At 44.2% G+C, this 57,671-nt stretch carries 50 protein-coding genes (1 of these 50 running past the window's edge); 21 read left to right on the forward strand and 29 right to left on the reverse strand.

Going from position 1 to position 57,671, the window contains the following annotated elements; genetic code table 11:
* Positions 1-417: 417 nt before the first annotated feature.
* Together L4D78_RS15470 and L4D78_RS15475 are read left to right on the forward strand one after the other, a co-directional pair.
* On the forward strand, positions 418-1,608 hold the full coding sequence (locus tag L4D78_RS15470; RefSeq protein ID WP_428467754.1) for a winged helix-turn-helix domain-containing protein: 1,191 nt from the start codon (positions 418-420) through the stop codon (positions 1,606-1,608).
* Positions 1,605-2,765: a winged helix-turn-helix domain-containing protein gene (locus L4D78_RS15475; protein WP_428467755.1), complete on the forward strand. Its 1,161-nt coding sequence runs from the start codon at positions 1,605-1,607 to the stop codon at positions 2,763-2,765. Before L4D78_RS15470 ends, L4D78_RS15475 begins: the two co-directional genes overlap by 4 nt.
* Here the strand turns inward: L4D78_RS15475 and L4D78_RS15480 are convergent.
* Together L4D78_RS15480 and L4D78_RS15485 are read right to left on the reverse strand one after the other, a co-directional pair.
* Positions 2,746-3,507 (reverse strand): EAL domain-containing protein, encoded by a 762-nt coding sequence (locus L4D78_RS15480; RefSeq protein WP_428467756.1) that lies wholly within the window; start codon positions 3,505-3,507, stop codon positions 2,746-2,748. The two genes, L4D78_RS15475 and L4D78_RS15480, sit on opposite strands and share 20 nt — an antisense overlap.
* 70 nt (positions 3,508-3,577) lie before the next feature.
* Positions 3,578-4,432, reverse strand: a complete 855-nt coding sequence (locus L4D78_RS15485) for a hypothetical protein (protein WP_428467757.1) — start codon at positions 4,430-4,432, stop codon at positions 3,578-3,580.
* Positions 4,433-4,808: 376 nt separating this feature from the next.
* Here L4D78_RS15485 and L4D78_RS15490 point away from each other — a divergent pair, with 376 nt between their 5' ends.
* Positions 4,809-6,278, forward strand: coding sequence for a methyl-accepting chemotaxis protein (locus tag L4D78_RS15490; RefSeq protein WP_428467758.1), 1,470 nt, complete (start codon positions 4,809-4,811; stop codon positions 6,276-6,278).
* 434 nt (positions 6,279-6,712) lie between these two features.
* Here the strand turns inward: L4D78_RS15490 and L4D78_RS15495 are convergent, their stop codons facing one another.
* Together L4D78_RS15495 and tesA are read right to left on the reverse strand one after the other, a co-directional pair.
* Complete coding sequence (locus tag L4D78_RS15495) at positions 6,713-7,540, reverse strand: SDR family oxidoreductase (protein WP_428467759.1); 828 nt, start codon at positions 7,538-7,540, stop codon at positions 6,713-6,715.
* A 9-nt stretch (positions 7,541-7,549) separates the two neighbouring features.
* Positions 7,550-8,158, reverse strand: a complete 609-nt coding sequence (gene tesA / locus L4D78_RS15500; RefSeq protein WP_428467760.1) for a multifunctional acyl-CoA thioesterase I/protease I/lysophospholipase L1 — start codon at positions 8,156-8,158, stop codon at positions 7,550-7,552.
* Here tesA and L4D78_RS15505 point away from each other — a divergent pair.
* The gene (locus L4D78_RS15505; protein ID WP_428467761.1) at positions 8,157-8,831 is read left to right on the forward strand and encodes an ABC transporter ATP-binding protein; all 675 of its coding nucleotides are present in this window, start codon (positions 8,157-8,159) and stop codon (positions 8,829-8,831) included. The genes tesA and L4D78_RS15505 overlap by 2 nt on opposite strands.
* The gene (locus L4D78_RS15510; RefSeq protein ID WP_428467762.1) at positions 8,828-11,281 is read left to right on the forward strand and encodes an ABC transporter permease; all 2,454 of its coding nucleotides are present in this window, start codon (positions 8,828-8,830) and stop codon (positions 11,279-11,281) included. Before L4D78_RS15505 ends, L4D78_RS15510 begins: the two co-directional genes overlap by 4 nt.
* A gap of 123 nt (positions 11,282-11,404) precedes the next feature.
* Here the strand turns inward: L4D78_RS15510 and L4D78_RS15515 are convergent, their stop codons facing one another.
* Entirely contained in the window at positions 11,405-12,310 is a 906-nt protein-coding gene (locus tag L4D78_RS15515; protein WP_428467763.1) for a TIGR01777 family oxidoreductase, read from the reverse strand.
* A 244-nt stretch (positions 12,311-12,554) separates the two neighbouring features.
* Between L4D78_RS15515 and L4D78_RS15520 the strand changes: the two genes are divergently transcribed.
* The 7 genes from L4D78_RS15520 to focA all read left to right on the forward strand — a co-directional run bounded on the left by L4D78_RS15520 (position 12,555) and on the right by focA (position 17,339).
* Complete coding sequence (locus L4D78_RS15520) at positions 12,555-13,289, forward strand: DUF1538 family protein (protein ID WP_428467764.1); 735 nt, start codon at positions 12,555-12,557, stop codon at positions 13,287-13,289.
* A 9-nt stretch (positions 13,290-13,298) separates the two neighbouring features.
* A complete protein-coding gene (locus tag L4D78_RS15525; RefSeq protein ID WP_428467765.1) occupies positions 13,299-14,093 on the forward strand; it encodes a DUF1538 domain-containing protein in 795 nt (264 codons plus the stop codon).
* Positions 14,083-14,433, forward strand: coding sequence for a P-II family nitrogen regulator (locus tag L4D78_RS15530; RefSeq protein ID WP_428467766.1), 351 nt, complete (start codon positions 14,083-14,085; stop codon positions 14,431-14,433). Before L4D78_RS15525 ends, L4D78_RS15530 begins: the two co-directional genes overlap by 11 nt.
* Complete coding sequence (locus L4D78_RS15535) at positions 14,430-14,849, forward strand: CBS domain-containing protein (protein WP_428467767.1); 420 nt, start codon at positions 14,430-14,432, stop codon at positions 14,847-14,849. The genes L4D78_RS15530 and L4D78_RS15535 overlap by 4 nt, the downstream gene beginning before the upstream one ends.
* 82 nt (positions 14,850-14,931) lie before the next feature.
* On the forward strand, positions 14,932-15,480 hold the full coding sequence (yfcE, locus tag L4D78_RS15540) for a phosphodiesterase (RefSeq protein WP_428467768.1): 549 nt from the start codon (positions 14,932-14,934) through the stop codon (positions 15,478-15,480).
* A 394-nt stretch (positions 15,481-15,874) separates the two neighbouring features.
* Positions 15,875-16,216 carry a hypothetical protein gene (locus L4D78_RS15545; protein WP_428467769.1) on the forward strand — a complete coding sequence of 114 codons (342 nt, stop codon included), beginning with the start codon at positions 15,875-15,877 and terminating at the stop codon, positions 16,214-16,216.
* A gap of 271 nt (positions 16,217-16,487) precedes the next feature.
* Positions 16,488-17,339: a formate transporter FocA gene (gene focA, locus L4D78_RS15550; RefSeq protein WP_428467770.1), complete on the forward strand. Its 852-nt coding sequence runs from the start codon at positions 16,488-16,490 to the stop codon at positions 17,337-17,339.
* Positions 17,340-17,453: 114 nt separating this feature from the next.
* Here the strand turns inward: focA and L4D78_RS15555 are convergent, their stop codons facing one another.
* The 3 genes from L4D78_RS15555 to L4D78_RS15565 all read right to left on the reverse strand — a co-directional run bounded on the left by L4D78_RS15555 (position 17,454) and on the right by L4D78_RS15565 (position 22,691).
* On the reverse strand, positions 17,454-18,776 hold the full coding sequence (locus L4D78_RS15555) for an anaerobic C4-dicarboxylate transporter (RefSeq protein WP_428467771.1): 1,323 nt from the start codon (positions 18,774-18,776) through the stop codon (positions 17,454-17,456).
* 387 nt (positions 18,777-19,163) lie between these two features.
* Entirely contained in the window at positions 19,164-21,302 is a 2,139-nt protein-coding gene (gene pta / locus L4D78_RS15560) for a phosphate acetyltransferase (protein ID WP_428467847.1), read from the reverse strand.
* Between the two features lie 192 nt (positions 21,303-21,494).
* Positions 21,495-22,691: an acetate kinase gene (locus L4D78_RS15565; RefSeq protein WP_428467772.1), complete on the reverse strand. Its 1,197-nt coding sequence runs from the start codon at positions 22,689-22,691 to the stop codon at positions 21,495-21,497.
* Positions 22,692-23,023: 332 nt separating this feature from the next.
* Between L4D78_RS15565 and yfbV the strand changes: the two genes are divergently transcribed.
* A complete protein-coding gene (gene yfbV / locus L4D78_RS15570) occupies positions 23,024-23,476 on the forward strand; it encodes a terminus macrodomain insulation protein YfbV (protein ID WP_428467773.1) in 453 nt (150 codons plus the stop codon).
* Between the two features lie 24 nt (positions 23,477-23,500).
* Here the strand turns inward: yfbV and L4D78_RS15575 are convergent, their stop codons facing one another.
* The 9 genes from L4D78_RS15575 to rlmA all read right to left on the reverse strand — a co-directional run bounded on the left by L4D78_RS15575 (position 23,501) and on the right by rlmA (position 34,556).
* The gene (locus L4D78_RS15575) at positions 23,501-24,115 is read right to left on the reverse strand and encodes a TetR family transcriptional regulator (protein WP_428467774.1); all 615 of its coding nucleotides are present in this window, start codon (positions 24,113-24,115) and stop codon (positions 23,501-23,503) included.
* A 48-nt stretch (positions 24,116-24,163) separates the two neighbouring features.
* Positions 24,164-27,319 (reverse strand): efflux RND transporter permease subunit, encoded by a 3,156-nt coding sequence (locus L4D78_RS15580; protein ID WP_428467775.1) that lies wholly within the window; start codon positions 27,317-27,319, stop codon positions 24,164-24,166.
* Complete coding sequence (locus L4D78_RS15585; RefSeq protein ID WP_428467776.1) at positions 27,316-28,620, reverse strand: efflux RND transporter periplasmic adaptor subunit; 1,305 nt, start codon at positions 28,618-28,620, stop codon at positions 27,316-27,318. Before L4D78_RS15585 ends, L4D78_RS15580 begins: the two co-directional genes overlap by 4 nt.
* Positions 28,621-28,836: 216 nt before the next feature.
* Complete coding sequence (locus L4D78_RS15590; RefSeq protein WP_428467777.1) at positions 28,837-29,139, reverse strand: DUF6172 family protein; 303 nt, start codon at positions 29,137-29,139, stop codon at positions 28,837-28,839.
* 161 nt (positions 29,140-29,300) lie between these two features.
* Positions 29,301-30,095 (reverse strand): ABC transporter ATP-binding protein, encoded by a 795-nt coding sequence (locus tag L4D78_RS15595; RefSeq protein ID WP_428467778.1) that lies wholly within the window; start codon positions 30,093-30,095, stop codon positions 29,301-29,303.
* Between the two features lie 18 nt (positions 30,096-30,113).
* On the reverse strand, positions 30,114-31,043 hold the full coding sequence (locus L4D78_RS15600) for an ABC transporter permease (RefSeq protein ID WP_428467779.1): 930 nt from the start codon (positions 31,041-31,043) through the stop codon (positions 30,114-30,116).
* 82 nt (positions 31,044-31,125) lie between these two features.
* Entirely contained in the window at positions 31,126-32,100 is a 975-nt protein-coding gene (locus L4D78_RS15605) for an ABC transporter substrate-binding protein (RefSeq protein ID WP_428467780.1), read from the reverse strand.
* Positions 32,101-32,607: 507 nt separating this feature from the next.
* Complete coding sequence (locus L4D78_RS15610) at positions 32,608-33,573, reverse strand: ChaN family lipoprotein (protein ID WP_428467781.1); 966 nt, start codon at positions 33,571-33,573, stop codon at positions 32,608-32,610.
* Positions 33,574-33,740: 167 nt separating this feature from the next.
* Positions 33,741-34,556 (reverse strand): 23S rRNA (guanine(745)-N(1))-methyltransferase, encoded by an 816-nt coding sequence (rlmA, locus tag L4D78_RS15615; RefSeq protein WP_428467782.1) that lies wholly within the window; start codon positions 34,554-34,556, stop codon positions 33,741-33,743.
* Positions 34,557-34,970: 414 nt separating this feature from the next.
* Here rlmA and L4D78_RS15620 point away from each other — a divergent pair, with 414 nt between their 5' ends.
* Together L4D78_RS15620 and L4D78_RS15625 are read left to right on the forward strand one after the other, a co-directional pair.
* Positions 34,971-35,618 (forward strand): oligogalacturonate-specific porin KdgM family protein, encoded by a 648-nt coding sequence (locus tag L4D78_RS15620; protein WP_428467783.1) that lies wholly within the window; start codon positions 34,971-34,973, stop codon positions 35,616-35,618.
* 324 nt (positions 35,619-35,942) lie between these two features.
* The gene (locus L4D78_RS15625) at positions 35,943-36,971 is read left to right on the forward strand and encodes a porin (RefSeq protein WP_428467784.1); all 1,029 of its coding nucleotides are present in this window, start codon (positions 35,943-35,945) and stop codon (positions 36,969-36,971) included.
* 102 nt (positions 36,972-37,073) lie between these two features.
* Here the strand turns inward: L4D78_RS15625 and L4D78_RS15630 are convergent, their stop codons facing one another.
* The 4 genes from L4D78_RS15630 to L4D78_RS15645 form a co-directional block, all read right to left on the reverse strand.
* Positions 37,074-38,345, reverse strand: a complete 1,272-nt coding sequence (locus tag L4D78_RS15630) for a sigma-54-dependent transcriptional regulator (protein ID WP_428467785.1) — start codon at positions 38,343-38,345, stop codon at positions 37,074-37,076.
* Positions 38,332-40,710, reverse strand: a complete 2,379-nt coding sequence (locus tag L4D78_RS15635) for an ATP-binding protein (protein ID WP_428467786.1) — start codon at positions 40,708-40,710, stop codon at positions 38,332-38,334. Before L4D78_RS15635 ends, L4D78_RS15630 begins: the two co-directional genes overlap by 14 nt.
* Positions 40,707-41,972: an extracellular solute-binding protein gene (locus L4D78_RS15640; protein ID WP_428467787.1), complete on the reverse strand. Its 1,266-nt coding sequence runs from the start codon at positions 41,970-41,972 to the stop codon at positions 40,707-40,709. The genes L4D78_RS15635 and L4D78_RS15640 overlap by 4 nt, the downstream gene beginning before the upstream one ends.
* Before the next feature lie 234 nt (positions 41,973-42,206).
* Positions 42,207-42,707 (reverse strand): YfbU family protein, encoded by a 501-nt coding sequence (locus tag L4D78_RS15645; protein ID WP_428467788.1) that lies wholly within the window; start codon positions 42,705-42,707, stop codon positions 42,207-42,209.
* Between the two features lie 272 nt (positions 42,708-42,979).
* On the opposite strand from L4D78_RS15645, the gene L4D78_RS15650 reads away from it, so the two are divergent.
* On the forward strand, positions 42,980-43,624 hold the full coding sequence (locus tag L4D78_RS15650; RefSeq protein ID WP_428467789.1) for an energy-coupling factor ABC transporter permease: 645 nt from the start codon (positions 42,980-42,982) through the stop codon (positions 43,622-43,624).
* 396 nt (positions 43,625-44,020) lie between these two features.
* On the forward strand, positions 44,021-45,274 hold the full coding sequence (locus L4D78_RS15655; protein WP_428467790.1) for a NupC/NupG family nucleoside CNT transporter: 1,254 nt from the start codon (positions 44,021-44,023) through the stop codon (positions 45,272-45,274).
* 59 nt (positions 45,275-45,333) lie between these two features.
* On the opposite strand, the gene L4D78_RS15660 is transcribed toward L4D78_RS15655, so the two are convergent.
* From L4D78_RS15660 to L4D78_RS15695, 8 genes are all read right to left on the reverse strand, one after another.
* On the reverse strand, positions 45,334-47,088 hold the full coding sequence (locus tag L4D78_RS15660; protein WP_428467791.1) for a formate--tetrahydrofolate ligase: 1,755 nt from the start codon (positions 47,086-47,088) through the stop codon (positions 45,334-45,336).
* A gap of 340 nt (positions 47,089-47,428) precedes the next feature.
* Positions 47,429-49,522, reverse strand: coding sequence for a flagellar biosynthesis protein FlhA (flhA, locus tag L4D78_RS15665; RefSeq protein WP_428467792.1), 2,094 nt, complete (start codon positions 49,520-49,522; stop codon positions 47,429-47,431).
* Positions 49,523-49,594: 72 nt separating this feature from the next.
* Complete coding sequence (gene flhB / locus L4D78_RS15670) at positions 49,595-50,728, reverse strand: flagellar biosynthesis protein FlhB (RefSeq protein WP_428467793.1); 1,134 nt, start codon at positions 50,726-50,728, stop codon at positions 49,595-49,597.
* Position 50,729: 1 nt separating this feature from the next.
* The gene (gene fliR, locus L4D78_RS15675; protein ID WP_428467848.1) at positions 50,730-51,521 is read right to left on the reverse strand and encodes a flagellar biosynthetic protein FliR; all 792 of its coding nucleotides are present in this window, start codon (positions 51,519-51,521) and stop codon (positions 50,730-50,732) included.
* Entirely contained in the window at positions 51,508-51,777 is a 270-nt protein-coding gene (gene fliQ / locus L4D78_RS15680) for a flagellar biosynthesis protein FliQ (protein WP_428467849.1), read from the reverse strand. Before fliQ ends, fliR begins: the two co-directional genes overlap by 14 nt.
* Positions 51,777-52,550, reverse strand: coding sequence for a flagellar type III secretion system pore protein FliP (gene fliP, locus L4D78_RS15685; RefSeq protein WP_428467794.1), 774 nt, complete (start codon positions 52,548-52,550; stop codon positions 51,777-51,779). Before fliP ends, fliQ begins: the two co-directional genes overlap by 1 nt.
* A complete protein-coding gene (gene fliN, locus L4D78_RS15690; protein WP_428467795.1) occupies positions 52,534-52,917 on the reverse strand; it encodes a flagellar motor switch protein FliN in 384 nt (127 codons plus the stop codon). Before fliN ends, fliP begins: the two co-directional genes overlap by 17 nt.
* Positions 52,918-52,920: 3 nt before the next feature.
* A complete protein-coding gene (locus tag L4D78_RS15695; RefSeq protein WP_428467796.1) occupies positions 52,921-53,922 on the reverse strand; it encodes a FliM/FliN family flagellar motor switch protein in 1,002 nt (333 codons plus the stop codon).
* A gap of 589 nt (positions 53,923-54,511) precedes the next feature.
* On the opposite strand from L4D78_RS15695, the gene L4D78_RS15700 reads away from it, so the two are divergent.
* The 4 genes in view from L4D78_RS15700 to fliF are tightly spaced (at most 11 nt apart) and all read left to right on the forward strand, a layout consistent with a single transcriptional unit that may run on beyond the window.
* On the forward strand, positions 54,512-55,378 hold the full coding sequence (locus L4D78_RS15700; RefSeq protein WP_428467797.1) for a MotY family protein: 867 nt from the start codon (positions 54,512-54,514) through the stop codon (positions 55,376-55,378).
* Positions 55,375-56,730 (forward strand): sigma-54-dependent transcriptional regulator, encoded by a 1,356-nt coding sequence (locus tag L4D78_RS15705; RefSeq protein ID WP_428467798.1) that lies wholly within the window; start codon positions 55,375-55,377, stop codon positions 56,728-56,730. Before L4D78_RS15700 ends, L4D78_RS15705 begins: the two co-directional genes overlap by 4 nt.
* A gap of 11 nt (positions 56,731-56,741) precedes the next feature.
* Positions 56,742-57,074: a flagellar hook-basal body complex protein FliE gene (gene fliE / locus L4D78_RS15710; protein WP_428467799.1), complete on the forward strand. Its 333-nt coding sequence runs from the start codon at positions 56,742-56,744 to the stop codon at positions 57,072-57,074.
* 10 nt (positions 57,075-57,084) lie between these two features.
* Positions 57,085-57,671, forward strand: partial view of a flagellar basal-body MS-ring/collar protein FliF gene (gene fliF / locus L4D78_RS15715; protein ID WP_428467800.1) — the beginning only. Its footprint extends 1,168 nt past the window's final position; only the first 587 of its 1,755 coding nucleotides appear in the window; its start codon is at positions 57,085-57,087; its stop codon lies off the right edge, out of view.

Below are 57,671 nucleotides of genomic sequence, written 5' to 3' on the forward strand. Positions count from 1 at the left end.
AAATATAGGAAGTTTAATCTTTTAATTTATAAGAAATAAATAAAGCAGTAAGTGTCATATTTTCGACGCATTATATTTTGTAATGGCTTGTAAATTGACACTTGGTTGGATGTATGTTTTTTCTTGTTGGATTTATGTTTTTTTTGTCTTTTAAAATGTTGAGCTAGTTCCAAAATGATAGTAAACAATATTTTTTTGGGGTAAAATCCTCCCAATTACAAATTAACCTGTCACATTTTAGGGCTATTAACGTAATGGCTTTATAACAAATTAGATGAAAAAAACTATGTTGTTTTTCTTGGTTTGGTTTGTGTCAGAATATAATTATAAAAATAATTGAAAGTAGATATTATAAAATCAAAGTAATTACGTCAGTTTTTCACATTAAGTTAGAGTTATGATGTGGTGAAAACCATAATGATCAGCAATGTAGTATTTAAAAGTAACGTTAAATGGAATCCAGAAAGTGACGTATTGTGGTCAGGCCAAAATAAAATCACTCTAAACTATTCAGAACATAAAGTATTACTAGTGCTGTATAGTCACTTAGGAGAACCTGTATCTAAAGAGGTGCTGATATCGACGGCTTGGCCGAATCGTATTATTACTGACTCTTCTCTATTTCAAGTGATTAGAAGCTTGAGGCATAAATTGGGGGAGCCCGATAAAGGTATGTACCTTGAAAATGTTTCAAAAGTGGGCTACATCCTAAAACCTGAAGCACTAACAGTAAAGAATGAGAAAATCCCAATTAAATTATGGTGGGTGATTGCTCTCTGTCTCTTTTTACTGTTGGCTATTTTGGTAAACTTTTTTAGGGCTGAAATTTCATCTGGGAAACAACAAGAGCAGTTATATATCAGTTATGATGATTTTGCCGGTAATCAGATTACGCTTTATTCCGATAGTGGTGACTCCCTCGTCGCATTAAGGGGGTACGCTGAGCGCCTTGTCGCACTATTACCGGAAAAGGAACGTATTTTTTATCTTTACCAAATCCAGAATGAGCTTTATATCTCGAGCTGTAATGCAAATAAGGGTATATGTAGGGCAGGTAAAAGCTTTTCAATCGTTCTGAACCTCGGTGAAAAAGAGCAGCGTTTAGAGCAAATTGCTGATGATATTGAACAGCGATATTTGTCTGAAAATGAGCCGAGAGCCTCGCTATCTTCATCAACTCAATGGTTAACTAATATTTACAGCTATGTTGGGGATAATACAACGCTCCAATACTCCACTCGAAGCATTAGCTCGGGAAAAGAGTGTACTAGTCAAATATTCTCAGGGGTTATGTATGCCGCTAATATTAATGATAGAAGCCATACAATTGGTATCAGAGGGGGAAGGGTCGTACTTCAATATCCTGACTTTGATGAGTTTATAGCCTCTGGCGATGCGAAACTAAGTATTTTGAAAATTGATAATGGTTTTGATGAAAATGTTGGGCATTACAGCAATGTGTTAGAGAAAATGGCAGGCAGTGGAGGAGACTATTATAGGTTTCACTTGCCTTATAGCCGCAATAATATGAGTTTGTTACTCATACCTGGAAGCTCAATGAGCTGGGTTTATGGACTTGATGTATTATCTTGTATGGGTGACAAGTGAAGGGATTAGTTTGTCTTTCAGACAGTGTTGTATTTGATTTAGACGGAAAAAAGTTATTTAAAAATAATTATCAGGTGAAATTAAATGCTGCTGAAAAGCGCATATTACTTCACTTCATTGCTCATCATCATGAAATTTTAGATAAGGCGCAGTTACTGCATGCTGGGTGGCCAAATGGGTATGTAACCGAATCATCACTGTTCGGTGTGATATTAAGCTTAAGAAATAAGCTGGGTAAAGACGTTATTATTACGGTACCAAGGCTTGGTTACCGGATGAAAATAATAGAACGGAAGACTGTAAAACAAAATAGAAGCACTGTATATGTTTTTGCTGGTATTTTAGGTGCTCTTTCTCTTTTAGCATTAGCCATAAGTTCATTTTTCACTTTAGAGGCATTAGACCGAAAGACGCTGATTAATGATAACACTCTATATGCATTAACCTTGCTTAATGATGAGAGCAACACATTTATTAAGCATCTTACGAGAAGGCAGTCTGCATTGAATGTGTATGCGGTCTCTTATGGCGATATTAACTCAATTAGTTGGTGTAATAAAACTGAACATGGAAAGTGTGCACCGATGAAAGATGTGACGGTTCGGTTCTATAATTGGCAACTACCAGACATGCTTGATCATTTAGCGGAAGGAAAATTAGACACACCACTAAAAACGGCGTCGGGCTATCATGGTAGCTCCAACTACTTTTCATCTTACTTTATTTCATTTGAAAACCAATTATTTGAGGTTGAACTTGATATGGCTTATGACAATGAGAGTGATGATGGAGAGGGGATCGCATTAAATGTCGTTACTCTCGATACGGGAAGCGACTTTATATTATTAGCCCAGTCGGTAACAACATCAGTGCGTAAATCGGTTAATTGGTATAATAGTGAAACATGGATGACAGTGGAGCAAGGCTCTTTTCAGTTAAATGAACCTGTAATTAAGGAATATTTCAGCGATATAGAAGATACGAGTCTGCTGGTTGAATTATCGACGAAGCCTGTTCGTCCTGTTGGAAGAGTGGAGCGTATTATCGATAATGGAGATGCCCGTTTGTGGTTATTCCCTGATGGGAGCTTGTTATGGGTGTATAAAAGCCTGGCGTCACACTCTGGTATTTTGCCTTTTATGAGTGCGCTTCAATAGCCATCTTATGCCAGTTGATCTCCAGCATGGAAGCAATCGCGGACTCATCATGAGGAGGGGAAAATAAAAAACCTTGCTGGAGTGTTACCCCCATCTTCATCCAGTGGTTTTTTTTTGCCTCAGAATCAATACCCTCAGCTATCCATTGCACATCTTTAGGTGTTGGCGTGTTTAGCATGGAAACCTGTTGATTGATTCGAGCTGTATTGGTGACACTTTTATCAATCTTTATGCCCTCTAATGCTGAGAGTGCAATTAACGATGAGTGGATATGGTTTGGAATGTAATCATCAATATAGATACAGACTCCTTCTTGCTGTAATCGTTGAATAATCGAAATGGTGTTATCGATCTGTTGAATAGGCAAACGCTCGGTTATCTCAAGGATTAAACCATTTTCAACCGGTTGATATAGGCGTTTACAGGCTTGTATTTGATTGATAATCTCCTCGCTAGTGAGCAATTGAGGTGGCACATTTAAACTGAGTTTAAATTTTCCGTTGTATTGCGCCATTAAAGCGAAAGCTTGTTCAAGCAAAAAATATGTGACGGGCTCTATAAGCCAGCTATCTTCAAGTGTGCCAATAAACTCACTGGGCATAATGATTTGCCCATCTTTTTTTAGTCTCAATAACATTTCAAAAGCAGCAGTATGCCCATTTGTTGTATTGATGATCGGTTGGTAGAAAGGAATGAATTGGTTATTGTAAAACGCTATTTCCAGCTCTTTCAGTGTCAGCATCTGCAATTTGGCTGATAAATATATCAGCCACTCCTGTTGTTATTAAAACACCGGTATGTCGATATGTTATTTACTGATTACATTGATTGGTAAACAGAGAGTCCCAAAGCTCAGGGCGGTTACACGGTGTTTCGGGTGTCAGGCTATTGTTTTTGATGTAGAAGACTGTTCGTTGATCTAGCTTCAACCGTTGATGGAGATCTTTGAATATTGATAGGTTATAAAACATTTCATCGAACTTTCCGTTGGCAATGAGTGTTTCTAGACCTGCAGTAATATCTGCAGCGAGCTCCGGCTGAGAAGGGCTTACGAAGAAATAAGCCGGAGAGTGATATTGAATTAAAATATGACGATCAATCTCTTGGTTGTCAGGCCCTAGGCGATCAAACTCCGCTTCTATCTCAGCGGCTCCTAGAGTGAAGTAGTCAAAACGCTGAGAATTCAGCATGCCATATAACAGTGCATATTCAATACTTGTAACAACTTGAAGGCCATCATTGGCTAAAATTTTAGCATCAGGCCATGATTCAACTTGCCCGATTTTGAGTTGACGGAATTGTTCGTTAGTTAATGTTGAAAACGCTACGCTGTCTGCTTTTTTAATAATAGGGATACGGTTACCAAGAAGGCCTTTAAACAGAGGGATCCGAACAGGAATTAAGCGTTGTTCCATTTCTGGTGACGTCATCGTCCAAAGAATATCACCTCGACCACCTTCAAGATCGCGTACTGCTCGCTCACCAAAGCCGACATTCGTGAGCTTTTGGATGGTGTAGTCATTTCCCGAAGCCTCAAGTGCGGCTTGTAATAGACTGTCTTGCCATATATCAACGCCTCCAAAAATGGTTTTCACTTCAGTTACAGCGTGAGCTGTACTGGCTGAAAATATACTGGTGGCAAGAATAAGTGTTGATAATAATTTCACTGTCAGTCCTTACATTGTGAGCTTTGACTTGTCGTTGAAATATAGAGGGGATCTTATACCAAAGAACAAGTAGCGTTGATATTTAGAGAGTTAAGACTAGAGAGGTTGGTGTATTAATGGTAGGGAGTTTCAATGATTTTTAATGAAAGGGCACTTATTATTCTTAACTCTTTTTAAACAATTACTTACGTGGTGTTGGTGAGTATCTATGGGCTGCATTGATACAATGTAAAAAAATATAAAATAGTTTTTGTAGCTAGGCAATGCCATGAATACAGAAAATAGAGCCATTTTCATTCGTATTAATTATTAGCTTCACGCTTAATAGCTGCGTGAAGCAAAATTAATTGATAGTACAAACAAGGGCTATTTAAGGATGAGGTTATTTAACAGTATTTCCAAAAAGTTAGTTGTTACAGCTTGCCTGCTATTTATCGTTGCGGGAATGTTAGTTGTGTCGATTAATGTAATGATTGTAAGGGAGTCAGCTATTGAGCATAGCTTGGATACTCATCAAGACCGTCGTGATGGCTTAGTCATTATGTTAGCTGCAGCATTGTACAATCTAGATAATCAGCAGATTGAAAATATCGCAAATTTGACCATGAAGTCTAACTATATATCTGGGATATATGTTGAAGATAATCTTGGTAATGAAATTTTGATTAAGGGTGCGAGTGGCACCGATCAGCTTGTTGAAGTCGAATACAGGGAAATGCTGGTTGGGCGCTTCTCCATCACTTTTAATGATTCATTGGTAAATTCAGCGGTTCACAGCAGTTTGTTATCTCAATTATATTTAGTATCCACATTGGCTAGCTTAGTGATACTGATGCTACTTGCAGCGACTCGGGGATTGATTTCTCGTCCGTTAGCTAAAATCCAAACGGGTATGGAGATCGTAGCAAGTGGACAGCTGAATTATTGCTTTCAGTACAGCCATAATGATGAGGTTGGACAGTTTTCAAATATTCTGAACCGATTTACTCAGCAAGTTAAATCCGCATTAGTGAATGTCCGACAGGTGAGTGGTGAGGTGGCAGAGCAAAACCTGACACTATCTCGCGTGATTAGCGAGGTGATTGAGCGGAGTCAGATAGAGCAAACTCAAGCAGAGCTACTTTCTTCATCGGTCACTGAATTAAGTGCTTCAGCACTGGAAGTTGCGCAAAAATGCACTGAGACGTCTGAAATTTCTCGTCATATGTATCAGCAGTTAAGTGGCTGTAGTGAGCATGCCGTCAAGGCAGAAGAGTATCTGCATAATATTGGCCGAGAGCTGACAAATTCGAATGAAACCATTGTTTCTTTAAAAGGAAATACCGACTCAATTTCTAAGATCAGTAAGATGATTTCAGAAATTGCTGATCAAACCAACCTGTTAGCGCTTAATGCTGCTATTGAGGCTGCCCGAGCGGGTGAATTTGGTCGAGGTTTTGCAGTTGTTGCCGATGAAGTGAGATCTCTGGCCATGAAAACACAATCGTCTGTCACTGAGATTTATGATTTAGTACAAGCCTTACAAAGTAATGTCGATGAAACCACCGTTAGAATGAAAAACAATATTGAAGCGAGTGGAAATGCTATTAATGAATACCAACGCATGCGCCTAACGCTACAAGAGTGTTTAGATAAAATGAATACCTTGGAAGGAATGAACCATGAAGTTGCCGTTGTCTCATCTCAACAAAGCGACGTGACAGAAAGCATTAGCCAAAGTGTTTTAGAGCTCAATACCATTGTGGTACTTGCCGCTGAAAATGTTGCGGAGTTAGAGTCGGCAGAAAGTGCGGTGAAGCTGCAAGTCTCAGCGCTAAGGTCGACATTGAATCGATTTAAGTTTTAATACTGATGAGCTTATTGTGCTAATTATAAAAAGGAGAACGGTATTGAATAACCGTTCTCCTTTTATTGGAACGTTAGCAGTAGTGCCAGTGTTACGCATACGCATAAAACATTTATTTGGCGTAATGTCATGACCACACCTTATTTAGAGTATAAATTTTTGATTTTAATATTGAAATAAAGTGCAGGACTGTAGGGCACTCTTTCAACTTACATAACAATACTAACGCTGTTGTGTGACACAAATATTACGTTTCTTGCTTTTTCCGAGTGATTTTTCAGAGGGAGGGGTGAAAAGCCTATTTGTAGAGGGAAACTTTGCTGAAATGGTGCTTTTTTGATCGTGAAGAAATTTAAGGTGATGGAATAGTGTACAGGGCAGGCAAATACCATTGATTAGGTGATATTTGCCATGACATCAGGGGAATGGCTTGCTTAATCACTTTTTCCGAGTAATTTATCTAGCCATCGACTGGGTAGAATTCGTTTAAAAAAACCAAAAATATAGGTGGGTTGAGTGACGTAATATCGAGGCTTCGGGTCGGATGCTGCAATAATTCTTTCTAAGCGAGATAAAACTGACTCTGGCCCTAGCGTAAACTTGTTTGATGGAGCCGGTTTTCCCAACCGGTTAAGGGTTTTCTCATAACGTGTCAGGTGGCGAGAGTTAGGCATGTCGATATGTTGTTCGAACATGGCTTTTGCATTTGCGCGAAATTGACTCTCTATCGGACCGGGCTCAATCAAGCTAACTTGGATCGGTGTATCTTCGAGCTCAAGCCGTAACGTATCAGTGTACCCTTCAAGGGCAAATTTGCTGGCGTTATATGCCCCGCGGTATTTCATGGCAACAAGCCCTAACACAGAGCTGTTTTGGACGATTTTACCGCTGCCTTGTTGCAGCATGACGGGGATCACGGCGCGGGTTAGATGATGCCAACCAAATAAATTGGTTTCAAATTGTTGGCGTAGGGCATGGGTGGGTAAATCTTCGAGTGCGCCGGGCTGGCCATAGGCGGCATTATTGAAGAGTACGTCTAGTTTGCCGTCGGTAAGGTGAAGAGCATCTGCTAGCCCTTGCTCAATTGACGCTTCATTATCCATATCGAGCTTTACACAATGCAACCCTTCAGCTTTTAAACGCATGACATCGCTGGCTTTGCGACAACTCGCTACAACCTTATAGCCTGACTTATGCAAGGCGTGGGCACAATAGTAGCCGATACCACTACTACACCCCGTGATCAAAATACTTGTTGTCATTGTTATCCCTTATTCTTGATATAGGTGCGGCGCAATATTGTCTGCCATATAATCGGCAATCCATGGCTGAGCGTCTGCTTTAGGGTGAAGGCCGTCTTCCATCATCCATTCCGGCTTCAAAATGATATGCTCTAAGAAAAAAGGCAGTAATGGAATATCAAACTCCTGACTTAAATCAGGGTAGAGGTTTGCAAAGTATTCGCTATACCGTTTACCGTAGTTAGGTGGCACATAAATTTGCATTAACAGCGGAATCGCCCCAGCGGTTTCAATTTGGGTGATCATCTGGGTCAGGTTCTTGCGTATAGTAGTAGGAGGAAATCCTCTTAAACCATCGTTTGCCCCGAGCTCTATTAAGACATAATCTGGGGTATGGCTTTTGAGTAAATTGGGTAAACGCGCAAGGCCGTTGCCCGTTGTGTCACCAGATATGCTGGCATTGATCACCGCCAAATCATGCCCATTTTTCTTTATCTCAGGTGCTAAAAGGTTTGGCCAACTTTTTTCAGCTGGCATTTGGTAGCCTGCGCTTAGACTATCGCCTAAGACCAATAACGTTGCAGCAAAACTTTGCTGTGAAAACAAAATAAAAAGTAAAACTGAAAGGAATCGCATCATGTCTACATCCGTGATTAAAGCTGTATCTGTATCCAAACAGGTGACGACGGCCTCGTCGTCTTTAACCATTTTGCAGGATGTTTCCCTTGAGGTCGAGCAGGGAGAGGTAATTGCTTTAGTTGGTGTATCAGGCGCTGGTAAGTCAACACTGATGACATTACTTGCTGGGCTCGATATTCCCACTCAAGGGAGTATTGAACTACTCGGCAATTCATTATCAACAATGGATGACGAATCACGTGCTGCGTTACGTAGCGAAGCAGTAGGCTTTGTTTTCCAAAGCTTTTTGCTTATCCCTTCTTTAACCGCGCTAGAAAATGTGATGCTACCGGCGATTATTAAAGAAGAAGGTGCCGATGAACAACGGGCGCATGAACTGTTAGAAAAGGTCGGGCTCGGTGGGCGTGAAACCCATTTACCGTCCCAGTTATCTGGCGGTGAACAGCAGCGGGTAGCGTTAGCCCGAGCATTTATGACTCGGCCACAAATATTATTTGCCGATGAGCCAACAGGCAATCTTGATCAGCATACAGCTGCAAATGTGATTGAGTTGTTGTTCGCATTGAACCGAGATCATGGCACGACCATGGTGTTGGTCACCCATGATCCGCATTTAGCACAGCGTTGTGATCGTACCTTGTCGCTTGAAGGTGGGAGCATGGTGGCAGCATGACAGAAATCAGTGAAACGCGTCCGAACGCAAAGCCCAAAAGCCAGAAGCTGATGCTGAAATGGAGTTGGCGTGAATTATGGCAAGGTCAATTGTGGCCTGTCGCTGTGGCGTTAACCTTGATCATTGCCTGTGTGTTCGCCTTGTCTGCACTGGTCGTTCGGGTTGAAAAGATCATGGTTGATCAGGGGCGATCGATGATTGCGGCTGATTTGGTCTTCCGCTCGGCTAACCCCATTGAATCAACACTCTTAGTGCAAGCTGAAGATTTAGAACTGACCGTTTCTCAACAAACTCGTTTTGGCACCATGGCGTTTAGCGAACAAGCGATGCAACTGGTGAGTGTGAAAAGTGTTGAGAGTGCTTTTCCATTGCGTGGCGAAATCGTATTGGAAAGCCCCTCAGGCTTAAAACATCAGGTGTCACCGGGTGAATTGTGGCTGGCTGAACGGTTGTTTGATCTACTGCAAGTAAAAGCAGGTGATACGCTGGCGATCGGCGATGCTGATTTGGTTGTCAGTGGCAAGATAGCCCAAGAGCCAGAGCTCTCATTTAATCCGTTTAGTCAGATGCCTGCCGTATTAATTCATGCCGACGATTTGGCTCAGACTGGGGCAATTCAACCGGGTAGCCGCGTGCAGTACCGTGCGTATTTTAATGGTTCAGATAGCCAGCTAAATGCGTTGCAAGAGTCGGTATCACTTGAGCCTGGCCAGCGATGGTTAAGTGAAACATCACAAGGCCGTACTGGTGACGTGATTGAAAAAGCGCGGCAATACTTATCACTTACACTTATTCTCGTGATCTTGATGGCGACAGCCACACTGGTTTTGACCTGCATGCACTATGCATCAACACGGGTTGAAACGGTTGCCATGATGAAAAGCCTCGGTGCCAGTAAAAAGTGGTTATGGCAGTGGTTAGCACGTCAGCTTGCGATGCTGTTTGCTATTGCCGCGGTAACAGGTGTGACATTAGGCGCGATACTGGAGTATTTATTACGTTTGCCGCTAGGTGATGTATTGCCTCAACCGCTGCCTGAAATGGGGGTAACGCCCTTATTCATTAGTGTGCTCGTGGCTTTACTGGTCGCGGTACCGGGAATGGGGATATCACTGATACGGCTTGTTGATGCCCCAGCAATTTCGGTGATCCAGCAACAAACGCAATGGCCAGTAAAGCGGCAAAGTTATTGGTTACTGGCTCTGCCTGTTGCGGCGGCGTTGTTTTGGTTTGGTAGTAATTCCCTGATGTGGCTGACGCTAGCAGGATTGGCGGTTTTGATGCTGTTGTTAGCCGTGCTTGGTGTGGGTATTGTTGCCATGCTTAAGCGCGGTAAATGGGGAGCGGCAATGACCTTAGCGTTAAGCCGGATCAGCCGTAGCCGAATGGCAACGGGTGCCCAATTGGCCGCGTTAACCAGCTCATTGATGTTATTGTCGGTTATCTGGGTTCTACGTAGCGACTTATTATCAGACTGGCAGCAAACACTTCCAGCTGATGCGCCGAATGTATTTGCGTTGAATATCGCCCCTGAACAGCAAGCGGATTACCTTTCTGCCCTTGATGCGCTTCAGGTTGAACGATCCGAGGGATATCCGGTGATCCGAGGACGGTTAACCCATATCAATGGCGATGATTTATTGCAGAGTATCAATGATTCAGAAGAGCGGGATGAGTCATTACGACGCGAGCTTAATTTCACTTGGCGTGAACAAATGCCACACCACAACACGTTACTTGAGGGTGAGTGGGGAGGACAGTCAGGCGTATCTATAGAGTCAGGCATTGCTGAACGCTTAGGCGTTGCCATTGGGGATAAACTTGATTTCAATGTCAGTAGCCAAGTGTTTAGTGCGACGGTCACCAGTATTCGGCAGGTCGAGTGGCGTAACATGCGCCCGAATTTTTATTTCATCTTCACGCCTGATGTAATGGAAAACTTACCTGCGACTTGGCTGGTGAGTTATCGGATTAATGCGGGACAAAATGATGTTATTAACCAGTTAGGCCGAGACTTCCCGACGGTGAGCTTAATGGACTTACGCACCATGGCAACCCGGATTCAGGGGATCATGCAGCAGATGTCGCTTTCGTTATCGGTGCTAGCGGCGCTTGGTGTGGTGAGTGGTTTATTGTTAGTGATGACTTTGTTGCGGTTAAGCATGATGCAACGTAAACAAGAAATTAAACTTTACCGAACGCTGGGTGCCAGTAAAAAGCGGATTTCAGCGACGGTATGGGGTGAATACGGCATCATGGCCTTAATTGCTGGTGTCATGGCCGCGATTGGTGCGGAAGCTGTCGTTGCAGCCTTGGTCAAGTGGGGGTTTGAGCTTCCACTAAACTTGCACCCGACAATGTGGGTTGTAGTGCCACTGCTCTCCTTGTTACTGGTGGTCTTCATTATTCGGTCAATGCTAAAAGAATTGTTGATGCCAATAAAAGGTTAGGCATTCGTTTTCGCAAAATAAGCAATCAGCCACAGAGGGAAGCAAATTGCTTCCCTCTGTGGCTGATTGTCTTTTGACGAAGGGTATAGGTGTGTTGAAGATGCTTTCTGGAGACGATGGGTATCAGGTGAGTATATCTTCAAGCGCATCCTTCAGTTGAGGGTAGCGAAATTGATAGCCAAGTTCTTCCAATTTGGCCGGAACAGCGCGCTGGCCATCTAATAGCAAAGACGCGGACTCGCCAAGAACAAGTTGTAGTACAAACGCGGGGGTAAACAAGAAGTGAGGGCGGCGCAGTACTTGTGCCAGTGTTTGGCTGAAGACCTTATTTGTCACAGGCTCGGGAGCTGAGAAATTAAATGCCCCTGATGCGCTTGGTGTCTGCAGTAGAAAGAGGATGCCGTTTACCATGTCATCGAGGTGGATCCACGGGAAATATTGCGAACCACTACCTATCGGCCCACCAAGGCCCAATTGATATGGCGGTAGCATTTTAACTAATGCTCCCCCATGTTGAGCTAAGACAATCCCCGTGCGCAGTAGGCAAACTCGAGTCTGTTCTGATTGAGCCTGAAGGGCGATGTCCTCCCATTGCTGGCACACTTTATGGGCAAAATCGTTTTTCTGAATGTTATCGGCTATATCAAATTGCTCGTCGATGATAGTCGTATATTGATTACCATAAATCCCAACGGCAGATCCGCTGATGAACGTGTGGGGTGGGGTATTACCTGCGTTGCACTTCTCGACTAGTTGTTGGGTTATTTCCCAGCGGCTCTGACAAATTTTCTGTTTCTGTTTGTCAGTCCAGCGTTTATTGATAATGGGTTCACCAGCGAGGTTGATGACAACGTCAAATAGGTCAAGGTTATCAAGTGAATCTAGGTTGCCAATAGCCGTAACATTTTCACCAAGCTGCTCGCTCGCTTGTTTGGGGGTACGGCTCAACACGGTCACTGAACATTGCGTTAGCTGACTGAGTAACGCTTTTCCAATAAACCCTGTCCCACCTGTCACGAGTATATTCATTGAGTTTCCTTTGAGAACAATCAACCACAATAGGTTTATGTATATACCAGTATACTCAACAGCCCGATCACTTGAAGCCTATGATTTAAGGTTTTTTTATGGGGTGATGGGTGTCAAATAACAAAGATAAAGAATGTGTGTTAGTTCTCGTGTCGGCAAAGAAAAGTTATGTCTAATTATTAATGAGGAGTACCTTTTAGGTATGCCCTCAGGATGAGGGAGGGGCGATTGACTGGGAGAGGCTATGACCATTGTGTTTGCATTGTTTAAGTCGATATTTTCCAGTTTCCGTGATTTGCTCCCAATCATTGTTGTGGTTGCTTTCTTTCAGCTGGTGGTTCTACAGCAGCCCATGCCACAGCTCGCGCCGATCTTGCTTGGACTCGTATTCGTTATTATTGGCTTAACATTATTTGTTTACGGCTTAGAGCTAGGTTTGTTTCCTATCGGCGAATCAATGGCACGATCCTTTGCCACTAAAGGGAGTGTGATGTGGTTATTGATTTTCGCTTTTTGTCTCGGATTTGGTACCACGATTGCGGAGCCTGCGTTAACGGCAGTGGCGGCTGAAGCTGCCAAGGTAGCTGCTGAAGGCGGGCTGATTGAGCTTGAGAAACAAGCCCAATCGGATTATGCGAATGGCTTACGGTTAACTGTTGCGCTATCGGTTGGCATTGCAATTATGCTGGGGGTTATTCGAATAGTGAAAGGCTGGCCGATCCACTGGATGATTATTGGTGGTTATCTTACGGTGATGACCATGACATGGTTTGCACCACCGACCATCGTCGGCATTGCTTATGACTCTGGTGGTGTTACAACCTCGACCATTACCGTGCCGTTAGTTGCTGCACTTGGCGTAGGGTTAGCCTCTTCGATTAAAGGCCGTAACCCGATGGTTGATGGCTTTGGACTCATTGCGTTTGCGTCGTTGACCCCAATGATTTTTGTCATGGCGTACGGCATGATCATGCATTAGGAGGTAGCGATGCTAGGGATAGAAAGTACTGCCTCACATTTTATCGATACCCTATTTTCGACAATTCGCGATGTTTTCCCCATTGCTGTGATTATTTTTGGCTTTCAACTCGCTGTGTTACGTCGCCCTGTTACCAACTGGCCGAAAATAGTGTTGGGCTTTGTTTATGTCATCGTTGGGCTCACCTTCTTTTTGATGGGGCTAGAGTTAGCCCTCTTTCCGCTAGGTGAGTCTATGGCGATGCAGCTTACGGCTCTCGATTTTTTATTTGATTCTGGTGAGGTGGTTCCGGCAGAGGTGCATTGGAGTAAGTATTACTGGGTTTATGTCTTTGCAGCGGCAATAGGGTTTAGTACCACGATTGCAGAGCCTTCACTCATTGCGGTAGCAATAAAAGCCAACCAAGTCTCTGGCGGGACAATAAAAGTGAATGGTCTTCGAATTGCTGTCGCATTGGGGGTCGCATTTGGTATCTCATTAGGCAGTTATCGAATTGTTGCTGGCGACCCGTTGCATTATTACATCATGGTTGGCTATGTATTAGTGGTCATCCAAACTTATTTTGCCCCCAAGACCATCGTGCCGTTGGCTTACGATTCAGGTGGCGTTACAACCTCGACAGTCACGGTGCCGATTGTGACAGCCCTCGGGCTAGGCTTGGCTTCCTCAGTTCCGGGGCGAAACCCGATGCTCGATGGATTTGGTTTAATTGCGTTTGCTAGCTTGTTTCCGATGATCACAGTAATGGGGTATGCCCAGTTGTCGGTATGGAAGGCAAAAAGGAGAGAGGAAAATGCGCTTTAAGTTGTTATTGGCCTTTGTTGAAGACTTAAAAACCGATGCGGTGCTTGATGCCGCCCGTAATGCGGGGGCGACGGGGGCGACAGTGATTAACCATGCTCGGGGGGAGGGACTGAATAAGAAAAAAACCTTTTTTGGTTTAACCCTTGAGATCCAACGAGATGTAATTCTGTTTGTGGTAGAAGAGCATTTAGCACGAACCATACTTGAAACGATTGAGCGGGTGGGCGAGTTCGATACCGAGTCGGGGCAGGGAATCGCGGTTCAGTTAGATGTTGAAGATGCGGTGGGCGTGGCTCATCAAGTAGAAACCCTGACCAAGGTAGTAGAGGCTAAGTTATGATTTATTCTGATAATAGTAATGAAAATTTGGTCAAAGTCCGCGATGTGATGATGGATCAGTATGCGATTGTGGAAGGGGTGATCACCGTCGCTGAAGCGGTACGTATCGCAAAGCAAAGGCAGATAAAGGCCTTGATTGTTAACAAGCGGCATGATGCTGACGAATACGGCATTGTGCTGATGAACGATATTGCCAAGAAAGTACTGGCACTTGACCGCTCACCTGAGCGAACCAATATTTATGAAATCATGACGAAGCCAGCACTGTCGGTTAATGCCAGCATGGATGTACGTTACTGTGCGAGACTGTTTGAACGTTTTGGCATAAGTCGTGCGCCTGTTATCGAAGGTGGCGAAATCAAAGGCATGGTTAGTTACAACAATATCGTGTTGAACGGTATGTTACGGGAAGAGTAATTACGGCAGGTAGACGGCATGGCATTGTGAAGATCTTCGGTGTAGGATCTATTTTAATTGTTGATAGAAAAGTAACCTTGCCATGAAATTGTTTTTTGCCTCTGATATCCACGGCTGTGCGGAAAGTACACGTCGTGCCCTTGCTGCGTTTGAGCAAAGTGGAGCTGAGCACCTGATACTACTGGGGGATGTGTTAAATCATGGCCCTCGAAATGCCTTGCCTGCTGGGTATGCTCCGATAGAGGTTGCGGAACTGCTTAATCAGCATGCTGAAAAAATTACTGCTGTGCGTGGTAATTGTGATAGCGACGTTGATCAGATGCTTTTAGAGTTTCCAATGATGGCTGACTACAATTTGGTTTTGCTACCAAACGGCCGTCGTTTGTTTTTAACCCACGGCCATCTCTATAATATTGATAAGCACCCGCGTTTGCGTGATGGTGATGTTGTGGTATCGGGTCATACCCATTTACCCGTCGCAGAAAAACAAGGTTCATTGTTTGCCTTTAACCCGGGGTCTGTCACCATTCCTCGCGGTGAGTATCAAGCCAGCTTTGGCTTGTTAGAAAATAATCTATTAAAAGTCGTCTCGTTTGATAATGAGGTAATCTGCCAGGTTGAACTCGGCTAATTTACCGGTATGACTTGATAAGAAAAGGCGGCTAAGCCGCCTTTTTTGATCCTGCTTTGTCACTCATGAGGCAGACTATCAATAACTAGCGTGATGTTAATTAGGCGCGTTATCCCGGCTTTTACTCTTCTTGTGATGTAGTTACTTGTCAGCTACGAGATAATTTACGTAATTAAGTGGAAGTTTATTTTACTTTATATTTTTTTATGTGGGGTTAAGGTGTTGAATATTATGCTTAATTTTATTTGAAATGCTGATCTTATTGATTATTACCCTGATAAGGGAATATAAGAATATAAAACAAGACATCACTAAAACTACCGTTACTATCAACCTGAAATGTGACTCTAATCCCAAATTAAGGGCGGAGATTTATAAGGTTGAAGGTATCAAAATGTCATTAAAAGAGCAGGTTATTAACTGGGGGGCACAATTAGAAAAAGCAATTTCCCATCATGATATTGCAGAAGCATTTGCAGTTTCACCTCGGCGTGCGAGTAATATTTTGCACCGTATTCGTTATGAAGCGGATTCAGCATGGTATTACCAAGTGGATGTGAAGCGGCATAAGCGAGTAGATACCGGACATTGGCTAACTAAGCTAAGAATCAATAAAAGAATCAGTGGCAAACCGCATCAAGAGTTTAAGCTTGAACAGTTTTTAAAAACCAGAGAGATCGTTAAGCCTGATAGGAGCGATAACATTCGCTACCTATGGCCTGATTTAACGAAGTAACCTGTAGGGTGTCTCGCTCCAATATTGTATTTCTTCGGTTAAATTACCTTATTCGGCATTTTGTATGTGATGGCTTTATTGCCTGAATGGAACACTTGCGTCATTGAAATGTTGAATGATGTTTACAGTATCTGTTGACTCGGTTTTGCCGAGTTATTAGTTCGAATATTTCGAGTTTTTGTGTTGGCAGAGTCTTGAATTATTGTCTTAGAAGGTTCAATATCGCGCCTCAAAATTAGATATTTCAAAATATTTCAGGTGCAAGAGGCTTATGGTTCCGGGTCAATTTGATTCTTTATTACCTCCCCAAATGGCGGAAAGAGCGGCAGAAATTGGTGTAGGAAAAGCGACAAAAGATCCAATTAAATCGCTGTTGCTCGCAATTACCGCTGGTATGCACATTGGTATTGCCTTTGTGTTTTATACCACCGTGACGACGGGGGCGGGTGATATGGCTTGGGGTATGAGCCGCTTCATTGGTGGTCTTGCATTCAGTTTAGGATTGATTCTGGTTGTCATTACCGGAGGCGAGCTATTCACCAGTTCGGTATTAACCCTTGTCGCTCGTGCGAGTGGGAAAATTAGTTGGAAAAACCTGTGGCTTAACTGGGGGGTTGTGTATATCGGCAACCTCATCGGCGCGCTGTTGCTGGTTGGTATCATGCTGATGACTAAGCAATATATGTCAGCAGATGGTGCGGTGGGTATTAACGCCATGCAAATTGCTCAACATAAAATGCACCATGGATTTCTCCAAGCCGTTGCACTAGGCATTATGTGTAACGTCTTGGTTTGTGTTGCAGTGTGGATGACTTTTAGTGGTCGTACTCTGACGGACAAAATTTTGGTGATGGTTTTACCCGTTGCGATGTTTGTCTCTTCAGGTTTTGAGCACTGTATTGCCAACATGTTCCAAGTGCCAATGGCAATTGGTATTAAAACATTAGCATCTCCAGAATTCTGGCAAATGAGCGGCATGAATCCGGCTGATTTTGCCGATCTGACGATGAGCAATTTTATTATTAATAACCTCATTCCCGTCACATTGGGCAATATTATTGGTGGTGGTGTGTTTGTTGGTATGGGGTATTGGATTATTTATTTGCGAGGCCAAGATTATTAGTCTGGTAATGCCTGAAACTTTCTACGTTTATCGGCGATGAATTGTCGCTGTCTTTTTCGTCTTGATTCGAGTCTGACGTTGGCCATAGCAAATAGCTATGGCCTTTTTTTCGTCTTAATTCACCATCATTGAAATGAAGTAACCAATGATTGTTGCTGAACCAACACCGATGAAACCAGGGATCATAAAGCTATGGTTAAGTACATATTTACCAATCGCCGTGGTACCTGAGCGGTCAAAGCTAATCGCCGCCAAATCACTTGGGTAGAACGGGAAGAAGAAGTAAGCATAACAAGCAGGAAGCACACCAATCAGTACTGCAGGGTCGATGCCTAAAGCAAAACCCAGTGGTAGCATAATGGTTAATACTGCTGCCTGGCTCTTCAGGAAGACTGAAACGAAGAACATCGCAAAGGCGAATGACCACGGGTAGATGTTAACCATGCCGCTAACGAGATCGACCAAGTATTCTTTGTGGTGGCCAATAATGGTGTCACTGAACCATGCAATACCGAAAATGGTGATCACCGCGCTCATACCAGCTGTAAATACATTACTACTGACGATGCGCTTTGGTGAAATGTTGGTGGTTAGCAGGATCACTGCACCAACAGATAGCATTAGGAACTGAATCGCAACCGACATGCCCACACCTTGTGGTAGCAGCTGTTTGCTAAATAGAGCAATAACGATGACAGAAAGAATACCAAGTAGGAAAACAGTCAGGCCTTTCTTCGCGGTTTTCTCTTGTTCTGCTTCTTCAGTAGCAGTGCCTTCTTGCTCTGGATCCATTAGGCTATGGCGGAATTCTTCATCTTCCATACGTGCTTTAAATGCAGGATCTTGATCAAGATCTTTACCGCGTTTAAGGCTCCACATACATGCGATTAATAAACCACCTAAAGTTGCAGGAATCGTCACCACCAACACGTTGATCAAGCCGATATCCAGACTGTTGTCCATAGCTGTTGCCATTACTACAGCAGCTGCGGCGGCAATCGGACTTGCTGTGATACCCATTTGTGAAGCGACACTCGCCATTGCCATTGGACGCTCTGGACGAATACCTTTTTTATAGGCAACGTCGTAGATCACAGGGAGAAGGGGATAGACAGAGTGACCCGTACCAACTAAAACCGTTAACGTATAAGTACACAAAGGACCGAGGAAGACGACGTGCTCAGGGTGTTTGCGAAGTAAGCGTTCAGCAAACTTAACCAGCAGCTTCAAGCCACCGGTGGCTTCAAGGGTTGCCGAGGCAGCAACGACAGCCAGGATAATAAGCATGACACCAACGGGTGGTGACCCGGGCGCAATACCAAAAACAAACGTCATTACGGATACGCCAAGGCCACCAAGCAAGCCAAAGGCAATACCGCCATAGCGAATCCCGATTAAAATAACAGTTAAAAGTAGTAATAGGTGAATCCAGAACATATATCCCTCATTGAATCTGTTGCATATTGGTCAAAAATCGCTCGATCTGTCGTTAACAGTCCATTACGTGGTTTTATACGCTATTCATTCAGGAATAATCGGTGCATACCTCTAATAAATACAACCAGTTAACAACCAGCCCTTTAGTATTAGTTATTGTTGTGGCGTAGATCAAAAATCATAATACTTCTGTTGCATACTTTTGCACTGGAAGTAAGAGCTTAAGTGAATATAGAGGGATATTTATTCTGAAGAGCAGAGAGCAGAGAGCAGAGAGCAGAGAGCAGAGAGCAGAGAGAACAAAAAGTAGAATAAACGATAGAGGTGATAAACAAACGCCCCCGCAAAGCGGAGGCGTCAATTACAGTGCAGATAAGTAATTAAAAATTACTGACCAGCGTCTTCAGCTTGTTTAGCCTGAATCGCAGTTAGTGCCACTGTGTATACGATATCGTCTACAAGTGCGCCACGAGAAAGGTCGTTAACAGGCTTACGCATGCCCTGAAGCATTGGACCGATAGATACTAGGTCTGCTGAACGCTGTACCGCTTTGTAAGTCGTGTTACCAGTGTTTAGGTCTGGGAATACGAATACAGTCGCTTTACCCGCTACTGGCGAATTAGGCGCTTTAGAAGCAGCAACGTTTTCCATGATCGCAGCATCGTACTGAAGAGGACCATCGATGATTAGATCAGGACGTTTCTCTTGAGCAAGCTTAGTCGCTTCACGTACTTTATCAACGTCTGCACCCTTACCAGATGTACCAGTAGAGTATGAGATCATCGCAACACGTGGTTCGATACCGAATGCTTTTGCAGAGTCAGCAGACTGGATAGCGATTTCCGCTAGCTGCTCAGCGTTTGGATCTGGGTTGATTGCACAGTCACCGTATACCAGTACTTGATCAGGCAGAAGCATGAAGAATACAGATGATACGATAGATGCGTCAGGTGCCGTCTTGATGATCTGGAACGGAGGAACGATGGTGTTCGCCGTTGTGTGAACAGCACCAGAAACTAGGCCGTCTACTTCGCCGTTTTCTAGCATCATTGTGCCAAGGAAAACAGAATCTTGTAGTTTTTCACGAGCAACAACGTCAGTCATGCCTTTCGCGCCACGAAGCTCAACCAGACGAGCAACGTAGTTTTCACGTACTGCTTCTGAATCGATGATCGTTACGCCAGAACCAAGAACCACGCCTTGTTGCTCAGCAACACGCTTGATTTCTTCTGGGTTACCAAGAAGCACACATTCAGCGATACCGCGTTCAGCACAGATAGCTGCTGCTTTAACAGTACGTGGTTCGTCACCTTCAGGTAGAACAACACGCTTAGCCGCTTTACGTGCCAGCTCAGTTAGCTCGTAACGGAATGCTGGTGGGCTTAGGCGACGTTCTTTCGCAGAACCTTCAGTCAGAGATTCAATCCACTGGCCGTCAATATGGCTTGCCATATATTCGTTAACTAGCTCAACACGCTCTTTATCGTCAGCTGGTACTTCTAGGCTGAAGCTCTGAAGGTTCAGAGATGTCTGCCAAGTGTTACCTAGCGCAGTCATAACAGGTAGACCTGTTTCGAAAGCACGCTCACAAAGGTCCATTACTGGCTTAGGTAGCTCGTAGCCACCAGTCAGTAGTAGGGCACCAATCTCAACACCGTTCATTGCTGCAAGACATGCTGCAACGATAACGTCTGGACGGTCAGCTGAAGTCACTAGTAGTGAACCAGGACGGAAGTGCTCAACCATGTGCGGAATAGAACGTGCACAGAATGTGATGCTCTTAATGCGACGTGTTGCGATCTCACCTTCGTTGATAATTTCAGCGTTTAGGTGCTTAGCAATATCAGTTGAACGTGTTGCGATTAGCTCAGAACTCCAAGGTGCACAGCCAAGTACACGGATAGGGCTTGAGTTAAATACCTGCATAACTTCAACGTTTGAAGGTACAGTTGCTTCTGCATCATCAAAGATTTCAGACAGATCAGGACGAGTACGGCCTTCAGCATCAACAGGAGCGTTTAGTTTGTTAACGATAACGCCTGAGATTTGCTTGCTCTTAATGCCGCCGAAGTTAGAACATGCAACTTCGATACGTTCTTTAAGTTGAGAAGGGTTATCAGTACCTGGTGCAACAACGAATACGATTTCAGCGCCAAGCGTTTTCGCAATTTCATAGTTGATCTGGTTTGCAAACGAGTGCTTGCGAGTTGGTACTAGACCTTCGATCAAAGCTACTTCAGCGTCAGCTGTTGATTCTTTGAAGCGAGCAACGATATCTTCTAGAAGAACATCGCTCTTATCGTTACCGATAAGCTCTTGGGCACTATCCATTGAGAATGGTTCAGCAACTTTCATGTCACTGTTAGCAGTGATGATGTTAGTTGTTAGATCTGGCTGATCGCCGCCGTGACGTGGCTGTGCGATAGGCTTGAAGAAAGAAACGCGAACACCTTTGCGTTCCATTGCACGTAGCACACCAAGGCTAACGCTAGTAAGACCAACTCCGGCACCAACCGGAATAAGCATAATAGTACGGGACACTATGGATTCCTCAACTATTGAACAATACAGTGCTGTTCAATAACGATTAAATAACCGGTATTGAACAGCACCACAAAAAAAGGTCATAACCAATAGAAACGAAGTGGTTATGAAAAAACGGCCGGCCTAAGCCAGCCGTTATCACTATGTTTACACATAGCTTAGACTAATACGCAATTAGATTTCAGTTAGACGAGCTGTATCTTCTGCGATTACGAGTTCTTCGTTAGTTGAAACAACCATTGCAGGTACACGGCTGTTTGCAGAAGTAATCGTACCTTCTTTACCGAAACGTGCTTTAAGGTTTGCTTCGCCATCAACTTCAACGCCTAGGATAGCAAGACGGTTAAGAACCATTTCACGGATAGGTGCAGAGTTTTCACCGATACCACCAGTGAAAGTGATTGCGTCTAGACGACCTTCTAGTGTTGCAGTGTAGCCAGCAACGTACTTAGCTAGACGGTGACAGAATACGTCCATTGCACGTGTTGCTTCTGCTTTCTCGCCGTAGTTGTCTTCAACGAAACGACAGTCAGAAGTCACTTCAGTTAGACCTTGTAGGCCAGACTCTTTAGTTAGCATGTTGTTGATTTTCTCAACAGAGTAACCAAGGTTGTCGTGCATGTGGAAGATGATAGCTGGATCGATATCACCACAACGCGTACCCATTACAAGACCTTCAAGAGGAGTAAGACCCATAGAAGTATCTACAGATTTACCGTTCTTGATTGCACAAACAGATGCACCGTTACCTAGGTGACAGTTGATGATGTTTAGTTCATCTTCTGGCTTACCTAGTAGCTCAGCTGTTACACGTGTAATGAATAGGTGAGAAGTACCGTGCATGCCGTAACGACGGATGCCGTGATCTTTGTATAGGCTGTACGGAAGTGCGTAAAGGTACGCTTCTTCAGGCATTGTCTGGTGGAAAGCTGTGTCGAATACCGCAACGTTCTTAAGCGCTGGGAAAGACTGTTGTGCAGCTTTGATACCAATGATGTGAGCTGGGTTGTGAAGTGGTGCAAGAGTTGCACAGTCTTCAATACCTTTAAGAACAGCGTCATCGATTAGTACAGACTTAGTGAACTGCTCGCCGCCGTGTACAACACGGTGACCTACTGCAGCTAGGTTCTCAGATAGTTCTGGCTTAGAAGCAAGAATAGTGTCAACCATAAATGCTAGCGCTTCTTCGTGAGCTGCGCCGTTACCTAGTTGTGCTTCGTGCTTGCCGTCAAGTTTCCACTTGATGCGAGCTTCTGGAAGGTGCAGACATTCTGCAAGACCTGTCAGGTGTTCTTCACCTGATACTGCGTCAACAACAGCGAACTTAAGAGAAGAACTACCGCAGTTAAGAACTAAAACCAGCTTAGACATGAGTGACTACCTATAATCTGTCTGAAAGTTGATATTCAACTGAATAAAAATTACCCATAGAATAGACGACTTTTCTTAAAGCCGATCCAATCGGGGTCAAATTCGTGTTATATCCATATAGTGAAAGAACCGTGTAACTCAGATCCTGAGCCATCCATGAGGGTGCCTTTGGTTGCCAGAACAGAAATTACAGGCAACAATTAGATAAGGCGCGCTTAGGATAGCGATTGTTAAGCAAGATAACAAAAAGATTTTTAGAATAATTTAATTTGAATCAAGTTTGTTATCGCTATTTTTTAAATCTTACTTTTTTTTTTGATGTTTGGTGGCTTATGACTCAACAAAATTCGATTTGGCATTCTTTCCGTAACGGACAGGACTACATGACAACCTGGCCGATGCGAAAAGAGTTGGCCGCAATATTTCCAGATCAGCGTTATATCAAGGCAACAAAGTTTGCTATTCGGGTCATGCCTGCGGTTGCCGTAATGAGTGTACTTAGCCAGATGGCATTTGATAACTATGGTGCGTTACCACAGGCGATCGCAGTGGCATTTTTTGCCCTAACGATGCCTTTACAAGGGTTATGGTGGCTTGGTAAACGTAGCAGAACCGATCTGCCACCATCATTGGCGAGTTGGTATTGGGAAATTCACGAGAAAATTACCAGCGAAGGCCATGCTCTTCAACCAGTGAAAGCGCACCCTCGTTACGTTGAATTAGCACAGGTACTTAATCGCGCATTTAAACAATTAGATAAGGGCGCGTTGGAACGATGGTTTTAGTCATTTCAGCTAAAAATCAATTGGCTATGAAGGACAATTGACAAACAAGGCGAGCGATAACGACTTGATATATTTATCGAGTTGCTCGTCCGTTTGGTAGCCAAAATTATACATTATCCATTGCTCACAAATACCGCTCAGCATACTCTCATAGATCACCGCTGCAATCTGAGGGGTTAGGTGAGGCAGTAATATGTCGTCTTGCTGCAGTTGCTGCATAGCGGCTTCAACTTTCGCTTTATCTTCTTGCCCTTTTTCAACACAACGTAACCGTAAGCTTTCATCAGCAAAACCTTGTAAGGAAAGCTGCATGATCATCACCATTCTTGGGTTGTCACGCATTTCAGTCAGTAGAATACGGGCTATATTCAGCACGCCTTCACGTAATGCTTGGCCTGATGTTCCTTCTAGTTTTTTTGCAGCATCTTGAAGCGTAGTTGATTGTTGTTGCCATAACGCCTCGAATAAATCGGCCTTATCTTTAAAATGCCAATAGATAGCACCACGCGTGAGCCCTGCCTCTGTCGCGATACTGGCGAGTGTGGTTTTGACCAACCCTTTTTCACAGAAGACTTTCATTGCAGTATCAAGCAATAAGAGTCGAGTCTGTTCTGCTTCTTCTTTACTTTTTCTTGCCATGTTTATGTTCCGATAGCTGGAGGTGTGGTGACACACCTCCAGTTAGAGTTAAGCCGTTTGTGCCAAAGGGCTGTCTAATGGTTTGGTCAACAGAATATACAATGCCGGTATGATAACAATGGCAATGATGGTTGAGGCGACTAAGCCGTAGATAATGGCCATACACAATGGATACCACTGAGGATCACTGTATGCCAGCGGTAGAAGGCTGAGGATTGTCGTTAGGCTAGTACTCAGTATGGGCCTTAAACGCTCTGCTGCGCCATAAGCTGCAGCTTGGGCGACTGTTTCACCTTGTTTTAAGTGTCTGTTCATGGTGTCGACCAAGACAATGCCGTTGTTTACTGCGATACCAGCCAATGACACGATACCAATCAAGCCAGAAAATGACATGGCTGTACCGGATAGGAAGTAGCCAAAGAAGGTGCCCATCAGTGCGAGTGGGACGATCAGTAAAATGATTGCAGGTTGAGCAAAAGAATTAAACATTAACGCCAATAACACAAAGATCGAGAACATCGCCAAGGTGAAGGCGGAGCCCATCGCACTATAGCTTTCATCGGCTTTGGCCATTTCGCCGCCCAGTTGGTAGTGATAACCGTCTGGCCATTGTGCTTGTAATTGCTCAAGTTGCGGTATCAAAACCGTGGTCACTTCGCTGGCTGTTCGCCCTTCGGTGCGTGATGATACGGTGACAGCACGCTGTCCTTCTTTGTGAACAAAGACACGCGGTGTTTCGACGATTTGGTGATCAACCAAGTCGGTTAACGGTACCGAGCGTCCATCTTGAGTAATAATATGTAATAAGCGCATTTCAGAAAGGTGGCGAGGCCCCCCTAGTGATTCTCCACGGCTTGGCCATAGTACACTTAGGCGAATTTTAGCATCGTCATCAATGCCTTCAATTTTGTAGTGGCCTATCTCATCTTGCTCCATCGCAATGCGAATTTGTTGAGAGACCTCTGACTCAGAGAGTTGATGAAAGCTGAGCATTTCATGCTTGAAGCTAAAGCGCACCTCGTAACGTGCTGGGCCCAGATTATCGTTAATGTCACTGCTGCCAGGCACCTGTGCTAAGACATTTTTAACCTCTGTTGAAATGCCAATCAGCTGATTATAGTCAGGTCCGATTAAGTCAATTTGAATCGGAGCCGATGTATCGGGGTTACCACCAATATGCACCAGCGAAATTTCAATCCCAGGTTCATCGTGCAGTGCCTCTAAGATGCCGGAACGAATTTCTTCTAAGTACTCAAACGACAGTTTATCGCGTTGATCTTTAGGATAAAGGGTTAAGCTGAAGCCAACCTGATTCCACTCTTGTGACGGTAATAGGGCATCATTCAACGAAGCGGTTGTCATTGGGCTTTTTGCCCCGACATAAGTAATGACTTTTTCAATCCATGGCTGTTGGCGCAGAAATTCTCCCGCTTTATCGGCGGCGCGCTGTGATTGCTCCAGTGTTGAGTCAGGCGCCAGTACCAACGAAACCCCAATTTTACGGTCGTCTGATTCGGGATACATTTCTGATGGCATCATTCCCACAAGCACAATGCTGGCGATAAAGAGCATTAATGCGCCGCCAACCCATGCCCCTGCATGTTTTTTGCTTTTGAGCACATAGGTATTGAGCCACTGACGCAACTGATGACGGTAGCGTCGAGAAAGTTTATCAATCAGTAGCTCTTTATCGTTATCACCGGCCTTTTCCAACATGTAGCGCGACAAAGGAATACAGATCAGGAAAGCAATAAATAAGCTGATCAGCAGAGTGACAGTGATAGTAATAGGCAAGATACGAATAAACTTACCATCAATGCCACCCACCATCATCATTGGTACCATGGCTAATATGGTGGTGAGCTGTCCGGCTGTTGCTGGCAGAATAAATTGGCGGACGGTCTCCATTGCGGCTTCAGCAAAAGAGAGCTTTTTAACATACAGCCCTTCATGCATGCCCTCCATCACCAAGATATAGACATCGACCATCAAACCAAGCGCGAGCACCATGCCTATCATGATCATCGAGTTGAAGGAGTAACCAAAGCTCGCCATCACAGCCAGTGTTGCCAGCAAGGTAACGGGCAGGGCAATGCCTGCGATTAATGCTTCACGCCAGCTCAGCAGTAGCATCAAGACAAGAAAGACGATCACGACAGCCTGTTTCATTGACCCCGAGATATCATTAAATGCTAGCTCAATAAGTTCGCCATCATCGCTAACGCGTGATAGTGACAAACCTTGTGGCCAGCTTGAACGACTCGTGAGTTGGTCGACTTTTTTCTGGGTAGAATCAATAACGGCAAAGGTATCCGCACCTGGCTGTTTTAATACATCCAGTGTGATGCCGGGTTCAAACGGCATGTTATTGAGGCTGAAGAAGGTACGGCTGACTTCGCGATCCAAGCGGTGGCTGACTTCGGCTAACTCACCTAATCGAACAGGGCGGTTATCACCTAAGCGTGTGATCGGTAGTTGGCGAACCTGTTCAACGGTAACAAAGCGGCCAGAAAGGTATAGGTTGAACGTATTTTCATCTGATTCAAATTCGCCCCATGCCATATCATGGTTTGCCGCTTGTAGACGCTCACGGATCAGCAGAGGTGAAATTCCAAGATCGCGTAGCCTGTCCATACGTAGACGAATGTGCAGGCTTTTTTCTCGCATACCGTTGAGGTTAACTTTTTTAACCAGCGGTAAGTTTTCAAACTGTGTTTCTAGTAGCTTGGCAGTATCTGAAAGTAGAATGTCATCGACATCGCCACTGAGTACCCAGCTGATCACTGGCATGTTCGAGACTGACATTTCTTCGATGTCAGGCTTTTCAATACTACTGTCTGAAGGGAATTCAGCTTCTGCTTTATCGACACTTGCCCGCAATAATTGCATTGCTTCACTCATGGGCATGTCGGCATCAAATTCCACGGCGACAATTGAATACGAGTTATACGAACCGCTAGAAAAGGATTTTAGGCCTTTTAAACTGCGGATCTCATCTTCAAGGTGTTTGGTGATCTCTTTTTCGATCTGCTCAGGGGCGGCGCCCGGCCAGAAGGTCATGACGATCGCTTGCGGGATCTCAAGATCTGGGTAGTTCTCGCGTACCATGCTGTTGTATGACAGCAGGCCTGCCAGCACAATCATGCCAAGCAAGAGCCTGCTAACAAGTGTCTGGACAAAGAGTTTGCGTGCTATCGGCCTCATTGGATCGCTCCTACGACGTCCACAGGGCTACCATTTATTAGCAGGTGTTGGCCGCGGGTAACGACTTGCTCGCCATCATTGAGTCCGTCAATAATTTGAATGCGGCGCAGACCTTGTAGACCCAACGTTAACTGGCGCTCTTCAACTTGGCCATTGTCATTCACGATAAAAGCAAAAGCGTTACCGCTTCGGAACGAGATAGCATAAATAGGCAATGAGATAGCGTTATCAACGACTGTTGTGGCTATCCAAGCGCGAACGAACTCCCCATCGATGAGCTGTTGCTGGTCATTGTCGACTCTTACTTTTACGGTTTGAGAGCGGCGCTGAAGGTTAATGGTTGGGCTAACCGACCAAATCGTGCCAGTGACGACATCGTTGCCGACAAACTGTGCTTCTTCTGCTTGATAAAGGGTGGAATCGTCACTGGCGAGATAGACTGTTTGCCCCTCTTCTAGCTGGCGGGTGTCTTCGACAGGGAGCTCTAACTGAATCTCAAGTAAGCTGTCATCAACGACGACGATGGCACTGCTCGCTTCACGATCACGGTTTGAAGTGATGCCTGCGGGTGGGTAATAGTGATTTTCTTCCCGGATATTCATTGCGGCAATATAGCCGTTGAAAGGGGCAAAAAGGCTGGTTTTTTCTAAGCTGACGGTTTCGCGATTAATATCGGCAGAGACACTCAGAATGTCTGATTCAATGGCATCAAGGGCACTGTGGCTCATCCTTACAGTGGATTGAGCATTGAGTAACGCGGTTTTATTTCGTTCGTATTCATCTTGTGAGATCACACCACGTTCATAGACTTCTTCCATACGGGCAAAGTTTTGACGAGAGAGTGCTAAATCATTCTCCGCCTGCTGCAGTCGGGCTTGGGCTTCTTGTTTTTGAGCCCGTACTGCTTGCAAGCGGGCTTCAAGTGCCGTCACTGATGCTGAATTTTGGCGGCTATCGATTTGAGCCAACAGTTGCCCACGTTGAACAGCTTCATCGGGGCCAAATACCCTGACACCTTCGCGTAGCTGTGTCCCATTCTCCAGTTTACTAATCGCAACAACCTTGCCGGGCATTTCAAAATCGAGAAATGCCTTACGATAGGCTTGAACCGTTCCTTCTGAGAAAGCCCAGCCCGTTAGTCGTTCAGGGGTGAGCAGTTCTGTTTGTACCTTCACAGCATGGGGAGCTTGCGGCTGCAGCTGACTACTATCTTCCAGTTGTGAAAAACGATAGCCCGTCAGTAATAACAGTCCGAGAGGTAACAATAGCCATGCTTTGGCGGTAATGGTACGACGGTTCATTGCGTTGCTCAGGTAAAAGTGATTTCTTACATTATATATACATACAAGAATGTATGTAAAGTGGCGGAAAAATGCTTCCCTGCTGTTGCGTAGGATATGACGTTGAATGTTTATCGAAATGAAACTTTTTTTTTTGGGGGGGGGTATGGCGCTTGCTAATATAATAAAAGAAGACAAAACCACGCTCATGCGCGGCTCTGTCAAGAAAACGGGTGATTACTCTTCGTCTTCTTCTTCTTGTCTTGTGCGAACGGCTGGCTTAGCCAAGATCTCAAGATAGAATGAAGTCAGTGCTAGTGCTTCAGCTTCATCAACGCACTTGCCGATTTCTTTAACGTGGATAACCTTTGCTTCCTGCTCGGTATGACCAAACTTACAATCAAAATCCCAGTAATCGGCACCAGCGGGTAGCGTTTTGTTACGCTCGCGGCGTAGGTATTTTTTTACTTCGTGTTTCACTGCTTCTACAACGCGTGGTACAGCTTTTTTTGGGTGAGTTAAAGCAAATGTTTTTTTCATGAGTTTCCTAAAGTTAAAAAGGCCTGATAAACAAAGGTCTGTAGGCCTTTTACGTTTACCCTTTTCCAAGGATTACACGCGAAAGGACAACAGACCCAAAGGCACTTCAGATATTTTACTTTAAATCTGCCCTTGTAGCGATGAAGAAGTGATATCTATTGTTAACTTAGCAATAAACTGTCGTCTGTTAGCTCTTCACCACGCACTTTACTGAACATTTCCAGCAGTTGTTTTACATCCATGTGGGCACGTTCAGGGCCATCGACATCAAGCACGATTTCACCTTGGTGCAGCATGACAGTGCGCTCGCCATAGGCTAAGGCATCTTTCATTGAGTGAGTGACCATCATCACCGTTAGATCGAACTCTTGAACCACTTTATTGGTTAAGGCCAGCACGAATGCGGCCATGCGAGGATCGAGGGCGGCGGTGTGCTCATCAAGCAATAACAATTTACTGTCGGCTAAGGTAGCCATCACCAAACTGACTGCTTGGCGTTGTCCGCCAGATAGTAGGCCGATGCTATCACTGAGCCTGTCTTCTAGGCCAAGGCCAAGTATGCTGATACGTTCTTGAAACAGCTTGCGCCGGCTTGATGACAACGCTAGCTTCCAGCTTCGGTTACTGCCTCGTTTGTAGGCAAGTGCCATGTTTTCTTCGATGGTCAATGAACCGCAAGTGCCAGCGAGGGGGTCTTGGAAAACCCTAGCGGCATATTGGGCGCGTTGATGCACTGATTTATCGGTGACATCGACATTATCAATGAGTACTTGCCCACCGACCATGGGGGTTTCTCCGCTGACGGCGCCGAGCAGGGTTGATTTACCAGCACCATTAGAACCAATTACCGTGACAAATTGTTTTTCAGGTACGGTCAGTGAAACCCCTTTTAGTGCTTGGTTTTCTAAAATAGTGCCTTCGTTGAAGGTAACGCGAATATCGTTTAGCTCAATCATGTTATTCCCTTATACGACTCAGGCTAACTTTTTAGTACTCAGTACTTTTTTTTTCGTTTTGCGCTGAAAGCGGCTCTTCATTCGTGGTGCGATGAGTGCTGCGGCAACCAGTAAAGCAGTGATCAAATTTAGATCAGAGGCTTGTAAGCCAAACATCCCGCTACTGAGGGCAAAGGCGACGGCAAGGCGATAGAGTATTGATCCTAGTATTACCGCAACCACGGCAACCCAAATTTTGCGCCCTGGAAGCAACGTTTGACCCAAGATCACCGCCGCTAAGCCAACAACAATGGTGCCGACACCAGAGGTGACGTCAGCAAAGCTGTTAGTTTGGGCAAACAGTGCGCCAGAAAAGCCGACTAAGCCGTTAGACAGCGCCAAGCCCAGATAGGTATAGAGGGCGGTATTACCTCCTTGGGCATTGACCATTCGACTATTGACGCCTGTTGCACGTAGCCCAAGTCCAAAGTCACTGGCCAGTAAGCGGGTAATAAACCATGCGCTGGCTAATACAAGCAGCAGTACGATAGCAAGACGAAGTAAACCTTCATCAAAGCCCATGTCGAAGGCCATGATTTCAAACGGGGTAAAAATAGTGTCTTCGCCTAACAGGGCGAGGTTAGGGCGGCCCATGATGCGTATGTTGATGGAAAATGCTGCGATCATGGTCAGAATGCTGGCGAGCAAATGAAGAATGCCACAACGAACGGCAAGAAAGGCAGTGACAAGGCCGCAGAGTCCACCAGCAAAAATGGCGAGAAGTGTTGCCATCCAAGGGTTTACCCCCGAGACAATGGCTGTCGCGGCAACGGCTGCACCCATAGGGAAGCTACCGTCAACACTGAGATCTGGAAAATCTAATACGCGGAAGGTGAGGTAGACCCCCAATGCGACCAAGCCATAAACGAGGCCGATCTCTAAGGTTCCGATAAAGGCAAAGAAAGACATCCTTATTCCCCTTGTCTTTTTAATTCTGAGTGATTGATGCCAGCTTGTGACGTGCTAACGCCAGAAGCCGACATTTAGCGGGTTATTTAGTGACAGATGTTGCACGTTCCATTATTGACGTTGGGAATGTGATCCCAAGTTTATTCGCCGCTTGCTGGTTGAGTGCTAAGTCAGAACCTTTTGCAACCGTCACTGGTAATTCGGCTACTTTTTTACCTTCAAGTAAGGCAGCGACATAATCTGCCGTTTGTACACCGACTTGATAGTAGTCAAAGCCAAGTGCGGCAAGTGCACCACTTTCAATGTAGGTTGTTGATGCGCCAACGATTGGTGTGTTGGCTTGATTACCTGCATTGACGAGCCCTTCAATGGCACTGGCAACAGTGTTATCTGTTGGTGCGTAAATGACATCAACTTTTGAGGCTACAATTTGCGCTGCAGATTGAACATCTGCACTTTTCAAGGCGGTACCCTCAATAACGGTTAAGCCTTTTTCTTTCGCAGCGGCATGAAGTAACTGTACAAGTGCTACGGCATTGGATTCGCCAGGATTAAAAACGACCCCAATGCTTTTCATTTCAGGTAGCAGCTCTAGCATTAGCTCAACATGCTGGGCAACGGGTGATAAGTCGGAAAGCCCGGTGACGTTACCTGCGGGTTTCGCCATATTTTTAACCAGCTTTGCGCCTATAGGGTCTGTCACTGCAGTAAAGACAACGGGAATAGAGCGGGTTGATGCGGCCAGTGCCTGTGCAGTTGGCGTAGCGATCCCCACTAAAACGTCGGGACGCTCACCCACAAACTGTTTTGCAATTTGAACCGCAATGGCTGGGTTACCCTGCGCCGTTTGATAAGAAAACTGGAGGTTTTCGCCTTCAACATATCCTTTTGCTTTTAGCCCTGCGAGTAATCCCTCACGTGTTGCGTCAAGTGCTGGGTGTTCGACAATCTGTGATACTGCTACTTTGGCGACATCAGCTAAAACTGATGTTGATGTAAGTGCCAATGAGGCTGCAATACAAACGGCAGTCAGTAGTTTATTTTTTTTGAATTCCATTCTCGCTCCCTGCTGTGATTATTTAATTCATACCCAATAACTTCAAAGTGCTGAGTCCTACAGCTTGTAGTTACTTGGGTCTATGACCTCTTGGAATAATGTTTTATCGTAAAGAGGATAAAAAGAACATATAAATTTTRACAAAAATTAAACATCGGTGTGATTTTTATTGCTAAATAGAGATCAGTAATCCAGATAATATTAGTGCTTATTTCAATAAGCATGGATATCTAGCTTTAGTGTTTTTTAAAAGTGGCGGGATATGCTTATTTGAGGAAGAAGCCAATAAAACAGGTGTTTGATCCGGTGTTTTGAGGGAGTTGTTCTTAAAGTGTGGCAGCTGTCGTTGTGTTCGCGACTCATATTCAGTTTCTAGCAAGGTCGCAAGCCCGATACTGTTTATGTGCCGCAAGGCGCTAGAGATACTAGCTTATCTCCTCCCATGAACCCCACAAGCTTGGCCGCCGGTGGGGTTCAATTCTTTCTATGAAAGGTCAGTTAATCAAACTACTTTTCTTCTGGTTGATAACACTTCAAATCGTTATTGCGGCCATATATTTCTTTCATTGCAGCTTTCATTTTATCTTCGTTAACGTAGCTAGTCGGGATTGGCATGACATTAACGGTGTAGTCTGGTGCTCCCTCAGCCACGTTTGCTTTCTCTGTAACAGGGGTCACCATCATGACTTTTAGTTCAGGGTTCCGCGCTTTTATTCTTGATGCCGTGCCTAGGCCTTCAGCGACATGAAATAGCCCTGCAGTATGGATAATTTGTTTGTTGGGGTTGAGGGCTAGGTAATTCACCATACTTTCAGCCATGGTGTCATCCCATGCCGTTTGGGCCGCAAACTGACGCTTGGTTTTTTCTTCGTCACCATGGTGCATTGAGGCATTAAATTTTGCTCGGTAAGCATCATTGTCTAATGTCAGGTTATAGGCCACCCACTTTCGTTCAACGGCTGGCAGTTGATCTAGGTAATCCGCCCCTTGCTGGCCGATGCAACGTACGATCGGTTTAGGTGCATTGGCAGCAATCACATCTAACTGATTTTGTTTCGCAAACTCAACTAATGGACGATAGTCACTTGTATAGTTTGGCCATGCGTTACCTTCTTTTATCAATGTTTTTTCACCAATTTCCCCCTCTAAATATTGATTCACAATATGTTGTTTGTCACGGGTGAATTGCTCCATCGATAGTGCTAATTCAGTATTTTGTGCGTATAGCGCTGCAAATAACTGAGCTTGTAACAGGTGGGCTGCAGGATGACCGTGCCACTCACCAACCAGGACAATGTCAGCCTCTTTTAACTCAGCCGCGAGCGCCTCTAGTGATAAAGTATCACCTTGCGGTGAGTGTATGGTGTAATCATAAAATGTTGGCGGAGGGGGAGTGGTTGACTGAGTTAAAGAAGGCTGGGCAGCACACCCTGCTAATAGACTGATCAACCCAAGAGAAAGCCATTTATTCATTTATCGCAACACCTGTTATTCAGAATACGCATTAGAAACCACAGGTTTAAATTATGTGGTTATGCAAAAGGAAATTATAGACAGTGGCGCGATAATAGAGGAGTTGATATTGATTATCAAACGCTATCAATAATCAATATCATTAATTAAATGGTGGGGCTAAAGGGTTAGCGTTTTCGGTAAACGCGAATTGAGAAATCAGCTTCGCACCTGAACTGCTCGCTTTCCGCTAGCTGCTGCCAAATAGCGTCGCTGGTTTTCCAAGCGAAGGGCGTCATCTGCATCAAGGCTGTCGCTTCTTCACCACCCAACGTCATCTCATAATGTAATTGCTTGTCTTCAATAAGATCAAAACCGTCGATGGCCTCAGCAGTCATATCATGAAGCTTAACATCATTATAAATCAGCTCTTTGAGTTGATAGAGGTGACGTGCGGCAGGTGTAACAGTAACCACTATCCCACCTTGTTTTACGGTGCGAACCAATTCATCAGTTTTGCAAGGTGCGTAAATACGTACGATACCATCTAGCGATCGATCGGCAAATGGTAGGCGGTGGCTTGAGGCGACACAGAAATGACATTGTTTATAGCGTTTAGCCGCATAGCGAATAGCGACCTTAGAAATATCGAGCCCATGCACTTCTAATGATGGATGTGCCTGCAATGCTTCGGCAAAGCCCGAAGTGTAATAACCTTCACCGCAACCAATATCTAAAAGGCTTTCTGCTTGCTCTGGTAAGTACAGTTCAAGTACATCGATGACGGTATTACGTAAAGCATGGTAATGACCGGCTTCAAGAAATGCTCTTCGAGATTGCATCATCTCTTTGTTATCACCGGGGTTTTTAGAGCCCTTGTGGTGTGCGGGCATTAAGTTGACATATCCCTCCTTGGCTAAATCAAACTGATGGTTGTTGCTGCAGCACCATGTATTGGCTTGCTGACTGAGCGATGAGTGACATAGCGGGCATTGATATGACATAGGTGTTACCGAGCGTAATGAGTATGCCACCATTGTAAACGCCCCCTATATACGCCTGCAAGCGAAGGGATGAAAGGAGATTGATCACATATTTCACGCTCCGAAATTATGGTTAGATCACAGATATATTTTAAATAGATAAGCGCAATATTCGTTCAGCCTACGTTCAGCTTTCTGAGTTATTTTGCTTCTCAAAGGAAGGAAGTTAACCTCCTTTGTTGCCTGGTATTAACTCGCCTTGGTGGGGTTTAATGTCGCAGGTGTTAGTTATTGCAGGTTATTATTCTAATGCACTACGGTGCAGATACTGGTTGATGTTCATTGTCGATACTTGCCAGTTACTGAATGATAATTCTAGCTGTAAAAAAATAAACGACGGTATAAACCGCGTGAATAAAACTTTAGGAATTCAGAATGAAACGTTTTGCATTAGGCGCAGTAGCACTACTTATGGCACAAGGCGCAATGGCGTCATCTTACGTAACGGGTAACGTACAGTTTCACGATAGCGACCTACATGGTTCAAGTGCAACCTCTACTCTTGAAGCTGGCCACACGTTCACCAATGCTCTAGGCGGCCTAACGGTTTATACAGAATTTGATGGCATTCAGGTTGGTACACTTAAGGCGGAAAACCCAGGTTCTCCAGCGATCACTCTTGGTGGTGAGCAGTCTTTCAATGTGACTGATAACTTATGGGTTGCAGCAGGTTACCATCACCTTCTTGTTGAAGGTAAGTCATTCCAGTACCGTCCTCTGGTTAAAATTGGCTACAACTTTGACAACGGTATTGCAATCAGCAACCGTACACGTGCACACATTGATGCAACAGACAATGATGCAAAAACTGACTACCGTATGGACAACCGCATCGGTTACAACCTAACAGATATGGAAGTTGGCCTGTCATACAACAATGTTTACATGATTGAAGGCGAGACAATGGATCACGAGCTTCGTGCTACTTGGACTCGTAACGGCGTTCAGCCATACTTTGAGTTCCGTAACCAAGCGGACAACGAAAACAATGCATTCGTATTCGGTGCATCTTACGGCTTCTAAGCTTGTATGATATCGAATGAATAGAGAAAGGAAGGCTTTGCCTTCCTTTTTTGTTTCTAATTTTCTGACTTCTTTTTTCTTCTTTTCTCTTTTTTGTCTATTACTATTTATCAGCCTGCCATAAAGCTCAGTATTAAGCCTTTTCATTTTCAATCTTGCATAAAAGTTCAATAAATATTCACCACTTAAATATCTGTACTATGCTAAATAGGCGCGATTAAGTGCTTGATATATCTGTTTAGTATTGATTGTTTAGTTATCAGCACGTGCTCTAACGAGGCAAATGATTGCCTCGACAATAAAAATGTACAACAGGAGTTGAACATGAAAAAAGTAGCATTAGCAGTGGTAATCCCGGCATTGTTGGGTACAGGTTTTGCACAAGCAGGTACGATCTACCAAGGTGAAGATGGTTCCACCATTGATGTTTATGGCCGTTTAGCATTCAATGTAACCGATAAAGGTGAAGAGGATGTTAAAGGCAAATTCGATGCACGTGTTGGGCTTGGCGGCTCGCAAACGGTGAATGACCAAGTCTCGGTGATTGGCTGGGCTGAATATCAGGTCAATGCCGCAGAAGGCGCCAATGCCGGTAAAGGCAATGATAGCTTTACGGCTCGTTATGTCTGGGCGGGGATTGATGCTTCTAACTATGGCCGATTTACTGGTGGCCGTGTTGCTTCTGGCTTGATCATGTTCACCGACATTGTTGATGTCTTTGCTGCATCCGATATTGCGATTGCTCGACAGGTTGATAGGGTTGATTCAACAGCGACTCAGGTCTTCCGTCAAGATGGCACTTTGCAGTATCAAAACAGCTACGATTACCTTGATGTATCTGTTGCTTATATTCTTGGGAACAGCGAATCTGATTTAGATACCGGTTATAACATTGCCTTGCGTTATACCTTCGACTTGGGCAATGCCGGTAAATTGGCCCCCGTGGCTGTATATCAAGTTGATGAAGGCGATACAAATGGCTTGGACTATTATGTTTGGGGTGTTGGTGCCAGCTATTACATCAATGATTTAGTACTTGGGCTCATTTACTCGGAAGATGAAGTGGATACCGGTAGCGGTCTTAAAAGTAAAGATGAAGTTGTTGAAGTGACCGCCGTTTATGATCTGAGTGACGAATGGGTACTGCGTGCAGGCTATCGTTGGCTCGAAAACAGCGATGGTGATGAGCTTGAATTGAGTGATGCTACTCTCGAGGCGCAGTATCGACTCACCGCTCGTTCATCGGTATTTGGTAGTTATGTGTTCCGTGATGGTAAGGATGGAATAAGTGGTGGATTCTCGGGAGATACCGACGATGACTACATGTTCTTAGGCCTGCGCTACGAATACTAATAATGATGCGTCGAATTTCTAAGTAGCCATTTTTTCACTGAAAAGCCAGCACCTTGTGCTGGCTTTTTATTTTGATATTAAACTAGGTGACATCGGTAATGATTAACCGCCCACTTTATATTCTGCTTTATCGAGATTGTGCTTTTTCATCCGTAGATAAAGCTTTTTACGTGGTATTTGCAGGTAGTTAGACACGTCATTGATACGGCCTGCAAATAAATACAGCGCATCTTCGATGACTTGTTTTTCATAACTATCGACTAAATCATCTAGGGGGCTACTCATTTGATCCAGTGGCTTGGTTCGGTCTTGTCCTGCTAATTTTACAATACCAATGGCATAGAGCTCAGCAACGTTTTTAAGTTCTAATACATTGCCACTCCACTCATGGCGATTAAGCGTATTGATATAAGCTTTGTCGATGCTTGGTACGGTTTTATTGAGTTTCTGACAACTCTGTTTTAAAAAGTACTTAAACAAAGGGGTGATATCACAAGTTCGCTGCTTCAATGTCGGAAGGTGGAAGCGCACTTGGCTTAGAAAGTAAAATAGTTCTGGTAATAGGTTATCTTGCTCGACTAACGATTCAGGGTTCGTACCGGTAATGGCGAGTACGCGTACTTCTTTTTTGTTCTGGCGCTCTTGCTCCAGTAAGAATCGGCATAGCCATTGTTGGGTTTCAACTGGCATTAAGTGCAGGTTATTTAAGCTTATACTACCACTCCGTGCCGAGATCATCGCTCGCTGTAAATCAGCCGTACAGGTTATGTTTTGACCTAGGGCCGTCACAAAAGGGCCTTGTCTGGTGGTGCTACTTTGATGAAGTAGCTTAGCGACAGTGTGGCGGCCTGTCCCGTTATCACCTTCGATGAGTACATCCTTAGAGGTCAGTGCTATCTGGGTGATTTTATCTCTTATCTTGATGATTAGCGGGCTATCACCCAATAAAACTTCACTTGCAGATTGGGTTAGCGTGGTACGTTGATCTATCTTTTGTTTCCGTACCGGAAGGTGTTTTTCCAGTAACAAAAGCAGTTCTGCAGGTTGCAGTGGTTTTTGTAAAAAATCTAACGCACCACGACGAACAGCATCAACGGCCATTGGGATATCACCGTGACCTGTGATCATGATAACGGGTAGTTCAGCATCCAATGTTTTAATGTGTTCAAGTAAATCCATACCGCTTAAGCCCGGCATATACATGTCTGTTACGACGACACCGGGCCAGTCTTTATGCAATAACGAGGTGACTTGCGTAGGGTCGGTAAGGGACTTAACTTTATAACCCGATATTTCAAGTAACTGCTGGTATGAGTCAAGTACGTCTTGGTCATCATCGATGAGCAACACCTCTATATCATTATTCATTATCATATTCTTTTAACTCCAACACGACCATTGCCCCCCCTCGAAGGGTTGAAGCAAGATAAATCTCACCATTAAAGCGGTTCATAATTGAACGGCAGATACTGAGTCCAAGACCTAGACCGACTTCTTTGGTGGTGGTAAATGGGACAAATAGCTTTTCTATAATTTCAGTGGCAAATCCATTGCCACTGTCACTTACAGCAAGGCGGCAACCGCCATGACTGTCTAGGGATTCGATAACAATCTGTCTCTGTTTGCAGCCAGCGACGGCATCACAGCTGTTGACGAGCAGGTTAACGAGCACTTGTTCGAGCTGTACCTGATCTGCAAGGCAATGTAACGGCTGGCTTAATTGATTTGAAATGGTGGTTTGTTGCATCTTTGCTCGGCTTTCAACAATCATCATTGATTGTTGGAGTGAGGCGGCAATATCAACTTTTTTCAACGTATTACCTGCCGTTTGTTTTTTCGAGAAACTTTTCAGGCTGGCGATGATCCGTGCCATTCGTGAGGCTAAATTTCCTATTTTGCCAATGCTGATAGGAAGTTGATCTAAGCGTTGTTTTTCTAATGCCATTTGAGCGGTAAATACATGGGTTGAAATAGCAGATAGCGGTTGGTTAAGCTCATGAGCCAGTGACGTCATTGTTTGACCCACCACCACCATTTTAGCGGCTTGAATTAATTCATCTTGGGTTGCACGCAAATCCGCTTCAACGCGTTTACGGTCTTCAACTTCTGCTTTCAATTGACGGTTACGACTGGTGAGTGAATAGGTCTTCTCTCGTACCATCTTCTCTAACCAACGAGCCGCATTTTCTTGCTCAGTGATATCCGTCATCGTGATGATCACCTTGTCTTTTTTGCCTTGTTGGAATAAGCGGAAATCAAGCCTGAGATATAAACTATCTTGCTGTTGATCAATGCTATGCCTTTGGTATTGTTTGATGGTGAGGTTGCATCCGCGTTTCGTGAACAGTGGGCTAGTGGTCGAAAAAAGTGACGTTAACCGTTGGTGCATGGTTGGACTAAACAGCTCCCATAACGCGAGATTTACAGGGGCTGAGCTATGTTGAAATAGCGCTTGAGCACTTGGGTTAACCGATTCAATAATGCCATTTAAGTCACAGGTTATTATGCTCGCTTGTGTATTGTTGATCAGGTTTAGGGCATTGCTCTGCTGCATTTCTTGCATTTGACGGCAGAAGTGGCGGAGGTTATCACCCAGTAAACCTATTTCATCATCGCCAGTGACCTGAATCGTGGCATTGTGTTGGTTGTTCGCGACTGCATATAAGTCTTGCGAGAGCATATTTAGCCGTTTAACGATGCCCTTGCCAACAAGGTAGATTGAGAGCATGACCGAGAGGAAAAGTGTCACTATCACCATACCAAATAGAATGAAATTACTGATCGTGATTGCTTGGCGAGTTTTTTCATTTAGGGCATGAAGTGAAGCATCCTCTTGTTCAACCATGGTTTGAATAAGAGCTTCTTGGTAATTGAGCCGTGTTTGTATTTTTTCTTGATATTGGCTAATTGCACGAAATAAATCATTATCGATTATCAATTGTTCTTCTAGAAAACCACCGGGTTCAACAATTGTGATTAACTCCTGCAGCAACTGCCGGTAAGACATGGTTGATGGATAATGGCTAAGGCTTTGGCTCATTTTGCTGACTTCTTCGGTTTTATAGCCGATGAAGTAAAAAGCATTGCCAAGGTCTCTTTCTTGCCTTTGGAGAATAATTTCTTTCACCAACTGGTGAAGTTCGTTTTCTTTAACGGTAATCGCTTGGATTAATGAAAACTCAGTGATGACATCATTAACAGTGCTTGAAACAATGGCATTAGGCAGCATACGCGTGAGTTGCCATTCAACCTCTTGACGTATAGGCGTCAGTTCATCAATTAAATCTTGATGAAGCCATTTAATGTTATTTTCAGTTTGCGCTAATACATTAAGGTGAGTATTTCGTTGGTAAAGGAAGTGGGCATATTCTTTAATATCAGTTAATAGTGTTTCATGTTCGCTTTTTATGGCGGGATAAAAGGTTAGGTTGTTTGCTTGGTTAATGGCGAGGCTGATTTGTGCCAATTTGTCATTAATATTTTGTTTGAGATCAGCATGCATGATTGGATCGGTATTATTGCTCAATAAATTGAGTGCAGCTTGTAACCCTGCGGTGTTGCGCTCAAGCTGATAACTTGCACGCAGGGTTGGAATATTCTTCTCAACTAACGCTTGGATACGGTCGTCGAGACTCTCCCAATTTATAATTGCAATTAGGCTAACACTAACGGTTAAAAGTGCCATCAAAGCAATAGAACCAATAAGCCGGTTGCCAATGGTATTGCGTTTTAATATCACGATTTTTCACCTGCTTCATCGATAATGTTCTCACAAATAGCAATGGATTGTTCGAGTTGATCTTCCATTAATTTTTGCCATTGTCGAGCTAACTGCGTTGTTTCGGTATGGCTAGGTGACATTGAAATGGATTGCAGCAATGTTTTTGATTTTGATTGAAATTCAGTGATTGGAGGCGTAGATGCTAGCTTAATCGCGAGGTTAAACATGCGTTGTTGATCAGAGCTTAAGTGAGGTAACGTTTCAACTTCATGAATTAATTGCCACGCTTGGTTTAGACGGATCAATTGGCGGTTAATTGTTTGCTCAAAAAGTATTTTAATTAATTTATCTCGCTGTTGCATGAGTGCATGATTAATCGAGACAACGTCATACGGCTGTGCCATTTCTTGATTAAGAGCGTATTTATTCATCGAGCTAACAGATAGCGTTTCTTGTACCTCGTCAGATAAGAGGTATTTAACGAATGTTAAGGTATGGATCGCTTGGTTGATGTTTGGTAGTGCCGCTATATAACTCGGTAATAATGGGCTAAAGGGCTGGTATTGGAAACCGATGAATGGGAATTGTTGCTGGCTTTCATAGGCAGCGCTATCAACCACAGGGCCAATACCGGCTAACCCACGGGCAATAACGTCACTGACGCCATCGCTTCGAGCAGAAACGGAGGCAAGGTTTCCGCCAATTTTAAGCAGTAACTCCCAGCCTTCTTTCCAACCATGCTGTTGGAGAATACTTTCGACCATGATGTGGGTTGTGCCCGAGCGTGAAGGGCTACTCATGACTAAATGTCTAAAATACTGTGGATGTGCGAGTTCTTCCCAAGAGCTTGGTAATTGAAGTTGATGTTTGGCAAGGTAGTCTTTATTCCACATTATCCCATAGCCAGAATAGCCAAATACAGCCACATTATTGAGGGTGTGAGGCAGTAAACGTTGTTGCTGCACAGCAGAGTCATAGTTAAGTGCTTTCAGTGGCAAAATGCGGTTTTGCTGACTTAAAGGGAGAAAAAGCGATAAAGAGGATGAAATAACAATATCAATATCGTGCTGGCTATCGAGTAGGAGCCGTAAGCCTGATGATTCACGTCGATGCAGTACAGTAAAGCGGGCTTCAGGGTGGTGTTGCTGAAATTGGTCAAGTGTTGGCTGAAGTGATTCTTTGGTGAAAGTCGTCAGAATGATCAATTGATTGGTTGCTGCGGCAAAGCCCGGAGTCAAGATTAATAGTGCAGCAAAGCAAAATTGTACAATTCGCATCATAAGTAGAATCATTCATTATTGTCAGGATTCTTATTATGAGGGGCGTCGACATGGAAAAAAATAGCCGACCTTTAATTTATTAGGCGCTTAGCGATTTTATGAACAGGCCAGTAATATTTGAGGTAATTTTAACCCATTTCTGAGGCTAATATTGTTTAGCGTCACACTTTTCATTTTTGGAATAAAAAACGGAGCGTAAAGCCGCTCCGTTTTTGCGTTCTAAACAAGTAATACTTACGCGTTTTGAATTTGCTGAATTTCAGTTGCACATAAGTGGTACTGGCGAGGACAGCCACGCCATGCTTGTAGCATACGTTGGTACTTCTCTAGCATCGGTATTTGGCTATTGAAGTGGTGATCAGCTTTATCGAACTGAGGGTATAGTCCCTCTTCTTCCGCTAGAAAACGTACGTAATGCACCAGTTGAGACTCTGTCGCTATATCAAAGCCTAAAAATTGCAGGCGACGTTGATCAACCTGCTGTTGATTTTCATCAGAAAGCATTTTGAACGACTCTTGTAGGGCGTGGTACATTTCCATGAAGTCAATTACATTGCGGCAAGCTTGCTCTGGTAGATCACCAAAGTCTTTATCAAGCTCACGCATTTGAAGCCCGTAGCCACGTTCGACAATTGTTTGTAGTCGACGGTACTTTGCTTCGTTTTCTGGGTTCATCTGAGACATCAGATAGTACTGGTTAGATAGAATTAAGCGTTGTGCGTTAGTCATGTCCATGATGATAGGCCTTAATAATTATTGATCTGCCACTGAGATTATCAGGTTAATGCTAAAAAAAATTGATCTGGTTACGTCTTGATAACTTTTTTTTGTTAAAAATAATTAATTGTATAAAGACTGTCCAGAGCCGCTATCATAATTGATATTTAACAAATATAACGCTTAATTATTACATGGCTTAGCGCCTTTTGTTGTGATCACTTAATTGTTTGCAGCACGTAAAGGCAGTGTTAGTCGTAAGGGGTTAACTCACAAGGAATTAAGCAATCATGACAGAGTGGCAAGTTGCTGGGTATGTTGGTTGGTTCGGGTTGATGATCGCAACTTTCCCCCATGAATTTTGGCCCAAATTCCAGAAAGATAAAACTTATCAGCACTGGGTAATGGCATCGGTAGTCGCGCTGTTCTTTTTGTGGAGTTTACGAGCCGGGTTAGCTGTTGGCTTGCAAGTACATTTTCTGCTACTCACCGTATTAACGCTATGCCATGGCTGGAAGATTGCGTGCTTAGTTGGCGCTATACCCGTGTTACTGCAAATGATATTTGGGTTACTTCCGGTGGCTGATGGCGGGTTGTATGGCTTAACGGGGGTTATGTTACCCGTCATATTCAGTTATGTTTTTTTTCTACTTATTTACCGCTTTTTTACCCGCCACTTATTTATTTATATTTTCCTCGCGGCCTTCATAAATTCAGCGCTGACGATGGCTGTACATATGTTGCTAACAAGTGGGTGGATATGGGGAGTAGGAGAATATTCATGGACGTATATTGTGGAAAATTATTTGGTGTTAATGCCATTGCTGCTGTTTCCTGAGGGTTTATTGAATGGAATGGCTATCACGTTGCTGGTGGTATATCGCCCTGAGTGGGTGAGGACATTTCATGACAGTGACTATATTGATGGAAAATAATGCTAAGAAAGAGGTTTTAAAGGTTAGACTTGATAGAAAACCAAGCGATTTGCTGCTTATGTCAACGATCAGTGGCGTGAGCCTTGCAGTTTTACCGCAATCTTTTTACCCTTTGCGCGATTTATTACACGACGTGGTCGTGTCCACTCGCATATTGCGCGAGAATCCCCGTTTCTTTCATTCATACGAACAAACGATGCCAGGAGGCACGGATTCAAAGCAGAGGGAAACCGAGTGCATTTGGTGTTAGTCAGTTTAGGCGTAATGTGACTGAATTGTCTGACAGAGGTGTACCGAGGTAGAGCCCAAAGCACTTTGGATCTGGTTGTTTTAACCTTTCTGAACATTCCAATTCTGGGTGTGTATTGGTCTGCCTATTGTTTTTATGAGTTTTACATGCAAATTCTTTCCGGTTTGATCGGCATTATTGTGCTGATTGCTTTAGCGTATTTATTTTCTGAACAACGTTCCCGTATTAACTGGCGCACTGTACTAGGTGCTCTAGCTATTCAGGTGAGCTTTGCTGCGATTGTGCTTTACAGTACATTTGGCCGTGAAGCGCTATCTGAGTTTTCTTACGGGGTTCAGCAAGTCATTAACTATAGTAATCATGGTATTGGCTTTTTATTTGGCGGCTTAGTCTCAGATAAAATGTATGAAATCTTTGGTGGCGGCGGCTTTATCATGGCATTACGTGTACTGCCTGTCGTTGTCTTCTTTTCAGCATTGGTGTCTGTGCTCTATTATTTAGGGATCATGCAGCTGCTCGTCAATACGCTTGGCCGAGCGTTGTCTAAAGCGCTCGGGACTAGCCGTCCTGAATCTATTTCGGCAACGGCAAATATCTTTTTGGGTATATCTGAAGCCCCGTTAACGGTTCGTCCCTACATTGATAAAATGACACGCTCTGAATTGTTTGCGGTTATGGTCGGTGGTATGGCTTCTGTTGCAGGGTCAGTCTTAGTGGGTTATGCCCAAATGGGTATTCCACTTGAGTACTTATTGGCAGCCTCTTTCATGGCCGCTCCTGCAGGGCTGATGATGGCAAAATTGATGATCCCTGAAACCAAGGAGGTCGTTGATTATGCTGATGAACTTGTGAGTGAGCAGGATAAGCCTGCGAATGTGATTGATGCCGCGGCACAAGGTGCAATGCAGGGGATGCAGCTCGCATTGAATATTGGGGCAATGCTACTGGCTTTTGTCGGGTTGATAGCACTGATAAATGGCATGCTTGGCGGCGTTGGTGGCTGGTTTGGAATGCCTTCTCTGAGTCTCGATATTATCTTTGGCTACCTGTTTTTACCTTTTGCGTATATTGCTGGTATTTGGGACTTTGAGTCTGCGCAGCTGATGGCGGTTATTTTTGGTACTAAAACCACGATCAATGAATTTGTGGCGTTTTCTCAGTTGGCGCCCATGATAGAAAGTGGTGTATTAGAGCCGCGAGTTGAAGCAATTATTGCATTCGCATTATGTGGGTTTGCTAATTTTGGTTCCATTGCGGTATTGCTTGGTGGTATTGGCCTTATGGCACCGAGCCGCTATAACGAAATTGCACAATTAGGGATGAAGTCGCTAATCGCAGCAACGTTAGCCAATTTGCTGAATGCGACCGTGGCCGGGCTGTTTATTAGCCTGTCTTTATAGTCGTGACACAATAAAAAAACGCCAGCGTTATGCTGGCGCTTTTACGATGAAAGACTCGATTAGCTTAAACCTGTAATGTTGCCATCTTCATCAATGTCTAGCGCGAGGTAAGCGGGTTTTTCCGGTAAACCCGGCATGGTCATAACATTGCCGCATAACGCATAGACAAAACCTGCACCAGCGCAGAGCTTCAGTTCACGAACCGGTACAACAAAATCGGTTGGTGCGCCTTTTTTGCTTGGGTCAGGGGTGATAGACAAGGGTGTTTTTGCCATGCAAATGGCTAAATTATCATGCCCGTGTGCTTTTAACTCGGCCAGTTGCTGCTTGGCTAGATCAGAGAGCTCAACCCCGCGGCTACCGTAGCCCACTTCAGCGATGGTCATTAGTTTCTCTTCCAGCGTCTGCTCTAGGCTGTACAACGGCTTGAAGTTAGTCGGTTGCTCACAGGCTTTAATAACCGCATCGGCAAGTAAAGCCGCGCCTTCGCCACCTTTACCAAATGCTTCACTGATCGCGACGTCAACATGCACATTGAACGTTGTGTTTTCAATCATTGCTTTTAGTTGGTTAAGCTCAGCATCGGTATCTTGTGGGAATCGGTTGATTGCCACAACGACAGGTACACCGTATTTAGCGGCATTGTTAATGTGCCATTGAAGGTTATCAAAACCCGCAACCAAGGCTTTCTCATCGGGAGAGAAAATAGCGTCTGGTAGTCCTTGGCCCGGACGAAGATCATACAAACCAGAGTTCGCTTTTAACCCACGCAGTGTTGCCACAACCACCGCACAATCGGCACCGCGACCTGCTTGCTGCGCTTTAATGTTACATGCTTTTTCAAAACCCATGTCTGAGCCGAAGCCGCCTTCGGTAATGGTGAATTCACTCAGCTTCAGCGCGATACGGTCTGCAATGATTGAAGAGTTACCGTGGGCGATATTGGCAAACGGGCCTGCGTGGATCAGTGTGGGTACACCTTCTAGTGTTTGCATTAAAGTTGGCTCAATAGCTTCACACATGGTCACGGCCATGGCCCCAGCTACTTGTAGATCTTCTGCTGTAATAGCTTGACCATCAAGGTTATAAGCAAGGACAACACGACCAATACGTTGGCGCATATCAGCCAAGTCTTTTGATAGGGCCAGAATTGCCATTAGCTCAGAAGCGGCAGAGATATCGAAACCATCATTACGGGCGATACCATTGATGGTTTTGCCCGCTTCGTTATTGCCGACCGTGATCATACGTAGTGCACGATCGTTATGGTCCATCACGCGCTTCCAAACGATACGGTCAATATCAATGCGCAAGGCTGCCATACCGGTTTTGTCCGCAAAAGCGTCGTAACCGTGGCGTTCTTCATGGTAAAGGCGTGCATCAATTGCCGCAGCTGCTAAGTTGTGCGCGGCTGTTACTGCATGGATGTCACCTGTTAGATGCAGGTTTAGCTTTTCCATTGGTGCAACTTGGCTAAAGCCACCGCCAGCAGCTCCGCCTTTAACACCAAATACAGGTCCCATTGAAGGCTGGCGAATACACGCCATGACTTTTTTATCTCGTTTAGCAAGACCCTGAGCAAGACCGATGGTAGTTACGGTTTTGCCTTCGCCAAGCGGTGTTGGTGTTATCGCTGTGACGACAACAAGTTTCCCTTCTTGCTGATCGGAAAGGCGTTTAAGCACAGAGGGTTTTACTTTTGCTTTCAGGGTGCCTTGTGGCGTCAGATCTTCTGAGAGAAGGCCTGCCTGTTGGGCGATGGTATCAATTGGGGTGAGTTTGGTATCACGGCAAATTTCAATATCACTTTTCATGGGCGGCCATAACCTCGCTTAGGTAACTACAGATATATTGCGCAGAAGAGTTTTACAGGTTGCGCAATCGTTTGCGTTGGGTTTATACCATAATTTTATCATGGGTAAAGAGGTAAATGCCGATATATATATCACTTGTTTTAGTATTCTTTGCGGGAATGTTACTGATAGAGGGGGGGGTGATTTAAATACATTGATTTATAAGGAAACTTGGCGTGTTATCGCAATGTAGCCAGATATTATGAAGCTAGACAGGGGAAATGCGTTTGATGTTTTTTTAAGCGCAAGTGAAGTAAGTAGCTCGACTGAGTGTCTGGTTTCAGTCGAGCGACAGGGAAGTTTAGCCGAGGTGTCCTAAAACATTAATATTACGGTCTTCGGGTATTTCATTGTAAGACAGAACAACAAGGCCTTTCGCAAATGTACGGGCATAGCGTGCCAGCAATGGCCTCAATTGTGGTGTAACGAGCAAAATGGGTTTGAAACCATTTTGCTTTAACTGCTCTTTTACCGCAGGCATATTTTGCTGAAGCTGAGCGAGCAAGGTGGGTTCTACCGGAAAACTGTCTAAGGCTGTTTGCCCACTTTGCTGAGCTTTAGTTAATGACGTTAACAGCATTTTCTCAAGGTTATCGTTTAGGGTATAGATATTAAAATCTTTTCCTGAACCCAGTAAGTTATTGGTCAAAACGCGTTTAATGCCACAGCGAACATCGGCAGCAATTAAAATAGGGTCTTTGGTGACTTCACTGCTTTCAACCATGATTGAACTGATCGTTGCGATGTCTTTAATCGGCACTTGGTCGATCAATAGGTGACGATAAACGCGCATTTGCTGCTGGTGGTTTAGCTGGTTGGTTAAGGCTTCAACAAGCTTAGGGGCGTTGTCGCTAAGCCTTTCCATCAGGCGTTCAACATCATCATGACAGAATAGCTCAGCTAAATGCTCTTTGATTATTTTACTTAAGTGGGTCGCGATGACGGTTGCACCATCCACCACTGAATAACCTTGATTAAGCGCTTGTGTTTTATTATTCGGTTCAATCCATACCGCATCGAGGTTATAAGCTGGGTCTTTACCTAATACACCATCGAGCTGCCCATAGACTTCACCCACCGCGAGTGCCATTAACCGTTCAGGGTCAATATCACCCTGTGAAATGACTTCACCATGGAGTAGTAAAGAGTACTGTGTCGGCTTGAGTTTTAAGTTATCTCGAATGGCGATTTCTGGTATTAAAAAACCAACTTGCTCAGTAATGGTTTTTCGAACACCTCGAATACGTTGTGCTAACGGTTCACCTTGATTTTTATCAACAAGGTTAACCAGTCGGTATCCAAGCTCAAGGGCAACGGGGTTGACGGCAGGGACATCCTGCCAGCTTAAGGTTGGCGTGTTATCTTGTGCAATGGCTTCTGCGATTGCTTCTGCTTGGTCTAACGGTTCCAAATTCGCATTTTGGGGCCTTTGTTTCCAAGCTGAATAGGCAAGTACCGCCGCAAAAATAAAGAAGGCAAGGTGCGGCATACCCGGCACTAAGCCGATGATCAACATGATTGCCGAAGCTGTGAACAATGTCGTTGATGAGGCCAACATTTGGCGGTGAACATCAACTGAAATATCACCACTATCGTTCACACGGGTAACGATAATCGCCGCGGCGGTGGCCAATAATAGCGATGGAATTTGTGCAACTAAGCCATCACCAATCGTCAGCAGGGCGAAGCGTTGGAATGCTTCGCTGGCCGCTAAGTCATGTTGCACCATACCAATGGTAATACCGCCAAGAATATTGATGACAAGGATCATCAATCCAGCAATGGCATCACCACGCACAAATTTTGATGCACCGTCCATTGAACCATAGAAATCCGCTTCTCTGGCGACTTCTTCACGGCGTGTGCGTGCTTGGTTTTGGTCAATCAGTCCGGCATTTAAATCGGCATCAATGGCCATTTGTTTGCCGGGTAAGGCATCAAGTGTAAAGCGGGCAGAAACTTCAGATATACGCTCGCCACCTTTGGTGATCACCACAAAGTTAATGATCATCAAAATGACAAAGACGACAATACCAACGAAATAGTTCCCCCCTACGACCACATCACCAAAGGCTTGGATCACCTTACCTGCTGAGTCGCCACCGAGGTGGCCATTAAGCAGTACGACACGGGTTGAGGCAACATTCAGCGTTAGGCGCATCAGTGTTGCAATCAACAATATCGTTGGGAAAACCGTGAAATCTAATGGTCGTTTACTGGAAACGGCCACCAACAACACGATGACGGCTAAGACTATATTGAAAATAAATAGGGCATCAAGCAACCACGGGGGCAGGGGTAAAATCACCATAGCCAGTATCGCAAGCAGCATGATTGGGATACCGAAATAGCTGGCAGTTAGGTTGGGAAACAATTGTCGCAGCTTCGCTTTCATAAGGTCTCTAGCTCAATATTGACGTTAATCGTCGTTGTTATAGGTATTGTTGTTATAGTTTGTGGTGAGTGTTTAATCGTGTCTTAGGTGTTTGGGTATGACCAAGCTCGGCAATGGCTGAGGTTTATCTTTATTTCCTGTTTTATAAGCTTTTAGTTGCATTACATAAGTTAATACATGGGCCACAGCCACGAATAAAGGACCTGGTATCTCTTGATCGATACGGGTGTTGAAATAAATGGCACGAGTGAGCGGTGGTAGGTTAATCACTTCAATATCATGCTTTTTGGCAATGTTCTTGATCCTTAACGCCATTTCATCTTCGCCTTTTGCCACCACAAAAGGTGCACCAGAGCGGCTAAGGTCATATTTAAGTGCGACAGCATAATGCGTAGGGTTAGTGAGAATAACATCGGCGGTTGGCACCGAATTATCGATGCGCCGGCGAGACATTTGCTGTTGAAGTTGGCGTATCCGTTGCTTAACTTCAGGCCGACCTTCGCTGTTTTTATGTTCATCTTTGACTTCTTGCTTCGTCATCTTCAGTTCTTTGGTGTGATTCCAAAGCTGATAGGGCATATCGATGAAACCAATCAATAAAACAACAACGCCAAAATAGATAAGTGCTTTGATGATATGCCCCAGCGTGATCCCGACGCCTTGCTCAAACGGCGCACGCTGAGCGGCCAGTAGGGCACCGAGGTTATTATTCAAAAGGATGTAGAGGACGGTAGAGATTAACGTGATTTTGAGGATTGACTTCACCAGCTCAACCAATGATTTAATCGAGAAAAGACGCTTCAGACCGGCAAGAGGGCTGATTTTATTCAGTTTTGGTTGAATCGGTTTCAGTGACATAACCCAGCCACCAGGGATCATTGACGCTAAAATCGTGACAAGTATTAATACCATGGCCATGGGCACAAACAGCCCTGCAAGTAAGCGAACACTTTCAGCCAGCTTTCTGGTCATGATATCGGGTTCTTTCAGCTCGGCGGCACTCAATTCATAGTTCATGGTGAACAGCTGTTCAGCACGCTCACCAAGGAAGTCACCATAAGCCCAAAGAAAGACAGCAATGGTAATAAAAAGCACCCCGACCACAAACTCTTTCGAGCGAGCAACTTGGCCTTCTCGCTGTGCTTTGCGGAGTTTCTGAGGGCTGGGTTTTTCACTTTTGTCTTGGCTACTTTGTTGCTGTGACATGTTAAATGCCTCCTATCAGGCGCATTTCAGCCAGAATCTGATGGCAAAGTTCAGCATAAATTCCCGGTAATCCAGAAGACGAAAGGAGTACAGCACATAAGCCAAGCATCATCGACATAGGAAAACCTAATGCAAACACGTTGAGTGATGGTGCTGCACGGTTCATAACACCAAATGTCAGGTTAACCGTTAACATTGCTGCGATAGTGGGCAGAGCGATAGTCACCGCGGCTGTCATCATCCAGCCAAACAAATTGATGAGTCGTTCAAATGACGCTTCATTCAGCCCTCCGCCAATCGGGAAGTGGTTGAAGCTTTGTACGACAATGTCGATAGCGACGAGATGACCGTCTAAGGCTAGAAACAGTAGCGTGGTAAACATTAAAAAATAGTTACCAATTAATGCAACGGTCACACCATTGGCTGGGTCATTCATCATCGCCATACCAAGACCCATCTGCATTGACATAATTTGCCCAACCATCGCCATGGCAGCAAAAAGAAATTGCAAGCACATGCCGAGTAAGGCACCAATGGCAAGTTGTTCACCTGCCAGAACTAAGGCGCGAACAGAGATAGGGTCAACCGCTGGCATCGGTGGAAGTAAAGGGGCACAAACAATCGTAATCGACAACGCAAGAAGCACCCGAGTGCGGTTGTTAATATGCGCATTGCCTAGAAATGGCATAGTCATGAAGGCAGCCGATATTCGGAAAAATGGCCACCAAAGCTGACCGGCTAATGCGGTTATTTCGGCAAATGACAGGCTGACAAGGCTGTTAGCTAACGACATTGGCGATGGTATGAAAGAGTGAGTTGAAGAAGTCACTGATGTTTCGTAGTAACCATGGCCCCGCAAAAATGAGCATTAACAGCGTTGTAAGAAGACGCGGTAAAAAGCTCATCGTTTGTTCGTTAATTTGGGTTGTCGCCTGAAAAATGGCAACCAATAAACCGACGATTAAACTAGGAGCAATAAGTATGATCACCATTGAAATGATCATATAAATCGCATCAGCATAGAGATTAGCGGTGGCATCAATCCCCATCACAAGCCTCCAAAACTGGCGGTTAAACTACCCACCGTCATTGTCCAACCATCGACCATCACAAACACCATGAGTTTGAAAGGTAATGAGATGATTAAGGGTGATAACATCATCATACCCATCGCCATTAATACGCTGGCAACCACAATATCAATGATTAAAAATGGAATGAAAAGCATAAAACCAATCTGAAATGCGGTTTTTAATTCGCTTAAGACAAAGGCTGGCATAAGCACCGCAAAGCTGATGTCTTCAGGGGCGAGATCAAGAGGATCGCCCGCAATACGTAACATTTGCTCCAATGAATTTTCATAAGTTTGAGTGAGCATGAATGAACGGACTGGTTTTTCAGCAATAGACACAGCCTGCTGTAATGTAATGCTACCTGAATCATAAGGAACAAAAGCATCGGTATAGATTGGGTCCCATACCGGTTTCATTAATAGCATCGTTAAGCTTAACGCTATGCCAACTAAGATTCGGTTTGGCGGACTTTGCTGTAGGCCAAGCGCTTGCCTTAAAATCGCGAGTACGACAATAATTCGGGTAAAACTCGTCATCATCAATAGCATTGATGGCAAAAAGCTTAATGCTGTCATTAACAGCAAGATCTGAACCTTGACGGAATATTCTTGGTTACTGTCACCGTCAATGACTGACATGAACGCAATTCCCTGATCAGCAACTGCTTGGTTTGAAAAACCAGCCAGTAGAATGATCAGAGAAAGAAGCTTAACCCATGCAGGCAGGGCAGCTTTATGCGGTAACGTCATGTAGCGCATCTTCAGCAATATCAGTAAGGCGAAGGCCATATTTGTCGTTAACGACAACGACTTCTGCATGCCCAAGTAGGCGACCATTTACTTTTACATCAAGTGGTTCACCATTGAGTTTGTCTAACTCAATGACGGAGTTTGGCCCTACGGTCATTAATTCGCCGAGTGCGATATCTGTACTTGCTACTTCGAGTGTTACAGTGACAGGAATTTGACGGAAAAACCCAAGATCACGCGGTGCTTGTTTTTCTTCCAAGGGATTACCCATCGTTTCAGAGGCCGCTGGGGTCTCAAAAATATCGGCAATGTCAGAATCGAAATTCAGGTCGCCATCAAGTGAGTGGAGGATATTTTCTTCGTTCATGGATTAATTCCGTTCTTGTGGAGTAATGGTATCGACAACTTGTAGAACAAGGTGGCCATTTCGTTCGACGACATGCGCTTGATACAGGGCTTGAGTTCCTGCATGTACATCGACAACTTCTTGAATGTCGGTGGAAATAATGTCACCAGCTTTCAGCTTCATGACTTGATCTAGGGCGAGTGTTTGACGGCTAAGTACGGCGTTTAAACGGATCGGTACTTGTTTCAGTTGCATTTCTCTTCGTAAATTCAACTGCGAAGGTGTTGGTGCCTTAATTACATCTTTAGCGGTAAGTTGAAGTAATAGCTCATCATCCAGCTGTAGGTGTATTTCACCGTAGGCATCTTCAATTTGGACGGAAAAAATAGCGCTGAGTACCCCATTTTTAAATCCACCGTGCTCGGGTGAAACCTGCCATTCATGGCTAAGTTGGTTAAGCAATGTCGCGGCAATACGCGCTTGAACACGCTTTTCACTGGCGTTCATTGGTTGGGCATTTAAATCACTGTTAGCACTATCAATAGGACGATAAGCATTACTTTGAGTATTATCATCTAGCATATGAGCAATAGTTGCACTGAGTGACGCATCTTCTTCACTGTCTGATAAATCAGGTGCTTTCTCTACATCCTTTTTTATATGGGAGAAACAAGGTGTTCCGCCATAAAAAGCTTCAGCAATAAGGTGTGTTAATGGCTGTGAGATATTCACAAGACATTGGCCACTAAATTGTGCGTGATTAAAGCAAATAGGTTCTCTATTTTGATTGTCGTGGTATGTAACTTCTAGTCCATAGCTTATTAAAGTCACACTACAGTCAGTCCGGCGGGTCATATTGTTTATTGCTTTCTCAAGCACTTTCTCAGACTGATAGAAATAGGGTGATAGTGACTGCTGCGCAGCATTTAATGGTCTTCCTAATGAACGAATGTCGATAGGGAATACATTTGTTGAACCATGTATATTCCTCGGTTTGATTTTATTTTTTTTATTGCTCGGTTTCATTATTTATCCCGAAGATATAAACGTTAAATTGACAGTCAAATAAGGAGTGTTTATTTGCTTGTATTTTTGATCGTGCTTATTTCTAACAGTATTAAATAAATAATTCAAATGCTTAAAATATTGTGTCAATAAAGGGTAAATTAAATTTATTAAATGATAATTTGGATATTTAGTGAATCAAGATCACAAAAGCATTCATAATATGAATGTATGTAAAAAATCGCTTGTCTCGAAAGTGTGCGTTACTGCATGCTTTTTCAGCAATTTTGTTTGGTTTTATGGTGATTTGTGTTGCTCGTTGTGATGTTTTGTTTGTTATTTGTTGCTTTTCTATATTTGTAACCAAATATGAATCTGTGATCTTTAGCCAACCAAAATAAAAGGAGTAAATTACTGTCTAGTAAATTAATCAAATGCTGCCTAATATCCACGCGTAATGTCTTGTTTTATTGATATATATAAATATAGAGGTGTTTTGTTGCATATTTAATATGCACGTAAATTAATATACACCCACGCAAGCATTCTTATTCTTATCTCTATTGAGATGGGAATTATTAAACTTAATCAGTTAGGCAAATAGTTTTATATGAGAGCAAATAAATCAAAAAAAATGCTTTCTTTGTTAATTTTTTTATCAACAAGTGTGAATGCTAAGTCAATACAAGCACCGTTAGATAAAATTGATTGGCAATTCTCAGGAGATCGCTTTTCTTGTAAATTAACAAAGAGCTTAAAGTTTGATGGCAGTGTTACATTTTTAGCACAATCTGTTGAACCTTATTCAGTTCTGTTTTCTAGCAGTCAGCGGCCTTATTTTATTGATGAGGCTAAGCTTGATATTAATACTTCACCATGGAATGAAAAATCAGCAAGTAAATATTTGCTATCTGGTTCAGCTCGTGGGAGTGATAGGCTGACTTTTACAGGGACAGCAGAACTTCATTACTTACTTAATAAAATGGAAAAAGGCGCATGGAGCCAGATATCGGTTAGCTATAACCAACACCAAGAAAAAAAGGTGTGGGATATACCTGCTGTCAGTTTTTCTACTTCTTACCAACAATTTAAGTCTTGTGTGGCGGCGTTACTACCTATTGATTACGCACATGCAAAAGACAATACATTTTTCTTTTCAAGTAGTGAAAGCAGCCTCAATGGTGATCAGCAATTATTGCTGACTCAGATCGCTGAATATATTCGTTACGATCACACTATCAAGAGTGTACTGATAGATGGTCATACCGATGTGACAGGTATATCACTGGATAATCTTTGGCTTTCTCGTCAACGAGCACAATCTATTGCCGACGAACTGGTGGCTATGGGCGTAAGTAAAAACCAAATACAACTTCGTGCCCATGGGCAGCGTTATCCATTGGTCTCTGGCAGTACTACTCAGGCGAATCAACAGAATCGTCGAGTCCAGTTGCGGATAGTTAAGGAGGGAGTATGACCTCGGGTAATGTCATTTTTGCCCATAGCTGTCTTATACAAGCTGCTGGTGCAATCAAAATATTGAGTGCTGAGGGCTATCAGGTTCGTAACTCATCAAGTGCGTCTGATGCGTTGGCAAAGTTGCGAGAAACACCGAATAGCTTGTTGTTTGTTGCAGACTCTCTGACAGATATGAACATGCTGTCGACAATCAAAGCGGTCAAACAGCATATGCCTGCGGTAACCGTGGTTGCCATTGTTGATTATCAGCAAAGCCAACTTGCGAGTGATGCAATGCAAGCGGGGGCCGATGATTATTTGCTACAGCCTTACCAGCCTGAGCAAATCACAGCCTTGGTGAAACGTAATAAGGTTGTACAGTCTCCCCTGCGGGATGTTGTTGCAACCAGTCGTCGCAGCTTACAAGTGCTGCAAATGGCACACCGTACCGCCCAAACAGATGCAACGGTATTGATTACGGGGGAATCTGGCACGGGTAAAGAGGTTTTGGCGCGTTATGTTCACGAACACTCTCCCCGAAGTGAAGGCCCATTTATTGCCATTAACTGTGCCGCAATTCCTGAAGCGATGTTAGAAGCCGTGCTTTTTGGCCACGTTAAAGGGGCATTTACGGGGGCGACACAAAGCCAAGCCGGTAAATTTGAAGAGGCCAATGGCGGTACCTTATTGTTGGATGAAATTGGTGAAATTCCTCCTGCATTACAGGCAAAACTATTGCGGGTATTGCAAGAGCGTCAGGTTGAACGCCTTGGTAGTCATCGGTCAATCTCGTTAGATGTCAGGATTATTGCGGCAACAAATGTTGATTTACAGCAGGCTGTTTTGGAGCGTCGTTTCCGTCAAGATTTATATTATCGCTTAGATGTTTTGCCATTGCAGTGGCCACCATTGCGTGAGCGTAAAGAAGATATATTGCCTTTATCTGAGCACTTTATTCGTAAATATAATGCTGGGTGTACTGAGTCTTGTGGGTTATCTGAAGAGGCGCAATCAGTGCTATCTCGTTATAACTGGCCGGGCAATATCCGTGAATTAGAGAATACGATTCAGCGTGCTTTGGTAATGCGCCATGGCTATTGGATCACAGCTCAAGATTTGATGCTGAGCAATGTTGCTGAAGAAGCGAAAACATTCATTGCGGAAGATGCAAAATATGCATTAAAACAAAGCCGTAAAGATGCTGAACATCAATTTATTCTCGACACTCTCGCTCGTCATCATGGAAAACGAAACCATACTGCTGAAGCGTTGGGTATGTCGACGCGTGCGTTGCGTTACAAAATAGCCGCTATGCGAGAACAAGGGATCAATATTGATTCATACATTCATCAATCTGGCACCGCGGCTTAAGGAATAACGCCATGTCTAATCAGACATCAGTGATGCAACAGCAGATGTTGCAACGAATGACGGTAATGCGTGAACACGCTCAAACGGGTACACAAATTGCGGTTAATTCATCGCACCCAAACCAAGGTAGTTTTCATACAGCCATGACTCAGGCAGTTCGCCGTATTGATAATCAGCAACAACAGGCCGCTCGAATTACGGCGGATGTGGATGCCGGACGATCCGATGATTTGGTGGGCGCTATGGTCGCAAGCCAGAAAGCCAGTATTTCCTTCTCAGCACTGACTCAGGTACGGAATAAAGTCCTAGCTGCCTATGACGATGTGTTAAAGATGCCTCTGTAGTGAGAATAAAATGAGTACAACCATAGCCGAAAACCCAGCCACGGCATCATCAAGCAAGTGGCTTGAATTTAAAGAAAAAATCCAACAGTTGTTGGATGGTAAAAATAAGAATATCGCAATAATAACGGCGCTAGCAATGCTGGTGTCATTATTTATTGTGGTCATGATGTGGACGCAAACGAGCCCGTATCAGCCGTTGTACGGGACACAAGAACGTTACGATAACAGTGAAATCCTTACGGTTCTTGAGCAAGAAAAAATACAGTTTCAGGTCGACAACCAATCAGGCCAAATCATGGTGCCTGCAAACCGTTTAGCAGATGCGAGAATTGTGTTGGCCGCGAGAGGTGTAAAAGCCAAGCTGCCTGAAGGACTTGAGATCCTTGACCGTAGTTCAGGCTTGGGTACGAGTCAGTTTATTGAAAATGCACGATATCGTCAGGGACTTGAGGGTGAGTTAGCACGTACCATTTTGGCAATCAGGTCGGTCAATCATGCACGCGTTCATTTGGCTATACCAAACCGGACGCTGTTTGTTGGGATCAATGAAGAGAAGCCTTCTGCTGCTGTCATGCTTGAACTTGAACCGGGTATGCA

It is taken from the genome of Photobacterium minamisatsumaniensis, from assembly GCF_050336695.1.
GTDB lineage: Bacteria > Pseudomonadota > Gammaproteobacteria > Enterobacterales > Vibrionaceae > Photobacterium > Photobacterium minamisatsumaniensis.

What these genes read in the sequence shown, in the direction of transcription:
- L4D78_RS15470 (WP_428467754.1), top strand. Translation starts at nt 418, where the DNA reads ATGATCAGCAATGTAGTATTTAAAAGTAACGTTAAATGGAATCCAGAA.
- L4D78_RS15480 (WP_428467756.1), bottom strand. Translation starts at nt 3,507, where the DNA reads ATGCTGACACTGAAAGAGCTGGAAATAGCGTTTTACAATAACCAATTC.
- L4D78_RS15490 (WP_428467758.1), top strand. Translation starts at nt 4,809, where the DNA reads ATGAGGTTATTTAACAGTATTTCCAAAAAGTTAGTTGTTACAGCTTGC.
- L4D78_RS15495 (WP_428467759.1), bottom strand. Translation starts at nt 7,540, where the DNA reads ATGACAACAAGTATTTTGATCACGGGGTGTAGTAGTGGTATCGGCTAC.
- L4D78_RS15505 (WP_428467761.1), top strand. Translation starts at nt 8,157, where the DNA reads ATGTCTACATCCGTGATTAAAGCTGTATCTGTATCCAAACAGGTGACG.
- tesA (WP_428467760.1), bottom strand. Translation starts at nt 8,158, where the DNA reads ATGATGCGATTCCTTTCAGTTTTACTTTTTATTTTGTTTTCACAGCAA.
- L4D78_RS15510 (WP_428467762.1), top strand. Translation starts at nt 8,828, where the DNA reads ATGACAGAAATCAGTGAAACGCGTCCGAACGCAAAGCCCAAAAGCCAG.
- L4D78_RS15515 (WP_428467763.1), bottom strand. Translation starts at nt 12,310, where the DNA reads ATGAATATACTCGTGACAGGTGGGACAGGGTTTATTGGAAAAGCGTTA.
- L4D78_RS15520 (WP_428467764.1), top strand. Translation starts at nt 12,555, where the DNA reads ATGACCATTGTGTTTGCATTGTTTAAGTCGATATTTTCCAGTTTCCGT.
- L4D78_RS15525 (WP_428467765.1), top strand. Translation starts at nt 13,299, where the DNA reads ATGCTAGGGATAGAAAGTACTGCCTCACATTTTATCGATACCCTATTT.
- L4D78_RS15530 (WP_428467766.1), top strand. Translation starts at nt 14,083, where the DNA reads ATGCGCTTTAAGTTGTTATTGGCCTTTGTTGAAGACTTAAAAACCGAT.
- L4D78_RS15535 (WP_428467767.1), top strand. Translation starts at nt 14,430, where the DNA reads ATGATTTATTCTGATAATAGTAATGAAAATTTGGTCAAAGTCCGCGAT.
- yfcE (WP_428467768.1), top strand. Translation starts at nt 14,932, where the DNA reads ATGAAATTGTTTTTTGCCTCTGATATCCACGGCTGTGCGGAAAGTACA.
- L4D78_RS15545 (WP_428467769.1), top strand. Translation starts at nt 15,875, where the DNA reads ATGTCATTAAAAGAGCAGGTTATTAACTGGGGGGCACAATTAGAAAAA.
- focA (WP_428467770.1), top strand. Translation starts at nt 16,488, where the DNA reads ATGGTTCCGGGTCAATTTGATTCTTTATTACCTCCCCAAATGGCGGAA.
- L4D78_RS15555 (WP_428467771.1), bottom strand. Translation starts at nt 18,776, where the DNA reads ATGTTCTGGATTCACCTATTACTACTTTTAACTGTTATTTTAATCGGG.
- pta (WP_428467847.1), bottom strand. Translation starts at nt 21,302, where the DNA reads ATGCTTATTCCGGTTGGTGCCGGAGTTGGTCTTACTAGCGTTAGCCTT.
- L4D78_RS15565 (WP_428467772.1), bottom strand. Translation starts at nt 22,691, where the DNA reads ATGTCTAAGCTGGTTTTAGTTCTTAACTGCGGTAGTTCTTCTCTTAAG.
- yfbV (WP_428467773.1), top strand. Translation starts at nt 23,024, where the DNA reads ATGACTCAACAAAATTCGATTTGGCATTCTTTCCGTAACGGACAGGAC.
- L4D78_RS15575 (WP_428467774.1), bottom strand. Translation starts at nt 24,115, where the DNA reads ATGGCAAGAAAAAGTAAAGAAGAAGCAGAACAGACTCGACTCTTATTG.
- L4D78_RS15580 (WP_428467775.1), bottom strand. Translation starts at nt 27,319, where the DNA reads ATGAGGCCGATAGCACGCAAACTCTTTGTCCAGACACTTGTTAGCAGG.
- L4D78_RS15585 (WP_428467776.1), bottom strand. Translation starts at nt 28,620, where the DNA reads ATGAACCGTCGTACCATTACCGCCAAAGCATGGCTATTGTTACCTCTC.
- L4D78_RS15590 (WP_428467777.1), bottom strand. Translation starts at nt 29,139, where the DNA reads ATGAAAAAAACATTTGCTTTAACTCACCCAAAAAAAGCTGTACCACGC.
- L4D78_RS15595 (WP_428467778.1), bottom strand. Translation starts at nt 30,095, where the DNA reads ATGATTGAGCTAAACGATATTCGCGTTACCTTCAACGAAGGCACTATT.
- L4D78_RS15600 (WP_428467779.1), bottom strand. Translation starts at nt 31,043, where the DNA reads ATGTCTTTCTTTGCCTTTATCGGAACCTTAGAGATCGGCCTCGTTTAT.
- L4D78_RS15605 (WP_428467780.1), bottom strand. Translation starts at nt 32,100, where the DNA reads ATGGAATTCAAAAAAAATAAACTACTGACTGCCGTTTGTATTGCAGCC.
- L4D78_RS15610 (WP_428467781.1), bottom strand. Translation starts at nt 33,573, where the DNA reads ATGAATAAATGGCTTTCTCTTGGGTTGATCAGTCTATTAGCAGGGTGT.
- rlmA (WP_428467782.1), bottom strand. Translation starts at nt 34,556, where the DNA reads ATGTCATATCAATGCCCGCTATGTCACTCATCGCTCAGTCAGCAAGCC.
- L4D78_RS15620 (WP_428467783.1), top strand. Translation starts at nt 34,971, where the DNA reads ATGAAACGTTTTGCATTAGGCGCAGTAGCACTACTTATGGCACAAGGC.
- L4D78_RS15625 (WP_428467784.1), top strand. Translation starts at nt 35,943, where the DNA reads ATGAAAAAAGTAGCATTAGCAGTGGTAATCCCGGCATTGTTGGGTACA.
- L4D78_RS15630 (WP_428467785.1), bottom strand. Translation starts at nt 38,345, where the DNA reads ATGATAATGAATAATGATATAGAGGTGTTGCTCATCGATGATGACCAA.
- L4D78_RS15640 (WP_428467787.1), bottom strand. Translation starts at nt 41,972, where the DNA reads ATGATGCGAATTGTACAATTTTGCTTTGCTGCACTATTAATCTTGACT.
- L4D78_RS15645 (WP_428467788.1), bottom strand. Translation starts at nt 42,707, where the DNA reads ATGGACATGACTAACGCACAACGCTTAATTCTATCTAACCAGTACTAT.
- L4D78_RS15650 (WP_428467789.1), top strand. Translation starts at nt 42,980, where the DNA reads ATGACAGAGTGGCAAGTTGCTGGGTATGTTGGTTGGTTCGGGTTGATG.
- L4D78_RS15655 (WP_428467790.1), top strand. Translation starts at nt 44,021, where the DNA reads ATGCAAATTCTTTCCGGTTTGATCGGCATTATTGTGCTGATTGCTTTA.
- L4D78_RS15660 (WP_428467791.1), bottom strand. Translation starts at nt 47,088, where the DNA reads ATGAAAAGTGATATTGAAATTTGCCGTGATACCAAACTCACCCCAATT.
- flhA (WP_428467792.1), bottom strand. Translation starts at nt 49,522, where the DNA reads ATGAAAGCGAAGCTGCGACAATTGTTTCCCAACCTAACTGCCAGCTAT.
- flhB (WP_428467793.1), bottom strand. Translation starts at nt 50,728, where the DNA reads ATGTCACAGCAACAAAGTAGCCAAGACAAAAGTGAAAAACCCAGCCCT.
- fliR (WP_428467848.1), bottom strand. Translation starts at nt 51,521, where the DNA reads ATGTCGTTAGCTAACAGCCTTGTCAGCCTGTCATTTGCCGAAATAACC.
- fliQ (WP_428467849.1), bottom strand. Translation starts at nt 51,777, where the DNA reads ATGGGGATTGATGCCACCGCTAATCTCTATGCTGATGCGATTTATATG.
- fliP (WP_428467794.1), bottom strand. Translation starts at nt 52,550, where the DNA reads ATGACGTTACCGCATAAAGCTGCCCTGCCTGCATGGGTTAAGCTTCTT.
- fliN (WP_428467795.1), bottom strand. Translation starts at nt 52,917, where the DNA reads ATGAACGAAGAAAATATCCTCCACTCACTTGATGGCGACCTGAATTTC.
- L4D78_RS15695 (WP_428467796.1), bottom strand. Translation starts at nt 53,922, where the DNA reads ATGAAACCGAGCAATAAAAAAAATAAAATCAAACCGAGGAATATACAT.
- L4D78_RS15700 (WP_428467797.1), top strand. Translation starts at nt 54,512, where the DNA reads ATGAGAGCAAATAAATCAAAAAAAATGCTTTCTTTGTTAATTTTTTTA.
- L4D78_RS15705 (WP_428467798.1), top strand. Translation starts at nt 55,375, where the DNA reads ATGACCTCGGGTAATGTCATTTTTGCCCATAGCTGTCTTATACAAGCT.
- fliE (WP_428467799.1), top strand. Translation starts at nt 56,742, where the DNA reads ATGTCTAATCAGACATCAGTGATGCAACAGCAGATGTTGCAACGAATG.